The organism is Serratia sp. 201 (genome assembly GCF_037027545.1).
Taxonomy (GTDB): domain Bacteria; phylum Pseudomonadota; class Gammaproteobacteria; order Enterobacterales; family Enterobacteriaceae; genus Serratia; species Serratia bockelmannii.
In genome coordinates, this window is record NZ_JAXCHC010000001.1 from 1289106 (window position 1) to 1343377 (window position 54272).

Genomic DNA, 54272 nt, shown 5'->3' on the forward strand with positions numbered 1-54272 from the left:
ACCGATGCCGGATTGGCAGCCGGCTCGCCGTCCGGGCGGCGCGACGCTCGGCGGGCGTTTCTGCTCGCTGGCGCCGCTCGAGCCGCAGCGGGATTACGCCGCGCTGTTCGAGGCGTTTCAACTGGCGCCGGACGGCCGCGACTGGACCTATCTGTCTATCGAACGGCCCGACACGCCGGCGGCGATGCTGCAGCATCTGGAAACGCTGCAAGCCAACCCGACGCTGGTTAATCTGACGGTGTTCGACGCCGCCAGCGACGCGCCGGTGGGCACGGTGGCGCTGATGCGCATCGACGAGGCCAATGGCGTGCTGGAGATCGGCCACGTCAGCTGGTCGCCGTTGATGAAACAGCGCTCCAGCGCCACCGAGGCTATCGCGCTGCTGCTGCGCTATGCCTTCGACACGCTGGGCTACCGCCGCTGCGAGTGGAAGTGCGACAGCCATAACGCACCCTCCCGCCAGGCTGCGCTGCGCTTTGGCTTTCGCTACGAGGGTAACTTCCGCTATGCGGTGATCGTCAAGGGGCGCAGCCGGGATACCGACTGGTTCGCCATCACCGCCGACCGGTGGCCGACGGTACGACAGGCGCTGGCGCGCTGGCTTAGCGCGGACAACTTCGATGCGCAGGGGCGGCAGATAGCTCGGCTGCAGGTGTTGCGCGGCGAATAATAAGCAAAAAGGCGGCCCGCGGGCCGCCTTTTTATCGGGCTAAAGCGCTTACTTCAGCTCGTCGACCAGGGTGGTGGCGCGGCCGATGTAGTTGGCAGGGGTCATCGCTTTCAGACGGGTTTTCTCTTCTTCCGGCAGCGCCAGGCCATCGATGAACGCCTGCATGCCGGCAGCGTCCACGCGCTTGCCGCGGGTCAGCTCTTTCAGCTTCTCGTAAGGCTTCTCGATGCCGTAACGGCGCATCACGGTCTGGATCGGCTCGGCCAGCACTTCCCAGTTGTGATCCAGTTCGTCCAGCAGGTGTGCCTGATTCACTTCCAGCTTGCTGATGCCTTTCAGGGTGGCCTGGTAGGCGATCAGCGCATAGCCCAGGCCCACGCCCAGGTTACGCAGCACGGTGGAATCGGTCAGGTCGCGCTGCCAACGGGAGACCGGCAGTTTGCCCGCCAGGTGGCCCAGCACGGCGTTGGCCAGGCCCAGGTTGCCTTCGGAGTTTTCGAAGTCGATCGGGTTGACCTTGTGCGGCATGGTGGAAGAACCGATTTCGCCGGCGATGGTCTTCTGCTTGAAGTGGTTCAGGGCGATGTAGCCCCAGATGTCGCGGTCGAAGTCGATCAGAATGGTGTTGAAACGCGCTACGCAGTCGAACAGCTCGGCGATGTAGTCATGCGGCTCGATCTGGGTGGTGTACGGGTTCCAGGTGATGCCGAGCGAGGTCACGAACGCTTCGCTGAACTGATGCCAGTCCACTTCCGGGTAAGCGACGATGTGGGCGTTGTAGTTGCCGACCGCGCCGTTGATTTTACCCATGATCTCCACGCGCTCCAGCTGGCGGTATTGGCGCTCCATGCGGTAAGCCACGTTGGCGAACTCTTTGCCGACGGTCGACGGGGTCGCCGGCTGGCCATGGGTGCGCGACAGCAGCGGGATATCGCGGTATTCCAGCGCCAGCCCTTTCAGCGCATCGATGATTTTACGCCAGTAAGGCAGCACCACGTCCTGACGGGCGCTTTGCAGCATCAGCGCGTGCGACAGGTTGTTGATGTCTTCGGAGGTGCAGGCGAAGTGGATGAACTCGGACACCGCGTGCAGCGCAGGCACCGCCGCCACTTTTTCCTTCAGGAAATACTCGACCGCTTTCACGTCGTGGTTGGTGGTGCGCTCGATGGTTTTGATACGCTGAGCGTCTTCTTCGTTGAATTCAGCGACGATTTTGTCGAGGAAAGCGTTTGCGTCGGCGTCAAAAGCGGGAACTTCCTTGATTTCTGCGCAGGCGGCCAGTTTTTGCAGCCAACGTACTTCAACCTGTACGCGGAATTTCAGCAGACCGTATTCGCTGAAAATGGGGCGCAGTGCGCTGACTTTATCACCGTAGCGTCCATCAACGGGGGAAACGGCGGTCAGTGAGGATAATTCCATCGGTAGCAACTCCTGGGATCGATTAACAATGAGCAACGATATTTTGCGCCTGCTTGAACAGACGATTACGGGAAAACATTAACTGCAGGCGGCTGCCGCCAACCTGTTGCCACAGCACGGCGGCGCGAATGCCGGCCAGCAGCGTGGCGCGAACCTTGGCCTGCACCTGCGGGTTCTGCAAGATAGCCGGCGAGCCGGTTACCTGGATACGCGGCCCGAGCGGGCTGACCACGTCGACGTAAATGCCGGCCAGCGCGCTGATGATGGTGTCTGACTCAAGATCGAAGTGCGCCAGCTGGCGTTCGAGTTGGCCGAGGCGTTCACCGAGCGTGTTCATCGCCTGTTTGTTGGCGTTGAGCTTGCGCTCCAGCACCATCAGGCTGATGGTGTAGCGGGTCAGTTCCGCGCCCGGCCCTTTGTTGTTGGCGTTAAGCACGCCCATCAGGGTTTCGAGGCCGACCATCAAATTGCGCTCCTCGCCGCCGAACACCGCCAGCGTGGAGGGCGGGTCCATCTGCAGCAGGCTTTTCAGCGAGGTCTGAAAGGCTTCGCGATTGCATTGCCCTTCGTGGGCCAGTTGCTGAACCAAACGCGCCGCCTGGCTGATGCCCGCCATGGCCAGCGTGATGTCATAATAATTCTTCGCCACGAATACTCCTGTAAACGCTGTGAACGGTACATGGCTTACTGCATAAGGTTGTGTGTATCGCCAGGGTAACGGCGGCGGCCGCGAACGGGAACGATCGGGCGTGGCTGTAACAACGATGACAACGAATGCCGCGGATCATGCCACAAAATCGAGGGTAAACCCAGCGTCTAATACGCCCGTAACGAGGCGGAGGCGCCGTGCGGCGCAGAACTGCGCAAATAGGCGGCGAAAATCGCCGGCGTGGCGACGCGAACTTATTGTTGCGGCGGCAAATAAAGTGCGGCGGCTGCATCTATACTGCCAACGTGAGCCCTCAAATAAAGACCTTTATATGCACGTAAAAAACAAGCAGCCGCTGCCGGCGGTGACGCTGGCGGCCATCGGCGTGGTGTACGGCGATATCGGCACCAGCCCGCTGTACACCCTGCGCGAATGCCTGACGGCAGAGGAGGGCATCACTATGACGCCGGCCTCGATCTACGGCTTTTTGTCGCTGATCTTCTGGCTGCTGACGCTGGTGGTGTCCATTAAGTACATTTGTTTCGTGATGCGCGCCGACAACGACGGCGAGGGAGGGATCCTGACGCTGATGTCGCTGGCGATCCGCAAGCTGGATGCGCGCTGGGTGCCGGCGGCGGTGCTGATCGGGCTGGTGGGGGGCAGCTTCTTTTATGGGGATGGGGTGATCACCCCGGCCATTTCGGTACTGTCGGCCATCGAAGGCCTGCAGATCATCGCCCCCGAGCTGGACAGCTTTATTGTACCCCTATCGCTGCTGGTGTTGACCGCATTGTTTGCGATCCAAAAGCACGGCACCGGCAGCGTCGGCAAATTGTTCGCCCCGGCGATGGTTATCTGGTTCCTGACGCTGGCGCTGCTGGGCATCGGCGGTATTCTGCATCACCCCGGCGTGCTGCGGGCGCTGAACCCTTACTGGGCGGTGAATTTCTTCCTCGAATACAAGGCGGTGTCATTCTTTGCGCTGGGCATGGTGGTGTTGTCGGTCACCGGTGCCGAAGCGCTGTACGCCGATATGGGCCACTTCGGTAAAAAGCCGATCCGTTTGGCGTGGTTTACGCTGGTGGCACCGGCGCTGGTGTTGAATTATTTCGGCCAGGGGGCGCTGTTGCTGGCCAATCCGGCGGCGATCAACAACCCGTTCTTCCTGCTGGCGCCGACCTGGGCGCTGATCCCGCTGCTGGTGATCGCCACGCTGGCGACGGTGATCGCCTCGCAGGCGGTGATCTCCGGCGTGTTCTCGCTGACGCGCCAGGCGGTGCGGCTGGGCTACCTGCCGCCGATGCGTATCATCTATACCTCCGATCAGGAATCCGGGCAGATTTACATTCCGGTGGTGAACTGGCTGCTGTTCGCAGCGGTGCTGATCGTGATTATCAGTTTCAAACACTCCAGCAACCTGGCGTCGGCTTACGGCATCGTGGTGACCGGCACCATGCTGCTGTCGTCGATTTTGCTGAGCATTGTGGCGGTGAAAAACTGGGGCTGGCCGCGCGCGCTGGGCGGGCTGATGCTGCTGGTCATGCTGTGCATCGACGTACCGCTGTTCGGCGCTAACCTGATCAAGCTGGCGACCGGTGGCTGGCTGCCAGTGGCGCTCGGGCTGACGATTCTGCTGATCATGCTAACCTGGAAGACCGAGCGCTCGCGCCTGATCCGCCGGTTGCGCGATAATCAGGAAGGGCTGAGCGCGCTGATCGAGTCGCTGGAGAAGGCGCCGCCGAAGCGGGTGCCGGGCACCGCGGTGTTTATGGAACGCACACCGCATGCGGTGCCGCTGGTATTGTTGCACAACCTGAAGCACAACAAGGTGTTGCATGAGCGTGTGGTGCTGCTGACCATCGTCACCACCGACATGCCGTACGTGCACAACGTGCAGCGGGTGGCGATCGAACAGCTGTCGGCGAGCTTTTGGCGGGTGGTGGCGAGCTACGGCTGGCGCGAGACGCCCAACGTGACGGACATCCTTTATCGCTGCGGGCTGGAGGGGATGAGCTTCACCATGAACGAGACCTCGTTCTTCATGTCGCGCGATACGCTGGTATTGGGCAAGCGCCCCTGGTATCTGCGCGTGCGTGGCAAGGTATTTCAGCTGTTGCAGCGCAACGCGCTGAGGGCGCCGGATCTGTTCGAAATCCCGCCGAATCGGGTGATTGAACTGGGGGCACAGGTGGAATTTTGAATAAAAAAAACGCTGCGGCAAACGCAGCGTTTTTCTTGCGACAGACGAATTATGCCAGGCGCTGTTCGATAATGCCGCCGCCGAGGCAGATTTCGCCCTGGTAGAACACCGCCGACTGGCCGGGGGTGACGGCGGAGACCGGCTCGTCGAAACGCACTTCGATGCGTTCGCTGTCGAGTGGGATCACGGTGCAAGGGATGTCCTGCTGGCGATAGCGGGTCTTCACCGTACAGCGGAACGGGCCGGTCAGCGGCAGACGATCAACCCAGTGCAACTGCTGCGCGATAAGGCCGACGGACATCAGGCGCGGGTGATCGTGCCCCTGCGCGACCACCAGCACGTTGTTGGCCACGTCTTTATCCACCACGTACCACGGATCTTCGCTGCTGTCTTTCATACCGCCGATGCCCAGCCCTTTGCGCTGGCCCAGGGTGTGATACATCAGGCCCTGGTGTTCGCCGACGGTCTGGCCGTCGACGCTGACGATCGGGCCCGGCTGCGCCGGCAGGTAGCGGCCGAGGAAGTCGCGGAATTTACGTTCGCCGATAAAGCAGATACCGGTGGAGTCTTTCTTCTTGGCGGTGACCAGCTCCAGTTGTTCGGCGATGCGGCGCACCTCCGGCTTCTCCAACTCCCCGACCGGGAACAGGCTTTGCGCCACCTGCTCGTGGCTCAGGGTATAGAGGAAGTAGCTCTGATCTTTGTTGCCGTCGACGCCGCGCAGCAGGCGGCTCTTGCCGTCCACGTCCTGGCGACGCACGTAGTGGCCGGTGGCGATAAAATCGGCCCCCAGATCTTCGGCGGCAAACTCCAGGAAGGCTTTGAATTTGATCTCTTTATTGCACAGGATGTCCGGGTTCGGCGTGCGGCCGGCCTTGTACTCTTCCAGGAACAGCTCAAACACGTTGTCCCAGTATTCCGCCGCGAAGTTCACCGTGTGCAGTTCGATGCCCAGCTTGTCGCAGACCGCTTGCGCGTCGGCCAGATCGGTCGCGGCGGAGCAGTACTCTTCGTCGTCGTCTTCTTCCCAGTTTTTCATGAACAGCCCAGCGACCTGATAGCCCTGTTGCTGTAACAGATAGGCGGTAACGGAGGAGTCGACGCCGCCGGACATACCGACGATTACTTTTTTCTGGCTGTTGTCTGACATGGGGATCTCACGAACTTGAACACGAACCGTGCTGATAAAAACAAGCGCAGGATTTTACCACGTTGGCCGCGCCGGCGCACTGGTCATCTTGTGCTGCTCGGCGCCCTTAAAACGGCCAGGCGAAGCTGCCGACCAGCGACAGCGGATAGCGCTCCGGCTGCTGGTAGCTGCGAATGCTCTCCGCCACCAGCGCGGAACGCAGGTTGGGCGCCTGCAAAATCTCGTCGGCGCTCAGCCACAGGCAGCGATCGATGTCGCTGTCGTGCGGCTCGGTCGGCAGCGGCTGTTCCAGCTCGATAACGAAGCAAAAACGCAGAAACGGCGTGCGATCCGGCGCTATCCACTGGTGCAGGCGCAGGAACGCCTGCGGCGTGGCGCGGATACCGGTCTCTTCCCACAGCTCGCGCTCGGCGGCCTGCACCAGCGTCTCGTCGGCCTCCAGGTGGCCGGCCGGCTGGTTCCATAGCGCTTTGCCGTTGATGGTCTCTTCGACCACCAAAAATTTGCCGGCGGCGTGTACCACGCAGGCCACGGTGACGTGCGGTTTGAACATGCGGTCTCCTTACAGCGGTTTGTCGATGCGCCGGTAGATGTCGTCCAGCTCGGCGATGCGGGTGCGATAACTTTGCAGCAGGCAGGCGGTATCGCCGCCGCACCGCTGGCGTTTTGCCAGCCAGGCCTGCTGGCTGTCCTGCATCGCGCCACGCGCGCCCATGGCGAACAGGCCGCGCAGGAATTGGTATTGGGTGGCCATTTGCACATCCAAATCGTTCAGCGTGCGGTTGGCGCAGATGGCTTGCTCATCGCGGTTTGCCGCCTTGGCGCAGTCGAAGCTGGCGGCCTGGGCCGCGAGCGGGGCCGCCAGAGCGGCGAGCAGCAGCGCGATCGGCGTGGATTTCATGGCGCCTCCATCAGTTATCGGTCTACAGAGAATCGATGCTTTTCCATTCACCAGGCTGCAGTGAACCCAGCGAAAGATTACCCATACTGTAGCGAATCAGGCGCAGGGTAGGGAACCCGATATGCGCCGTCATGCGACGCACCTGGCGGTTTCGCCCTTCGAACAGGGTGATTTTCAGCCAACTGGTGGGGATGGATTTACGCTCGCGGATCGGCGGGTTGCGCGGCCATAGCCACTGAGGCTCGGCCACCAACTCAACACCGGCGGGTAGCGTCGGGCCGTCTTTCAGCGTGACGCCGCTGCGCAATGGCGCCAGATCGCTCTCCTGCGGCGCGCCCTCGACCTGCACATAATAGATTTTGCCGGTGCGCTTGCCCGGCTGGGTGAGCTGCGCCTGCAGCTGTCCGTCGTTGGTCAGCACCAGCAGCCCTTCGCTATCGCGATCCAGACGCCCGGCGGCGTAAACGTCGGGGAAGGGGATGTACTCTTTCAGCGTGGCGCGGCCGGCTTCATCGGTGAACTGCGGCAGCACGTCGAAGGGCTTGTTGAATAACACAATTCGACGCGGCCCCTTCGGCGCGGCGGGTTTGGCGGCATTCGGCTTGCTGAATCGTTTAACGTTGTGATTTCTAACAGAGAATTTTTTCATAACAGTTGAGATTACGGATGATAAGCGCATTATAACCGAATCCGTTTCGGATTGGCGCGGACCGAATATTCAAGTAGTATCTACACGCATCTTACAAAGCATTAACAAAATTGCGCTTGAAGGAGAGGTTGATGGAAAGCAAAGTAGTTGTTCCGGCAGAAGGTAAAAAAATCACGGTTGACGCCCAGGGTAAACTGGTTGTTCCTCATAACCCGATCATCCCGTTCATCGAAGGCGACGGCATTGGCGTTGACGTGACTCCTGCCATGATCCACGTGGTTGATGCGGCCGTTAAAAAGGCTTACCACGGCGAACGTAAAATCTCCTGGATGGAAATCTACACCGGCGAAAAATCTACCCACGTTTACGGTAAAGACGTGTGGCTGCCGGACGAAACTCTGGACCTGATCCGCGACTACCGCGTCGCCATCAAAGGCCCCCTGACCACCCCGGTCGGCGGCGGCATCCGTTCTCTGAACGTGGCCCTGCGCCAGCAGCTGGACCTGTACGTGTGCCTGCGCCCGGTGCGTTACTACCAGGGCACTCCAAGCCCGGTGAAACAGCCTGAGCTGACCGACATGGTGATCTTCCGCGAAAACGCCGAAGACATCTACGCCGGCATCGAGTGGAAAGCCGGCTCCGCCGAAGCGGACAAAGTGATCAAATTCCTGCGCGACGAAATGGGCGTGAAGAAAATCCGCTTCCCAGAGCAGTGCGGTATCGGCGTGAAGCCATGCTCCGAAGAAGGGACCAAGCGTCTGGTGCGTGCGGCGATCGAATACGCCATCACCAACGACCGCGACTCCGTGACCCTGGTTCACAAAGGCAACATCATGAAGTTCACCGAAGGTGCCTTCAAGGATTGGGGCTATGAGCTGGCGCGCGAAGAGTTCGGCGGCGAGCTGATCGACGGCGGCCCATGGCTGAAGATCAAGAACCCGAACACCGGCAAAGAGATCGTGGTTAAAGACGTGATCGCCGACGCCTTCCTGCAGCAAATCCTGCTGCGCCCGGCGGAATACGACGTGATCGCCTGTATGAACCTGAACGGCGACTACATCTCCGACGCCCTGGCGGCCCAGGTTGGCGGCATCGGTATCGCGCCGGGCGCCAACATCGGCTCCGACTGCGCGCTGTTCGAAGCGACTCACGGCACCGCGCCGAAGTACGCCGGCCAGGACAAAGTGAACCCAGGCTCCATCATCCTGTCCGCAGAGATGATGTTGCGCCACATGGGTTGGTTCGAAGCGGCTGACCTGATTGTTAAAGGCATGGAGGGCGCAATCGCTGCCAAGACCGTGACCTATGACTTCGAACGCCTGATGGAAGGCGCTAAGCTGCTGAAATGTTCAGAGTTTGGCGACGCTATCGTTAAACACATGTAATGGTGTTTTAGCGTTAAATGATAACGGGAGCCTGATGGTTCCCGTTTTTTATTATTCAAACTGCAACGGTTATCAAAACTCGGCCATTTTGGCGCTTTAGAGCGTATAGATCTAAAGGTTGAGCTGCGTCTAAACTTTGCAATGAAATGGACGATAAACTGCCTGCAGCCGCATTTTTTTGCATGAGATAAAATTCTACAAGGAGTGTTAATGAGCTTTTTCTGGGTGAATATTGGTAGCAGTTTTAATGAGGTTAAAGAACAAAATTTCCTCTGGGCTCCACAATATGGCATGAATAAGCACGGGAAAAAGTTTAGTAATGCCTCCTGGGAGACAGTGAAGGATGTAAAAGCAGGTGACGTCATCTTTTGTAATAAGGATCGAGAGATTGTCTATGTAGCGACTGCTACAGCCGATGCTGATGATGCACCGCGGCCACCTAATCGATCTTTTGATAAGTGGGAGCGTGAAGGTACCCGAGTAGAAGTAGATTTGACCGTTTTAGAGCACCCGATCGATGTTTTGCAGTTCAGTGACATATTTCTGAGTGTGTTTAATGAGTTAAGTCGGCCAACAGTTTTTGCTGAAAACGGGTTTTGTACGCAGACTTACATGTGCGAAATACCCGAGGCTGCAGCAAAAATGATAGCAAGTTTTATTAACGATAACGTTTCAATAGACTTCAATAAACAGACGGCCACGGTAAAAGAGGCGAGAGGAAGCACTAAAGCAGCCGTCATTCAGGCTCGCGTTGGTCACGGCCCCTATCGCGATAAATTATTTAAGAAGTGGGGCGGAAAATGCGCGGTCACCGGCATTGCGCTTGAGTCAATGCTAACCGCTTCTCATATTGTTTCGTGGTCTATCTCAAATGACAAAGAGAAAGTTGACCCTTACAACGGATTCCCCCTGATTCCTAACCTGGACAGATTGTTCGACCGGGGCATGATCAGTTTTGATGATAATGGACGCTTATTGCACAAGAAAGAATATGCAGGTTTGCTTCATGATTTAAAAATTCCCTTGGACTCAAAAATTGATGGGCTGTTTGGGGAGAATAAAAAATACTTAAAACGGCACCGCGTGACGTTTGGGTTCGAGAAAGAGTAAAAGCTTGAGGGGGACCCTCAAGTGTATTAGTTCAGACCTGATACGGTACAGAATCAATCCCAATCTGATGGGCAGTTCTCTGCCAGAAGCGGACTTTCGTTAGAGTGCGAACTGTATTAATCCATGGGGGCATGTCACTATGATTATGGCCGATAGTATCGCATTGACCATGTATCGATGTTGTTATCAGTAATGTTGAAAATCGCTGGTCATACACTCTAGATTCAAACGCTGCCTAGTAATCTTGCGATGCTATCATTAAACACATGTAAGCGTGTTTGGCGCTTGAATGGGAGCGGGAGCCTTAGGGCTCCCGTTTTTTATTGTTCAAATGAGTAAGAGATATCAAGCGTTAGCCGATTCACGCACGACCAGCACCGGGCAATTGGCGTGGCGGACGACGGCGGTGGCATTCGAGCCGAGGAGGTAAGTCATTGCAGAAGGGCGGTTGGAACCCATCACAATAATCTCCGCGTTAAGCGCATCAGCGAGTTCCAGGATCTGATCTTTGGGATCGCCGACGGCCACATGGGTGGTCACTCTATCCTCGGGAACGCTGAATTGTTTCGCCGCTTTTGCCAGCCCCTCGGTCGCTACCGCAATAGTTTCATCTTTGGTTTCCACCGCCGCGGTGGCGGCAAAGCCGAAGGCCGCGTAGGTGGCGCGAGACGGGATCACCGCCAGGAAATGGACGTGGGAGTCTTCGAGCCTGGCGAGCGCATTGACATGCGGGATGACCTGCTGTGTTAATTCCGGCTCGGTAATATCCACGGGAACCAAAATAGTTTTGTACATACTCCCTCCTTATCGTTATCAAATAACTCCACTTCTTGGATTATAGCCGTTCGACGCCGGGAAAGGGGAGATCCGTATGGCAAACCTGAGAACGTTGTCTGCTGAAATGTCAGGTGGTTATCGACGTTCTCATTAAACGCGGGCAGGCACGGTTGGTGTTTGAGTTGGGAGGGAGCCATGGGCTCCCTAGGTTTTAGCGGGCTAAGATTATCGGAACCTTAATGAGGGATCTCTGAAACCTCTTTGACTTCCGTCTTGTTGATTTGCTGTTTAACGCCATTGGCATCGGTATAACCGAGCAAACCGGCAGAGGTTTCTTTCGGTTTACCGTCACTGATGAGCGTTCGGCCATCGTGGGTATGAATAGCGTAGCTGGTGCGTGTGCAGCCTGACAGTGTGGCGATAGCAACCAGGGCGATCGCGGGAAGAACAAGCGCTTTTTTCATTTGAAGCTCCTTTTAGTTATTCAACTCACTCATGTTTGCAATCTGGTCTCGATTGATCTGTTCCGTTTTGCCCGTTTCTGCATTTCTGTAGGAGACTAACCCGGTATCTTTATCGACTTGAGGCTTGCCGTCGGTGACAATAGTCTTGCCATCCGTTGTTTTAATCGCCTGATTGGAAGCGCAGCCCGCCATGAACATCACCGTGGTCGCAGTAAGAAGCGCGGCAAAGAGTCGTTTACTTTTCATACTTACCATCCTGGTTACTTAAATGAATTTAATGGCAGGAAAGTAAGTATAGGCAGAATCTCCAGATTGCTAGCGTTAAAAGTGCTTTTAATGCGATAAAAAATTAAGAATTTCTTAATTTATTGATGGGATGATTGCCCATCCGAGGGATGTCGATAAGTCATGGCCTTCAGGCGTACGGCCCGCCGATGGGGTTAGGGTTTCATATCATCATCTACTCACGATTTTCCGCGTGCCAGAGCTTGATGTCATTGGCGGTTTTACGTGAATTCTGTATAAGTATTGACCGGGGGTCTTGTCAAATACCACGTTGATTTGGCTGATAATCATCCATAAGGACAGGGATATGAAAATTACGCATTCAGGCTACAAAACCGGCGCCGCCATATTATTGGCGGGAATGTTCGCACTGGCATTAACGGGGTGTGCCAAGAGTACAGCCCCCAGCCAAAGCAATCCGGAAAATAAAAAGGTTGACGATCTTTTCGCCAATCTTGGCGACCCAAAGGCGCCGGCACCGGGAAAAGAGAAAGAACGCTATATCGCCCAGTTGCAGGCCGTGATTCAAAGCCATTTGAAAGATGCCGAAGCCTACTCGGGCAAGCGTTGCACATTGCGTATCACGCTGGCGCCGGACGGTATGCCAATCGGTGTTCGAACTGAAGGAGGCGATCCGGATCTTTGCCGCGCCGCCATGAAGGCAATTGCCGATTCGCGCTTCCCTAAGCCGCCGACGGCAGGGGCCCATAATGCGTTCCAAATTATCACGTTGCAACTGCGTCCTTAAGCAGCTAGATGAAATAAGGGGTTGGGATAACGCAGTGTTGTGCAGCGGGATCTTTTAGTAAAAAATTTAGGTGTTCACGTGACTTCCACCAGCCTGTGCGGCTGGTGGATTTAGATTTAAGTCTTTATTGTCCGTCTTAGTTTTAAGCAAGATGCTCCTTTGTATTCGCATTGGCCAAATATTTGGTAACCCAGATGTTGAGCTATTTTAACGGAAGGCCGATTGTTTTCACCGATAAGGCAAACTGTTTGAGCGGGTGATAACGTGCTGTCAATCCATTGATGCGCTGCGGCAGCCGCTTCTTGCGCGACTCCCTGACCTTGGGCCTCCCGGGCAATAATCCATGCGGCTTCAGGGCTCCCATCGAAGTCATTGCCCAGACCCCGATGAAAATCCGCCAACCCGGTCTCGCCCAGGAACTGTCCGTCCACTTTGCGAAATATGGCGAACAGCCCATAGCCGAAAACCGACCAGTGGCCAATATAGCGCAGTAGTCTATTCCAACCGTCTTCAGGTGAAAGATTGGGGGCGCTGATAAATTTGAACAGTTCCTTATCTGTAAACATGGCATACCAGGCATCGAAATCGGCCAGGTTGTGAGGACGTAATATCAACCGTTCGGTTTCGATGTGCACGGCAGGGAGTAAAGGCATAACGGTTCCTTTTCTGCGTTACAGCGTATCGTAATGTTACCCTGAGAGAACGAGCGATAATTTCCCGTCTTGGCGCGCAGATGACAAGGTTACGGCTAAGGTGCGGGCAAGCTCTTTGTCGCAAATCACTTTATCATTGGGTTTAACGCGCCGGCTACTTGTTTGGTATTACCGATACATCATCGCGCTCACGCGCTCGGCCCGATCTTTAAAACCGTTGCTGCGCATCGTTACCACATAGTAGCGATAGTGATGTTTCTGTGCGTATTCGCGCACCAGATCTTCGGCGAACAGGCCGCTGAAGGTGACGGTGGTGACGAACGTCAGCCCTTTCACTTCGTAGGTGCTGATCTCTTGCGGGGTGCCGATATACGGCGGCGGGAACACGGTTTTGTGGAACTGGCAGCCCGCCAGCAGCAGGGTAAACAGCAGGGCGGCGGAGATTTGCGGTATTCTCATCGGGAAAAGCTTTCCTTCCTTGGCGTGTGTTTTAGTAACTCTATAATAGGATTACAAAATTCGGCGGGGATGTAAAAGTTATCCCGCTTCGGTTGCCGTTTCGTTGAAGCGGTGTCGCCGTCACCCATCAGAATGAAGGGGTAAACATGTGTGTTCGTCTTGCCACTGAAACCGATGCCGCAGCCCTGATCGCCCTCGACAGCGTCGCCGAAGGCGAGCCGCAGCGCGCGGCGCAGATCCGCACCTGGTGCGCACAGAGTGTCTGCTATCTTGCCGAAGAACGGGGCGTGGTGATGGGCTACGCTGTGCTGCACTATCACTTCTTCGGCTGCGGCTTTGTCGAGATGCTGATGGTCGGCGAGCGCTATCGCCGCCGGGGCGTCGGGCAGGCGCTGATTGCGGCGTTGAAATCCCATTGCCGACATCCGAAGCTGTTCACCTCCACCAATCGTTCCAACCTGCCGATGCAGCGGCTGCTGTTGAACGCCGGGTTTGTCGCCAGCGGCCAAATTGACAATCTCGATGACGGCGACCCGGAGCAGGTCTTTTTCATCCCGCAGCGCTAATACAGCCGGACATCGACCGCCTGCTGTTGCAGCCAGGTGCTGACGTAACCATAAGCGGCATAGAAGGCCAGCAGCGCGAAGATCAGCACCGAAAGCGAGGCCAAAAACCTGACGTCACCGTGTTTTGACAGCTGATAGGCGCAATAGATAAAGGCTAACAGGCACAGCAGAGTGAAGGCGATGGCCAACGTGGCGTAAAAAATAAGCATAATGAAACCCGTTCTTCCTTGTGAGCCGGGCAAGGATACCACAGACAAAAAAAGGGGCCCAATTGGGCCCCTGTGTGATTCGCTGCGAGAGGGTTACTCCGCCGCCGCGTCGGGATGATTTTTGCCTTCCTCGATGAATTCTTCGTCGATCTCTTCGATGTTCTCCTCGCTGTCGCGGCCGGACAGGATGTTCCAGCAGGCGATGAACAGCGCGGCGATCAAGGGCCCGATGACGAAGCCGTTGATGCCGTAAATCTCCATGCCGCCCAGGGTGGAGATCAGGATCAGGTAGTCCGGCATTTTGGTGTCTTTGCCTACCAGCAGCGGGCGCAGAATGTTGTCCACCAGGCCGATCACCACCACGAAGAATACCACCAGGAAAATGGCTTTCCACAGCATGCCGGTAGCGAAGAAGTAGATCACCGCCGGCACCCAGATGATGGCGGAGCCCACGGCCGGGATGATCGACAGGAACGCCATCAGCGCGCCCCACAGCAGGCTGCCGTCGATGCCGGTAAAGTAAAATGCCAGCCCGCCGAGCGCACCTTGCACCACGGCGACCACCACCGTGCCCTTGACGGTGGCGCGGGAGACGGCGGCGAACTTCACGAACAGGTGGTGCTTCACGTGCTGGGAGAGCGGCAGCGCTTCGAGCGCCAGGTTCACCAGATAGGGGCCGTCTTTCAGCAGGAAGAACAGCAGGTAGAGCATCACGCCGAAGCCGACGACGAAGTTGAAGGTGCCTTTGCCGATCAGGAAGACGCTGCCCGCCAGATATTGCCCGCCCTTAAGCGCCACGTCGGAAAGCTGCTTTTGGATCTCGGCGGCGCTGTTGAGGTTATGCTCCGCCAGGAAGCGCTGCGCCCAGCCGGGCAGGTGACGCATAAAGTCCGCCAGCATGGTCGGCAATTGGCTGTTGTTGGTTTGCAGCTTGGTGTAGATCACGTTGAATTCCATCGCCAGCGATGAGGCGATGATCGCCAATGGCGTGAACACGATCAGACAGATCAGCGCCACCGTCAGCAGCGACACTACGCCGTTGCGTTCGCCGACGTACTGCTTCAACTTCTTTTTCACCGGATGGAAAATCACCGCCAGAATAACCGCCCACAGCACTGAGGAGTAATAAGGCCCCAGCACGTCGAGAAAGGCGGCGGTAACGATGAACAGGATCAGAATAAAGAATCCCTTGGAAATGCCTTTAGACATCATAGTCGTCCCTCAAAAGATGAATTTTCAGCATAGATGAACTGAATGAAAACAACACTATCATCACCTTTGCTTAACCGGTAGGGGATTTTTAACGGCGTATACCATAGGGTTACTAAGGGAAAGGCGGGCGCTGCAGGGTGAACAGGCGGCGGCGCGAGAAAAGAAAGAGGGCTAAATAATTAACAAAATTTATCGATTGTGTTTCATTTTGTGAGCCGCGCTTGCCGCCTGCGCCAGGCTTTCCTAGTTTTTAGGAGGGCGGCCTTTCGTCCGATATCACGAAGGAGTATGCAAATGACTGAACACAAACGACTCGGTGTCATCGAGAAAACGCTACTGATCGCCTTTGCCGGCCTGCTGGTGTATTTCGCGGCCACTGGCGCATTGTCATTGTCGGGTCTCGATCATCATTGGCCTTATCCTTCGCGATAGGCAGGCACCTGCACCAGGGAAAATTCAGTACCGCTTATAACAAACAGAACGACTTTTCTGCTTATCACCCTGCATTATGCCGCCTGCTGAGAAAAGCCAGTGCCAACAGCGCCCCTAACAGGGCCGCCGCCAGCACCAGCCACGCCGGCGCCACCCAACCGGCTGCGGCCACGATGGCGCTCAGCGCGACCGGGCCGATCACCTGGCCGAGATAGTTCCCTTGCATCACCAGCCCCAGGCTCAGCGGCAACAGCGTGGGCTCCGGCGTCGCCGCCGGCGTCGCGGCCAGAATGGTGGCGGGCAGCATGCCAGCGATGGCGCAGAACAGGAAACACAGTGGGATCAGCAGGCCGTTGGGCGTCATCGGCAGGAAAATGCCGATGCCGAAGATGCCGATGACCAGGCTGGTGGCCGCGAGCAGGCTACCGGCCCGCAGACCGCGCGACAGCAAGAACCCGGCGGCGAGGTTGCCGATGATGTTCGCCGCCACCGCCGCTGCGCTGATGCCGCCGGCGGCCGCCAGCGACAGGCCGATGCGCTGCATCAGGAAGATCGGCAGAAAGGTCATCACCGAGAAAAACTGCAGGTTGTAAGTGGTGAACATCAGCGCCAGCAACAGCGGTTGGCGTGCCCGCAGCATCGCGCCCAGCGCATGCCGCAGCTGCAACGGCGGAACGTGCGTCTTGGCGGCGCGTCGGGGCGTGGTCAGCGGCAGCAGCAGGGCGGCCAGCAGCGTCAACGCCGCACCGGCCTGCCAACTCTGTTGCCAGCCGGCGAGATGGGGGCCGAAAAACAATGAAATGGCGATGCCCGCCGGCATGAAGGTGCTCCAGATGCCGAACACCAGGCTGCGCTGCGCCGGGGCGACGATGCGGTTCAGCACCGCCGGCGAGGCGACCACCACGATCACGAAGCCGAGGCCTTCGACAAAGCGGCTGACGATCAATCCGTTGAAGTCGTGCAGCGTGGCGCCGGTAAAGCTGGCGGCGCTGACGATCAGTAACCCCGCCGCCAGCAGGCGCCGATCGCCCCAGCGGCGCACCAGCAGCCCGGCGGCGATGCCGCCGAACACCCCGACGAAAGGAAAGGCCGAGATGACCCAGCTCAGCGTTTCGAGCGAACGGCCGAATTCGGCCTGCAGCGCCGGTAGCGCGATGGTGGCCTTACCTACGTGCAGCGCCACGGCGATGCCGGCGAACAGCACGTTGATGACGGCTAGCCAGGGCGTAGCGGCGGGAAGGACGCGGTCGATGGCGTCCGGTTTAATCGCGGTCATAACACTCTCCTGAGGCGGTAACGCCCTCACTATGCGTCTGCGCTACAACAGAAGTCGTTCAAATGCTGCGCTGTCACGCGGGGAAATTATTCATTTCGAGCTTTATTTTGCGCGCCTCGTTGTTTGGTTCGCCAGCGTACCACCCGGCGTGGACGCGGGTGTCCGTTCAGCGGTTTACTGTTCCGGCACGCAGCGAGCGTGCCCGATCAATTTTATTTATAAGGAGCAGTGTATGTCAGAGATGATGAATGAAAATGGAGCGCCGGTGATGGAGTGGAGCTATGGCGGCCGGGGTGATGATATCAGCAGCAGCCTGAGCCTCGACACGGTTGAGGAGCAACCGCAGGGTTTCTTGATGACGGTCGATCGGCCGGTGCAGATCTTTAAAGAAGCGCTGTCGCCGATGATGGCCTTTGTCACGCTGCTGCGCCCGCTATACGCCAAGACGGGCGAGGGCTTCCAGTACGTGCCGGTTTCCAACCCCTGGACCGACGTGCAGCGCCTGCCGGCCAGCGCAGGCTATCTGGGCGTGCAGGTTAACGCTGGCCTGTTTTTCCACGGCGCCAAACCGACGCACTATAAAGATCGCGACGGCCAGATGAAACCGATTGACGGCGGCACTATCCTGCAGAACATCACCGTGCTGCATCAGGTGGCGCAGCCGCTGGGCCCGGGCGAAGGCGGGATCTGAGGCTGAAACGTCATCACGGGGCCGGACGCGGCCCTTATCTCGCCTTGAAAACCGCCCTTGGCTTGGGTAAAAAGGGTTGTCTATTCAAGGAGAAGAGTATGTACAGCGACAACGAGAAAAAATTCTACATCATCCTCAACCGCAACCACGAACCGGCCACTCTGTTTAACGCCTCCTGCCATCTGACGGCGGGCATCACCGATCTTATCGAGCAGCGCGAGTTTCACCACTACCCGAGCAGCCTCGACGGCGTCAGCGCCAATATGAGTCACTACCCGATCGTCATCCTGCAGGCCAAGAACAGCAGCCAGCTCAGCAACCTGATCCTCAAGTGCAAGGAGGAGGGCGTGCTGTCCAACTTCTTCACCACCACCATGCTGTCGCACTCCGCCGAACAACAGATCGCCGACACCGCCAATACCCCCTACGAGCAGTTGGACTTCGTGGCGGTGGCGCTCTACGGCGACACTGAACAGCTTAAGCCGCTCACCAAGAAGTTCTCCGTCTACCGTTAATCGCGAACGGCATCACATCAGGGGCGGCAACGTCTATGATATTTTTCCATCAAATCGTTGATGGAGATGAACATGAGCGGCAAGAAAACCACCATGGCGGCCATCGCCAGAGAGGCGCGGGTCGGCATCGCCACCGTCGATCGGGTGATCAACCAACGCGCGTCGGTGCGGCCCGCCACCCAGCGCCGGGTGATTGAGGCGGCGAAAAAGTTGGGGTTCGCGTTGGAAAAGTCCCACTGCCTGTCGGCGGTGCTGGGCAGGCCGGAGCGCCGCCTGAAAATGGGGTTTATCCTACTGCGGCGCGAACACTCTTTCTATGCGCAACTGGCTGATGAACTGATGGTGCAAGCGGCGCCGTATCATGAGCCGGGGCAGCCGCCGCAGTTCATCTTCCACTCTCTCAATGCCATCGGCGATACCGCCGCCGCCATTAGCCAATTGAGCCGCCAGGTGGACGCGATCGGCGTGTTGGCGCTGGATCACCCCCTGATCCACTATGCCGTAGAAGAAGCCACGCAGGCGGGCATCAACGTTTTCGCGCTGCTGTCGGATTTATCGGTGCCCAGCCGCGCCGGCTACATCGGTCTGGATAATCAAAAAGCGGGCCGCACCGCCGGTTGGGCGGTGGACCGTCTGTGCCGGCGTCAGGGAGATGTTGGCGTGATCATCGGCGACAACCGTTTTACTTGCCAGGAAGCCTGCGAGATCGGTTTTCGCTCCTACCTGCGTGAGCAGATGAGCGGCCAGCGTGTGCTGGAACCGGTGCGCAGCCTCGAGGACGCGGAAACGGCGCGCCGGGTCACGCGTGAACTGCTGGCGAACCACCCGGAGCTGGCGGCGCTGTACGCGCCGAGCGGCGGTGTAGAGGGCATTATTCAGGCGTTACGAGAGAGCGGCCGGCAGCGCGACATCACGCTGGTGTGCCACGGCCCGGTGCAGGGCGGTGAAATGGCGCTGCTCGACGGCACGGTGGATCTGTTGCTGTGTCACCGCATTTCTGAGTTGGCCGCCACGATTGTCGAGACGCTGCTCGCTGCCGATAAACAACCGGGATTACGCCACATCATTAATCGCTTCGATGTGATCACCAAAGAAAACCTCTGACGGCCGCTGAGTGGTGTTTGCCGAGGTCATGGCGCAGTCAGGCGTCGCCTCAATTTGATTAAAAACTATCAAATAATTCATCAAAAATAGCGCGATCTCTATCAAAAAATAAAATTTTCATTATTGATGGTTTTGGAATTTTTGTTTGATACTGCCGGCATTCCCCGCAAGAAAGGAGCCGTCGCCATGACTTTGCCTATCGCCAATGCGCCCTGCAGTTGGGGCGTGGATGACCCAAACAATCCCCATTTGCCGCCCTACGCCACGGTTCTGCAAGAAGCGTCGTCGGCCGGCTACCGCAGCATCGAGCTGGGGCCGTGGGGCTATTTGCCGACGCAGAACGAGGCGCTGTGCGCCGCGCTGGAGCAGCATCGTCTGTCGCTGGTGGCCGGCACGATTTTTGACGATCTGGTCAGCGAGGCGAACATTGAGCGCCTGCTGGCCCTGACTCATCGGATATGCCGCAACCTCTCGCGGGCGCCTAGGGCGGAGCCGACCGAGGGCGATCGCGCCGCGCCGCCGTTCTTGGTGATTATCGATTTCGGCAATCCGCAACGCGCCAGGTTCGCCGGGCGTTCAGATTTAGCGCCGCGTTTGTCGCAGGCAGAGTGGCAGAGGATGATCGGGCACATTACGCGCATCAGCGAATTGGCCTGGCGGGAATACGGCGTGCGGCCGGTGGTGCATCCGCACGCCGGCGGCTGCATCGAGTTCGCCGACGAAATCGACCGGTTGGCGGCGGACATTCCGCATCACACCGCCGGATTGTGCCTGGATACCGGCCATCTGTATTACGCCGGGCTGGACCCGGCTGCCTGGTTGAGCAAGCACTTTGAACGTCTCGATTATCTGCACTTTAAAGACGTCGATCCGCTGGTGTTCCGCGAGGTGCTGGCGCGCGGCGTCGATTTTTTCACCGCCTGCGCCGAGGGTGTCATGTGCCCGTTGGGCAGCGGGGCGATCGATTATCCGCAGCTGCGCGCGCTGTTGGCCGAGCGCGGATACCGGGGCTGGATCACTATCGAGCAGGAACGCGATCCGCGCAATGTGCAGGGCAGCCTGCAGGACGTCACCGCCAGCTTGCGCTACTTGCGCGGCCTCGGCTTTTAATCAGGAGAAACACGATGATCAACGGCAGCAAACCTTTGGCGAGATCGTTGCGTTGGGGCATGGTCGGCGGCGGCGGCACCAGCCAGATCGGTTACATCCACCGTTCGGCGGCCTTGCGCGACGGCGCGTTTACTCTGTTGGCCGGCGCGTTTGACATTGACGCCGAACGCGGGCGTGATTTTGGTCGGAGCCTGGGCGTGGTGGCGGAGCGTTGTTATGCGGATTATGCCGAGATGTTCCGCGCCGAAGCCGCGCGGGCGGACGGCATCGAAGCGGTCTCGATCGCCACGCCGAACAACACCCATTACGCCATTTGCCGGGCGGCGCTGGAGGCGGGATTGCACGTGGTGTGCGAGAAGCCGCTGTGTTTCAGCGTCGATGAGGCGCAGGCGCTGGCGGCGTTGTGCGAGCGGCAGCGCAAAGTCATCGGCGTGACCTACGGCTATGCCGGGCACCAGATGATTTTACAGGCCCGGCAGATGATTGCCGATGGCCGTCTGGGGGAAATCCGGCTGGTGAATATGCAGTTCGCTCACGGCTTTCACGCCGCGCCGGTGGAGCAAGATAATCCCAGCACTCGCTGGCGGGTCGATCCGCGCTTTGTCGGCCCCAGCTATGTGCTGGGCGATCTGGCGACCCACACGCTGTTTCTGGCGGAAACCATGGCGCCGCAGCTGAAGATCCGGCGGTTGATCTGCAGCCGGCAAAGCTTTGTGCCGTCGCGCGCGCCGTTGGAGGACAACGCCTATGTGCTGATGGAGTATCACAACGGCGCCGTCGGCTCCGTGTGGTGTTCGGCGGTCAACTGCGGTTCGATGCACGGTCAAAAGGTGCGCATCGTCGGTGAAAAGGCTAGCCTGGAGTGGTGGGATGAACAACCCAATCAGCTACGCTTCGAAGTGCAGGGCGAGCCGGTGCGGATCCTGGAGCGCGGCATGCCGTATCTCGATGCGCCGGCGTTGGCGGACGATCGCATCGGCGGCGGTCATGCGGAGGGGTTGTTTGAAGCCTGGTCGAATCTCTACCGCCGCTTCGCGCTGGCGATGGACGCCACCGATCGGCGCGACGCGGCCTTCCTGGCCGACTTCTGGTACCCGGACGTGCAGGCTGGCGCACTGGGCGTGAAGTGGGTGGCGCGCTGCGTGCAATCCGCTGAAACCGACGCCGGCTGGGTTGCCTTCGACTGAGTGCGCGATTCGCTCAGACGCTGGCCCCGTCGTAGCGGTGGATCTGTAACGCATCCAGCGCGACGTCAGGCACGCAGCGCAGGTTAACGGCGCACATCGCGGCGCCGTCCGGCGCGGTACCGTAGGCGAAGGGCTGGGCACCGCAGGTCCGGCAGAACTGATGGCGGATCCTGTGGTGATTGAAAGTGTAAGTGCTGAGCTGGTCCTGACCGCTGTTGAGCGTGAAAGCGCTGATGGGGAAGAACGACAGCAGCAGCCCTTTGCGGCGGCAAATAGAACAGTTGCAGCTGAGGGCTTCAGTGGGCAGTTCGGCGTCTACGGAGAAGGTGACGGCGCCACAGTGGCAGCTTCCCTGGAATGACATGGCGATGATCCTGTATCAGGGGGGGAGTGTTTGCCCAGTATAGTGCAATTTATCGTCACTCGGCCTCGCCCGGCTTGGTTTCCTTAGTAAATGCGCGGTTTTCTGGTAGGTTAGAGGTTAACGTCATCAAAAGGAGATCGCGATGTTAGAACATTACTATCCGGCCAATATGGGCGCCGAACCGGTCACGGACGAACAGCACAAACGGCTGGTGGCGGTGCAGGCGGCGCTGGAACTGATCAAGGCCACGCTGTCGGATACCAACGACGGCAACGGCGTGGACTTCCAGCTGAAAGCGGCGGAAAAGCACATCGGCCCAATGGCCGACGCCATTCAGGAAGCTCTGAAGTAACGGTTCGCCGTCACCTCAACCGCCCGCATCGGGCGGTTTTTTTTGCGCTGATTACTGCGATTTTTTTAGTGGCGCATTGCCTTTTTCCCGGCTGGTGCCGTAAGCGGCGCGATCCTACTCTAGCGATCCGAGTCCTCATCAGGGTCATGCTCATGTTCCGCTTCAGTCTCTTGTCTTTCTTATTGTTGCGCCGCCGGCGCGTCACCCAGCTGGCCGGCGCCACACTGCTTCTCGGCGTCGTTATGCAGGCGCAGGCCACGCAACGCATCGAGTTTTCGCCGGATCCCGCCGGCGCCTACCCTGAGGGCATCGCCTGGGAGCCGCGCGCCGGTGCGTTCCTGATCTCCTCCCTGCGCGGTGGCCAGCTGGGCCTGGTCTACCCGGATGGCCGCTATCGGCGGTTTTCCACCGACAAGGGACTGATTACCACCTCCGGCATGCTGGTGGACACCGAGCGCAACCGGGTGCTGGTATGCAACGAAGACGTGGGCGTCTCCCTCCATTCAGCCCCTGGCACGCGCAATCGCGTGGCGCAGGTGCTGGAGTTCAATCTCGATACCGGCGCGCTGCAGCAGACGTACGATCTCTCATCGTTAAGCCGTGGGTCGACGCTGGCCAACGATCTGACGCTCGATGCGCAGGGCAATATCTACGTAACCGACAGCTTCCAGCCGCAGATTTACAAGATCGACCGGGCAACGCGCCACGTGTCGATCCTGGTGCGCTCATCGCTTCTGCTGCCCGCCGACGCACCCGCCGCTGCGCAGGGCACACAGCCTTATCTCAACGGCATCGTGTATCACCCGGATGGCTACCTGATTGCGTCGGACTACACCCGCGGGCTGCTGTGGAAGGTGACGCTGGATAACACGCCTGCGATAAGTGAAATCAGGCTGCCGCATCGGCTGAAAGGGCCGGACGGGCTGCGGCTCAAAAACGCCAACGAATTGGTGATCGTACAGTCTTTTCCGGCTGAAAAGGGGAGCATGTCCGGCGACGTGACGCTGCTCGCCTCGGCCGACGGCTGGGCCAGCGCCCATGTCGCCGCGGTCGCCACGCCGCCGGGATTGGATGGGCCGACCGGCGCCGCGTTGCGCGATGGCGAGGTGTGGGTGGTCAACTCCCGTTACCCCAAACTGTTTGCTGACGTCGCTCAGGCGGAGAGCATCAGGACGTTCAGCATCGTCAAGGTGGCGTTAGCACGGCCTGCGGCTGAGGCACGCTGATCGACGACGGTTGCCAACCTTGTCGGAATAGGATTAAATGCTGCCCTGGCTGTATAAATAAACAGGGGTATTGCAATGAGCCTGGCGCTGAAGGGTGAGAAGATCGAACGTAACCGCTTTACCGGCGAGAAGATTGAAAACGGCAGCTTTATGCTGTGTGATTTTTCGGGTGCCGATCTGACCGGCACCGAATTTATCGGCTGCCAATTCTACGATCGCGACAGCCGACAGGGCGGCAACTTCAGCCGCGCGATACTGAAAGACGCGAGTTTTAAAAGCTGTGATTTATCGATGGCCGATTTTCGTCATGCCAACGCGTTGGGCATCGAGATCCGCGAATGCCGCGCGCAGGGCGCCGATTTTCGCGGCACCAGCTTTATGAACATGATCACCAGCCGCACCTGGTTTTGCAGCGCCTATATCACCAAAAGCAACCTGAGCTATGCCAACTTCGCCAAGGTGGTGCTGGAGAAATGCGAGCTGTGGGAAAACCGCTGGCACGGCGCACAGGTGCTCGGCGCCAGCTTCAGCGGCTCCGATCTGTCCGGCGGCGAATTCTCCGGTTTCGACTGGCGTGCCGCCGACGTCACCCAGTGTGATTTGAGCAACGCGGAACTGGGCGAGTTGGATTTGCGCACTACCGATCTGCAGGGCGTCAAAATGGACAGCCACCAGGCCGCGCAGCTGTTGGAGCGGCTCGGGATCGCGATCATCGGCTGAAGAGCTGCCTGATGCCCAGGCTGATGATCAGCACGCCGCAGGCGCGATCGATCCAGGCTTTACTGCGTCGGTAGGCGCTGGCGATCGGCGCGTGCGACAGCACCAGCGCCACCAGGCCATACCACAGGCTAGCGACTACCGCGACCTCCAGCAGCATGGCGGCGAAGGTGGGCATGGAGACATGGGCAGGCGCCGCCGACGAAAACACCGCGGCGTAAAAGGCGACGGATTTGGGGTTGGCGATGTTGGTGGCGACCCCTTGCAAGAATGCCGATCTGAAGCCGGAGTTCACCCCACCCGCCGCGCCGATAACCCCTGAGCCGGGAGCTGCATGGGCGATCAGCCGATAACCGAACCAAATCAAATAACCTGCGCCGGCCACTTTTACCGCTAGCGCCAACCAGGGGAACAAGGCGAAAATTATACCGACGCCGAGCAGGGCGCTGCTCGCCCAGAACAGGTTGACCAAGACAATGCCCGCCACCAGAGCGAAAGCCTCGCTGCGGCGCGCGGAAACGGCTTTGTGGGCGACGGCGACAAAATTGGGGCCGGGGATCACCACGCCAACGATATAGACGGTGAAAACGGCGAGCACGGCTGGCATATCGATCATCGGTTAACGGCCTGTAAGCAGCGAGTTAGCCTTAGTTTTATAATGAATCGCCGATATAATCCAGCAGGGTGAAACCTTTTTTTACCTGCCCGTAGCGACAGGCGTCAGCGGCCTTTTGCGATAATAAATTTATGAGCCATATGAATATAATTTAAAATATATCTTGCTTAAATAAATTAGCTGTGTGTAAATAGCGTCATCGGTTTGTCATACAGACCTTATGAAAGCAGTTTTAGTAAAGCAGTTCTCAGTGTTAGTGATATCCCCCAGATACCTCTTCTTCCGCGAATTTTCTTCTCTAGTGCCCCATAAGTTTCCAATAAAAACAGACTTCTATCGCCCTATGGCGTCGCAAAAATAGAAAGGAAATATCTCTATGTCTACTAAAATGACGGGTTTGGTAAAATGGTTTGATGCAGGGAAAGGCTTCGGCTTTATCACCCCGGCAGACGGCGGCAAAGACGTGTTCGTACACTTCTCTGCTATCCAGAGCAACGATTTCAAAACGCTGGACGAAGGCCAACAGGTTGAGTTCACTATCGAAAAGGGTATGAAGGGTCCTTCTGCCGGCAACGTGGTCGCGTTGTAATTTTCGGTCGAGGTGCGGTTTCTTACGACAGCGATGAGGGTTTAAGCCGGAGCAGTTAAGAAATAACACCTTTAGCCTGAATAAACTCCGGGTTCGCCCGGAGTCTTTATCGATACGTCATTAGCTCAGCAGGAAGAGCGGCAGCGAAATATTCGTTGGCGGACTGGGGTTCGATTCCTCGATGATGTTCCAATAATTAATTATTATTGGCAACAGAAAAACAGATTATCGCATAAATAATAATGCCACTTTTCAGTCTTTTTTTCTGTTGTGAAAAAGTTGTGCTTAGGCTGCGTAATGTTGGAGTGTTGGATGGACGCTTACGCCATAACATGACAGCCGGGAAAGCCACCGGCACATGATCAATAGCCCCGGCCTTAGCCGGGGTTTTTTATGCCCGCGATTTTAACGCTGCGAGTCCAGCAGTTCGTTGTTTTTCACCACGTCCTGCGCCTTGAGGTAGCTCTCGATCAACAGCTGATAGGCCGGGAAGATTTTGGTGTAAACCTCGGCCCACTGCTGAGCGTCGGCACGATTCCAACTACCCTGCAGCTCGGAGGCGACGCCGGCGGTGTCGATCGGCACCACGCCGGCCTGCACCACGCGCGCCAGGGTGATTTCCTGCGCCATTTTCGAGTAGGTGCCGGAGGCGTCGATCACCGCGAACACTTTATAGCCTTCGGCCACCGCGCTGATGGACGGGAAGGCCATGCAGACGCTGGTGATGGTGCCGGCGATGATCAGGGTCTTGCGGCCGGTGGCCTTGACCGCCGCTACGAAGTCAGGGTTGTCCCAGGCGTTGATTTCCCCTTTACGGGCGACGTACTGCGCGTGCGGCGCATTCTGGTGAATTTCCGGGATCAGCGGGCCGTTGGGGCCCTGCGGCACCGAGGCGGTGGTGATCACCGGCAGTTTGCTGAGGGTAGCGATGCTGGCGAGGGCGGCGGCGCGGGCGCGCAGCTCGGTCATCGGCATATCGGCGACGGTCTGGAACAGGCCGCTCTGGTGGTCGATCAGGAGCATGACCGCGTCATTGGCATCAATAACAGGACGCTGGCCGTTGAAGTTGGCTGGAGTGCTCATGGTGTTTTCCTTTTCTCGTCGTGAGGTCAGTGGGTATCTTCTTTGATTGATAAGGCTGAAACTCAGCACTTGCCTATAGTGTAGGGAGAAGAGAGAAATCCGGTAGAGCCTGAAGTCGGGATACATCGTTCCATAAATGGAACGATTTTGACGCAGGCGAAGGGCTCGGCGCTGGGCTAAACTTAAGGTGCATAAGAAACATGCGGCAAGGAACGCCATCCTGTTCATGGGTTTGACGCGGAGGGCTACCGTCATGGCTTATCAGCATATCGTTGTCGCCACGGATCTCAGCGAAGACGCCGAGTTTCTGCTGGGCAAGGGCGCCAGGCTGGCTGCCGCACTCCATGCCAAACTTTCCCTGATCTATATCGACATCCACCGCGCCGGCTATTACGTCGATCTGGGCGTGGGAGATTACAACTACACCGATCGCACCTTTTCGGAGCGGGTGAAGAATATGCTCAATGCGATCAAAGGGCAGTCGTCCTACCCGGTCGAAGAGGTGATCGTCAGCCGTGGCGCGTTGACGGAAGAGCTGAACCGGGTTGCGAAAGAGAAAGGGTTCGATCTGGTGATCTTCGGCCATCACCACGATGTCTGGAGCCGGCTGGTTTCTTCGGCGCGTCAGGCGATCAATGAGTTGAACGTCGATCTGCTGGTTGTCCCCATCGAGAAAAAATAGTCGCCGCCGCCTGCGGGCGGCTGCCTTTTTTCATTCGTATCGCTTATCTCTGAGCGGCCATAACCGCCTACCCGCAATAATCCCGCTAGATGACAATCCGCCTGACGAATAGTGACTCACCGTGATTTTATTTTATCCATCAATATGTTGGCCAAAATCCGATAAAGGTTAATCCAGCGCATTGAAATCACTGACATACCTCCTTTTGGTTAATAAACCGCACGTTTTGACTGGTTCTCTGGAGAGAGGCGTCTTATCCTCGGGGCAATGAGATTTGTATGACTTATATAAATACGTTCACATGGAGGAGGTCTCATGCGTTTTGACAATAAAGTCGTGGTTATCACCGGTGCGGGCAATGGCATGGGGGAAGCGGCGGCGCGGCGTTTCTCCGCCGAAGGCGCCATCGTGGTGCTGGCCGACTGGGCCAAAGAGGCGGTAGATAAGGTCGCCGCTTCGCTGCCGAAGGGCCGCGCGATGGCGGTGCATATCGATGTTTCCGATCACGTCGCGGTTGAAAAAATGATGAACGAGGTGGCGGAAAAACTGGGCCGCATCGACGTCCTGCTGAACAACGCCGGCGTACACGTGGCGGGCAGCGTGCTGGAAACCAGCATCGACGACTGGCGTCGCATCGCCGGGGTCGATATCGATGGCGTGGTGTTCTGTTCCAAATTTGCCTTGCCGCACCTGCTGAAAACCAAGGGCTGTATCGTCAATACCGCGTCGGTGTCCGGCCTGGGTGGCGACTGGGGTGCGGCCTATTACTGCGCGGCGAAAGGCGCGGTGGTCAACCTGACGCGCGCCATGGCGCTGGATCACGGCGGTGACGGCGTGCGCATCAACTCGGTCTGCCCGAGCCTGGTCAAAACCAACATGACCAACGGCTGGCCGCAGGAGATCCGCGACAAGTTCAATGAGCGCATCGCGCTGGGGCGTGCGGCGGAGCCGGAAGAAGTGGCGGCGGTGATGGCGTTTCTGGCCAGCGACGACGCCAGCTTTATCAATGGCGCCAACATTCCGGTCGATGGCGGGGCGACCGCCTCGGACGGCCAACCGAAGATCGTCTAAGCGTTAACCTACAGGCCCGGCCAGGATGACCGGGCCTGTTGTTTTTAGACGCCGATGCGGTCGCGCAGCGTGTAGTAGGCCGCGCCGATGGCGGTGAACGGGATCTGCAGATTGCGTCCACCGAAGAACGGCAGGTGCGGCAGCTTGGCGAAGGCGTCGAAGCGTTCGGCGTCGCCGCGCATCAGCTCGGCGATCAGCTTGCCCGCCAGATGGGTGCAGGTCACGCCGTGGCCGCTGTAGCCCTGCATGTAGTACACGTTATTCTCCAGCCGGCCAAACTGCGGCATGCGCGACAGCGTCAGCAGGAAGTTGCCGGTCCAACGATAGTCGATGCGCACCCCTTTCAGCTGTGGGAAGGTCTTCAGCAGCTTCGGCCGGATCAGGTTATCGATATCGTCCGGATCGCGCGCGCCGTATACCACGCCGCCGCCGTACAGCAGACGATGATCGGCGGTGATGCGGTAGTAATCCAGCAGGTAGTTGCAGTCCTCCACGCAGTAATTCTGCGGGATTAGCGCCTGCGCGATCTCCGGCGCCAGCGGTTCGGTGGTCACCACCTGAGTGCCGCACGGCATGCTGCGCTTGGCCAGCCGCGGCTCCAGCTTATCGCCCAGGTAGGCGTTGCCGGCGACGATGACGAAGCGCGCCTTCACCTGGCCGTTGGCGGTGCTGATGAGCGCCGGTTCACCGTGGCGAATGTTCGTCACCGCCGATTGCTCGAAGATGCGCCCACCCTGCAGGCGGATCGCCTCGGCCTCGCCCAGCGCCAGATTGAGCGGATGGATGTGGCCGCCGCTGTGATCGAGCAGCGCGCCGACGTAGCGATCGCTGGCGACCTCCTGACGCACCCGATCCGCATCGAGCAGCTCGAGCTGGGTATTGCCGTAGCGCTCCCAGTTGCGCTTTTGCTCGATCAGCGCATGGAACTGCTTATTGTTCAGGGCGGCGAAGATGCCGCCGGGGCGGTAGTCGCAGTCGATGGCGTAGCGGCTGATGCGGCTGCGAATGATCTCCGCGCCTTCGAACATCATGCTGCCGAGCAGGCGGGCGCTTTCCGCGCCGTAACGCTCTTCAATCACATCGATGTCGCGGCTGTAAGAGTTGACCAACTGGCCGCCGTTGCGGCCGCTGGCGCCGAAACCGATGCGCGCCGCTTCCAGCACCACCACGTTATAGCCGGCTTCCACCAGGAACAGCGCGGAGGAGAGGCCGGTATAGCCGCCGCCGATCACGCAGACGTCGCATTCGATCGATTCATTCAGTTGCGGATAGGGCTGATGTGCGTTGGCCGTGGCCGCATAGTAGCTTTTTACGTGTTCAGTCATGAGATAAGCCCTTATTCCAGCGAGATCCAGGTGGTTTTCAATTCGGTGAATTTGTCCAGCGCGTGCAGCGATTTGTCGCGGCCGTTGCCGCTCTGCTTGTAGCCGCCGAACGGCACGGTCATGTCGCCGTCGTTGTAGTTGTTGACGAACACCGTGCCGGCCTTCAGTTGGCGCGCCATGCGGTGCGCGCGCGCCAGATCGCGGGTCCAGACCGCGGCGCCGAGGCCGTAGTCGCTGTCGTTGGCCAGCTGCAGCGCCTGTTGCTCGTCGTCGAAGGTGGTCACCGCCAGCACCGGGCCGAAGATTTCATCGCGCGCCACGCTCATGGCGTTGTTCACCTGGGTGAGGATGGTCGGCCCCAGATAGCCGGCGTGGTCGCCCTGCGGATGGTCGCGCCCGTCGAGGAACAACGCGGCGCCCTGGCTCAGCCCCCGATCGATATAGCCGGCCACTTTCTCGCAGTGGCCGCTGTCGATCAGCGTGCCCATCACCGTGTCGGGATCGAGCGGATCGCCGGGGACGAAGGCCGCCGCGTGTTTGCGCAGCGCCTGCAGGAACGCTTGCTCAATGCTCGCTTCGACCAGCAGGCGAGTGCCGGCGATGCACACCTGTCCCTGATTGTAGAAGATGCCGGCGGCGGCGCTGCGGGCAGCCTGATCCAGATCCGGGCAGTCGGCAAAGACGATGTTGGCGCTTTTGCCACCGGCCTCGAGCCAGACACGCTTCATATTCGATTCGCCGGCGTAAATCATCAGCTGTTTCGCCACCAGGGTGGAGCCGGTGAAGGTGAGGGCATCGATGTCGCGGTGCAGCGCCAGCGCCTTGCCGGCGTCGTGGCCATAGCCGGGCACCACGTTCAGCACGCCGTCCGGCAACCCGGCCTGCTGCGCCAATTTGCCGAGCAGGATGGCGCTCAGCGGCGATTTTTCGGAGGGTTTGAGTACCACGCTGTTGCCGGCGGCCAGCGCCGGACCGAGTTTCCAGCAGGCCAGCAGCAGCGGGAAGTTCCAGGGCACGATGGCGCCGACCACGCCGATCGGCTCGCGCTCGATCAGCGCCAGCGCCTCGCGGCCGGTGGGGGCGATTTCGCCGTAGACCTTATCGATCGCTTCGGCGTACCAGCGGATGCAGCGGATGGCGCCCGGCACGTCGTCGCGCAGGCTGTGGCGGATGGGTTTGCCGGTGTCCAGCGTTTCCAGCAGCGCCAGCTCTTCGTGATGCTGCTCCATCAGATCGGCGAAACGCAGCAGCGTGGCTTTGCGCTGCGCCGGGGCGGCCTGCGCCCAGTCGCCACGCTCAAAGGCGGCGCGCGCCGCGCTGACTGCCCGATCGATGTCGGCGGCTTCACCACGTGCGACCTGTGCCAGCTCACGGCGACCGGCGGGATCTTCCACGGCGAAACATTTCCCCGCGGCGGCCGGCTGGTAGCGGCCGTCGATAAACAGCTGGTGCTCAATCTTCAGGGCCTGCGCCCGTTGTTGCCAATACTGCAAGTGGTGAAAGTTCATGCGTGGCTCCGTTGATCAGAATGTCGTCGGCGTATGGGCGCTGATAATCCGGCAAATGCGCGCCGACGTGTTGCTGAAACTGTGGGGGATGCCGGTATTGATGGCGTAGCTCTGCCCGGCCAGCAGGTGATAGCTCTGGCCGTTGACCTGCAGCACCACTTCGCCCTCCAGCAGCGTGCCGATCTCTTCCCCTTGGTGTTTGATGCGCTCGCCGGTGGTGGTGCCCGGTTCGTAGGTCTCGATCATCATTGCCAGCGTGCGGTTCGGGTCGCCGTTGTGGATCAGCTTCATCGAAACGCCCTGGCTGCCGATTTCGATCAGGTCGTCGCTGTCTATCACGATCTGTGGCTCAGCCGGTTTTTCCGGCTCGGCGAAAAACGCCGACAGCGACAGACCGTACACCGTCAGCAGCTTTTGCAGCGTGCTGATGGCCGGGCTGACCTTATCTTGCTCGATAGTACTGATGGCGCTGTGGGTTAACCCAGACAGTTCGGCGACCCGGCGCTGCGACAACCCTAATTGTTGACGGATCTGCGACAGACGTTTTCCCGGTGCCAAGCTGACGTCGCTCATGGGCGTTTTTCCTTTTGATAGTTCCGACAGGCGGTAATGAAACCATCAAACAACAGGCGCGACAGGGCGTACTCGTCGCTGTTCCACTCCGGGTGCCACTGCACGCCGAGCGCGAAGGGCTGATCTCGCACGCTGATCGCCTCCACCAGCCCGTCGGCGGCGTGCGCCTCGATGCGAACGCTCGCGCCCAGGGTTTTGGCGCCCTGGCCGTGCAGCGAGTTCACCCAGAATCTGTTGCAATCCGGTATCAGTTGCGAAAGCAGCCCCCCTTCCTGAACGATGACTTCGTGGGCGGGGGCGTATTGCTGTTCCAGCGGCAGGTCGTGATCTTCACGATGCTCCAGCAGCTCGGGCAGTTCGTACAGGCGGCGATGCAGGGTGCCTTGGGTGGCGACCACCATCTCCTGCATGCCGCGGCAAATGGCGAAAAGGGGAATGCGCCTGTCGAATGCCTGGCGGATCAGCGCCAGGCTCAACGCGTCTCGGCCAGGATCGGCGTCAGGCTCATCGCCGTTTTCACCATAAAGGTGCGGCTGCACATTACTGGGGCTGCCCGGCAGCAAAATGCCGTCGAGGCGCGGCAGCAGTTCTGCCAGCATTTCCGGCTCCGCCAGCGCGTGCGGCAGGGCGATCGGCAAGCCGCCGGCGGTGATAACGGCATTCAGGTACTTTTCTTGCAAGGTCTGTGTGAGGTGCCCGTTTAACCTATACCTGCACATGACGACGCCAATGACTGGTCTGTTAAATATATTGTCCATGCTATCCCCTTGGTACGTTCGAAATTATGAACGATAAGCTTCTCCACCGCCGATTTCGTTCAATATTCTATAAATCTAGCAGTCGATTGGGCAATATTCAAACCAAAAGTAACACTTGCAAAACAAATTTGTTTCATCTACGTTTCATTTGTGGGCATTATATTGAACAATACGGTCAATAAACATCGACGACAGCAAAACACAAACGGCGGGTGAACCATGCAGACCAACATCGTAGAAGTGGAAAACTTTGTTCAGCACAGTGAAGAGAGACGAAGTAGCGCGTTCCAGCGCGAAGTGAAGAAGTATCTGGAACGTTATCCGTTAACCCAACATGTCGACGTACTGTTGACCGATCTGAACGGCAGCTTCCGCGGCAAACGCATCCCGGTCGGCGGCCTGAACAAACTGGAGAAGGGCTGTTACTTCCCGGCATCGGTATTTGCGATGGATATTCTCGGCAACGTGGTGGAAGAGGCCGGGCTGGGGCAGGAGTTGGGCGAGCCGGATCACGTGTGCGTGCCGGTACCGGGCACGCTGACGCCGTCGGCGGCGGACCCGCAATATATCGCGCAGGTGCTGCTCACCATGTTGGATGAAGATGGCACTCCCTTTGACGTTGAACCGCGCAATGTGCTGAACCGAGTGTGGCAGCGTTTGCGTCAGCGCGGGCTTTCCCCCGTGGTAGCGGTAGAGTTGGAGTTCTATCTCATCGATCGTCAACGCGACGCGGAGGGCTATCTGCAGCCGCCGTGCGCGCCGGGCACGCAAGAGCGCAACACCCAAAGCCAGGTGTACTCCGTCGATAACCTCAACCATTTCGCCGACGTGCTGAGCGAGATCGACGAACTGGCGCGTTTGCAGGGCATTCCGGCGGACGGCGCGGTGGCGGAGGCGTCGCCGGGGCAGTTCGAGGTCAACCTGCACCATACCGACGACGTGCTGCAGGCCTGCGATCACGCGCTGGCGCTGAAGCGGCTGGTGCGCATGGTGGCCGAGAACCACAACATGCAGGCGACCTTTATGGCCAAACCGTATGAGGAGCACGCCGGCAGCGGCATGCACGTGCACATCAGCATGCTGAACGCGCAGGGCAACAACGTGTTCGCCGACGATGACGGCGAAGATTCGGCGCTGCTGAAACAGGCGCTGGCGGGCATGATCGCCCTGATGCCGTCTTCGATGGCGCTGCTGGCGCCGAACGTCAACGCCTACCGCCGCTTCCAGCCTGGCATGTATGTGCCGACCCAGGCTTCCTGGGGGCATAACAACCGCACCGTGGCGCTGCGCATTCCCTGCGGCGATCGCGACAACCACCGCGTGGAGTATCGCGTGGCGGGCGCCGACGCCAATCCTTATCTGGTGATGGCGACCATTCTGGCCGGCATCGTTTATGGCCTGGAAACCGCATTGCCGCTGCCTGAGCCGGTGACCGGCAACGGTCTGGAGCAGGACGGGCTGCCGTTCCCGATCCGCCAGAGCGACGCGCTGTACGAGTTCGAACATCAGCCGGTGCTCAATGCATTGTTGGGCGAACGCTTCAGCCACGTCTATCTGGCCTGCAAAACTGATGAGCTGGTGCAGTTCGAGCGCCTGATCACCGAAACCGAAATCGAGTGGATGTTGAAAAACGCCTGATCCCGCTCACCCTGCGACTACCGCGCGCGTCCGGCGCATTTCATCGGCTCTCCTGTGGCCGGCGAGGCTGCGCGCTGCGGTACAGAATTTCTTCTATCACGGCGTACAGGACGCCGACGAGGAAATAACCATGACTCAGTCAGCCCCCTGCGCAGACGTTTGTCTGTGCCGCAGTGCCTACGGGCCGGTCGCCGGCCGCCCGACAGCGATACCAACCCGTTTTTACCGCCGCCTGAGCAGCAGTTTCCCTGCGGCCTCTCTGAATGACGTTGCACGGTTGACAGCAGAGGACCAAGAGGGGAAATGCCATGACGATTAAAGCCATCGACGGCGGCCCGGCGGGCAAACCGCAGCTGCGCAAATCCCTCAAGCTGTGGCAGGTGGTGATGATGGGCCTGGCCTATCTGACGCCGATGACGGTGTTTGACACCTTCGGCATCGTCTCCGGCCTCACCGACGGCCATGTGCCGACCTCCTATCTGCTGGCGCTGGCCGGCGTGCTGTTCACCGCCATCAGCTATGGCAAACTGGTGCGCCAGTTTCCCACCGCCGGCTCTGCCTATACCTATGCGCAGAAGGCGATCAACCCGCACGTCGGTTTTCTGGTGGGGTGGTCATCGCTGCTTGATTATCTGTTCCTGCCGATGATCAATACGCTGCTGGCGAAGATTTACCTGACCGCGCTGTTCCCGGAAGTGCCGCCCTGGGTGTGGGTCGTGGGCTTCGTTATCCTTATCACCGCCATCAACCTGAAAAGCGTCAATTTGGTGGCCAACTTCAATACCCTGTTCGTATTGGCGCAGGTGGCGATCATTCTAGTGTTCATCTATCTGGTGGTGCGCGGCCTGCACAACGGCGAGGGGATGGGCACGGTGTGGAGCCTGCGGCCGTTCCTCAGCGAGAATGCGCATCTGCTGCCGATCATTACCGGCGCGACTATTCTGTGCTTCTCGTTCCTCGGTTTTGACGCGGTCACCACGCTGTGTGAAGAGACGCCCGACGCCGCCAAGGTGATCCCGCGCGCCATCTTCCTGACCGCGCTGTACGGCGGGGTGATCTTTATCAGCGTGTCGTTCTTCATTCAGCTGTTTTTCCCGTCCATTCAACGCTTTCACCAGCCCGACGCCGCGCTGCCGGAGATCGCGCTGTACGTCGGCGGCAAGCTGTTCCAGTCGATCTTCCTGTGCGTGACCTTCATCAACACGCTGGCCTCCGGCCTGGCGTCGCACGCCAGCGTATCGCGCCTGCTGTACGTGATGGGGCGTGACAACGTGTTCCCGGAGAAATTCTTCGGCTATATCCACCCCAAATGGCGCACCCCGGCGCTGAACGTGCTGATGGTCGGGCTGGTGGCGCTGTCAGCGCTGTCGTTCGATCTGGTGACCGCCACGGCGCTGATCAACTTTGGTGCGCTGGTAGCCTTTACCTTCGTTAACCTGTCGGTGATCAGCCACTTCTTCATTCGCGAAGGGCGCAACAAAAGCTGGAAGGATCGGTTCAACTTCCTGTTCCTGCCGTTGGTGGGGGCGCTGACGGTGGGGGTGCTGTGGCTGAACCTGGAGAAAAGCTCGCTGACCATGGGGCTGATCTGGGCGACACTGGGCTTCGGCTATTTGGCCTGGCTGACCCGACGCTTTCGCCAGCCGCCGCCGCAGTTGGAGCGGCAACCGCAGCAATAAATTCACAGGCGGGAGTATCCCGCCTTTCTTTTTGGCACGTGCGGCAGTAGAGTGAAAAACCTGATAAAAAATAACCCATTGGACCTGTCTTATGCCCGCTTTGCCCTCGCGTACCCGCGCCACGTTGTTCGGTTTGTTGGCCATTGTGCTGTGGAGCAGCGTGGTTGGCCTTATTCGCAGCGTCAGCGAAGGGCTGGGGCCGATAGGCGGCGCGGCGATGATCTACAGCGTCAGCGCGGTGTTTTTGCTGGTGGCGCTCGGCGTGCCGAAATGGCGCAGCTTTCCGCGACCTTATCTCATCGTCGGCAGCCTGCTGTTCGTCAGCTACGAGATCTGCCTGTCGCTGTCGCTCGGCTACGCCAATACCCGCCTGCAGGCGATAGAAGTGGGCATGATCAACTACCTGTGGCCCTGTTTCACCGTGCTGATGGCGCTGGCGCTCAACGGCCAAAAGGCGAAATGGTGGCTGCTGCCGGGACTGCTGCTGTCGCTGTTCGGCATCGGCTGGATCATGAGCGGCGAGGGCGGCTGGTCACCGGCGCAGATGCTGGCCAACGTGCGCAGCAATCCGCTCAGCTATACGCTGGCGTTCAGTGGCGCAGTGATCTGGGCGCTGTATTGCAACCTGACCAAGAAGATCGCCCAGGGCAGCAACGGTGTGGTGCTGTTCATCGTGCTGACCGCGCTGGCGCTGTGGTTGAAGTATGCCTTCAGCGCGGAAAGCGGCATGCAGTTCAGCGCTGGCGTGACCGTAACGCTGCTGTGCGCCGGAGTGGCAATGGGGGCGGGGTATGCCGCCTGGAACGTCGGCATTTTGCACGGCAACATGACGCTGCTGGCCACCGTCTCTTATTTCACCCCGGTGCTGTCGGCGGTGTTCGCCGCGCTGGTGTTGCACACCTCGCTGACCGCCAATTTCTGGCAGGGTGTAGCGATGGTCACGCTTGGCTCGCTGATCTGTTGGCGGGCAACTCGCGGAAATTAACGGAAATTATCCGCCGTCGGCGCAATGTTGAACTAGAATTTAACTAGCCATGTTGCCTGAAGGAACGACGACGATGAGAAGCGACATTCAATTTATTCAACAGCCTGAAATCGACGTGCATCACTATGAGCGCGGCGATACCGTGCGCCTGACCACGGCGAATCTGCGGCACGAATATCAGCTCGACGTTTATATTTTGCGCCGCGACGACAAGCTGATTTACGGTTCGGTCGTCGCGGCGGCGCCCAAGACCGACATTCCGGTTGCCAACTGGGAGGTGAAAAACGGCGAAGAGGTGGCGTTCCGCCAGGAAAACATCGCCAAGGCGGTGCCGGCGGTAAACTGATCTCAGCTTTCGCGCCGCAGTTGTTTACCGAGAAACATTTTTCGATAGTCCGCCGGCGTTACCCCCAGCCGGCGGATAAATGCCCGCCGCATCAGCTCTGCACTGGAAAAACCGCAATGCGCCGCCACCTGTTTTGGCGCCAATACGCCGAGTTCCAATAACCTGCGCGCTTCGGCGATGCGGGCTTCCTCGAGCCATTTAGCGGGAGAGGTGCCGACCTCGTTGCCGAACAGCCTGCTGAAATGCCGCGGGGTGACGCCGGCGCGTTCCGCCAGGCTGGCTACGTTGTGCGGTAACCCGATATTGTCTATCGCCCAGCGTTGCACTTCCTGCAGCATTGAGCGCCCGGCCAGGGTCGCCTGTTCCCGATAGCTGAATTGCATCTGCCCGCCGGGACGGCGGAAAAACATCACCAGCTGGGCCGCGACCCGCTGCGCGATCTCACGCCCTAAATCGTCTTCCACCATTATCAGCGCCAGATCCAGCCCTGAGGTCACGCCAGCGGCAGTCTGCAGGCGCCCGTCACGCACATAAATGGCGTCTTTATCCACCGTGACCTGAGGATAGCGGCGACACAATTGATCGGCTACCGCCCAGTGGGTGGTGATTTGCCGCCCATCCAACAGGCCGGCCTCCGCCAGCAGAAAAGCGCCGCTGCACACCGAGCCGTAGCGGCGAGTGCGGTGTACCACTCTGCGTAGCCAGTCCAGCGTGCGTGTTTCGCTTTCGCCGTCGGCGATACCCGGTGCACCGGCGATGAGCAACGTGTCGATCGCCTGTTCACGCCATTGGGTGATGGCGAGATCCGGCACGAGTTTGACGCCGGATGAGGACACGATCGGCGCCAGCGTCTTTCCGACTACCTGCAGATGATAGGCGGCATAGCCGGCTTGCAGATTGGCTTCGGCGAAAACATCCAGCGGACCGGAAACGTCCAGCAGCTGCACCTGTGGCACGGCGAGAATAGCGATGGTTTTACTCATGGCATGCGATATCCCGATGGATGGGGGATGTCCCTAATCGTTGATTAATGGCAATTGAGGACATTCAGTGTAACGCCTAATCTAACCGGGTTCCAGACAACGGGAGAATCGAGTTATGAGTTTAACCATCAACGGCATCAGCGTGCCGGATAGCGCGATGGCGCGTCAGGCGACCGAGTTAGTGCGCGACACCGAATCAGATCTGCTGTTTCACCACTCCAGCCGGGTGTATTACTGGGCGGCGCTGGCGGGGCAGCAGCGCAAGCTGGTTTACGATCCTGAACTGCTGTACGTCGGCTGCCTGTTTCACGATATGGGACTGACGCACGATCACTGCAGCTGCGACAAACGTTTCGAAGTGGATGGCGCCGATGCGGCGGCCGAGTTTTTACGCGGGCACGGGGTCAGCCGTCAGGATATCGATCGGGTATGGACGGCGATCGCGTTACACACCACGCCGGGGATCCCGGAATACATGCACCCGCTGATTGCGCTGGTGACCGCGGGAGTAGAGATGGATGTGTTAGGGATCAATTACCAGGGCTATGACGCGGCGCTGCGAGAGCAGGTAGTGGAGTTGCATCCCCGCGGGGCAAACTTCAAGGAAGCGATTATTCAGGCGTTTTACGACGGGATTCGACATAAGCCGGACAGCACCTTCGGCAACGTCAAAGCGGACGTGCTGGCGGATAAGGAACCGAGCTTTGTTCGCGGTAATTTTTGCAGCCTCATTCGTCGTTCGATGTGGCCAGCGTGATCGGCTGCCGCTTCTCTCTCGCCGGCGAGTTTTCGCCGGCATTTCCCGCTTGAATGCCGTACTCCTCTTCATTGCCGGTTGATGACAGTTGGCTCAAAAACTGCGCTAAAAATCGATGTGCATGACAAAAATCACAGCGAATGTGAATTTGAATGAAACATAATTTGACAAATGTGAACGCAATCGATTACCTATTCGCGAAATGCGTAACTGGATCACAGATTCTTACAGTCAGTGGTTTCTATAATGCGCGCGTCATCCGAGTTTCTGTGTGAAGACAACGCCAGGTGTCGGCAGACTCATTGTCATCTTTTCTAAACGGGCAGGAAATGGCCCTTTAAGCATGTGGTAATAAAATGAAAAAAATAGCTCTCGCAGCAGGTGTACTGCTCGCAGCGTCTTACAGTGCATCATCAATGGCTGATAGCAAAGACAGTCAATATGTCTCCGACTGGTGGCACCAGAGCGTTAACGTGGTGGGCAGCTACCACACCCGTTTCGGACCGCAGCTGAATAACGACGTGTATCTCGAATACGAAGCCTTCGCCAAGAAAGACTGGTTCGACTTCTACGGTTACGTTGACGTGCCGAAGTTCTTCGGCGTGGGCAATACCCCGGATCGCGGCATCTGGGACAAAGGCTCCCCGCTGTTTATGGAGATTGAACCGCGCTTCTCCATCGACAAGCTGACCGGCACCGATCTGAGCTTCGGTCCGTTCAAAGAGTGGTACTTCGCCAACAACTACATCTATGACCTGGGCCACAACGCCGACGGTCGTCAAAACACCTGGTACATGGGTCTGGGCACCGATATCGACACCGGCCTGCCGATGAGCCTGTCGATGAACATCTATGCCAAATACCAGTGGGAAAACTACCAGGCTGCCAACGAGAACAGCTGGGACGGTTACCGCTTCAAGGTGAAATACTTCGTGCCGCTGACCCAGGTGTGGGGCGGCAACCTGAGCTACATCGGCTTCACCAACTTCGACTTTGGTTCCGATCTGGGCAAGGACAGCCATTGGGTTGACGGCACCGGCAAACAGGTGCGCACCAGCAACTCTATCGCCTCCAGCCACATTTTGGCGCTGAACTACGATCACTGGCACTATTCTTTCGTGGCGCGTTATTTCCATAACGGCGGCCAGTGGCAGGATGGCGCGGATATCGGTACCCCGCAGGGCCCGATCAAGTCTACCGGTTGGGGTTATTACCTCGTGGTCGGCTATAACTTCTGATTTTCCGTGCTATCAGAAACAGAAAACCCCGCCTGGCGGGGTTTTTTTGTCATCACTGTGCTTGTTCAGCCGGGAGATGCTTCACCGGCATAAACAGCCTGCCTTTGATCACGTGACATTCATTATTTATCCAACTAATGATTTGTTCACGGCTGACGCCTTCCGACTGCGCGTAACGATGAAGATCGCCGTTAAAGTGTCGAGTGATGTATTCCATGAGGGTCATTTGCACGTCTTTTGCTCCTGAACGCCCACCCGTTGCCAGCCTGGCCACCGCGGGAGGTTGAGGTTTCTCAGACAGCGAATGTAAATTATCGGCAACCAAATCTCAACATAAAGCACCAGATTGGGGCGACGGCGGCGGGAAAAAGAATCCCGCACGGAGAGGCGGGAAGTGTTCGCTATTATCATTATGGATGATAAGAATAAGATTTGAGGTGCGACGAAAAAGAGCACGCTAACTCTTTTTTGTTACCTTCCCACGCTAGCGTAAGGCTTATTTTTCTTCAAGAAAAATCTGAGACAAGCATCGGCATTTTCGAGGCGTTTTGCGTTGAGACAAGGTTTGAAAGCGAATGCCGTAAAAGCGCGCCGTTATCTCGGAGTTTTCCTTATACTTTGTCTGGAAAAGGCTAGCTATAGTCAACAGAGTCACCCACGCAGGAATACACAACATGAACAAACGTCGTACGACTCTCACGGTGTTAGCGCTGATTGCATCGCTGGGGTTGTCATCCGCCCCGGCCTTGGCCGACAAAGGCGGCAATGGTAACGGCAACGGGAACGGCCATGGCAACAGCGGCAATCACGGCAATAACGGCAATAACGGTAACCATGGCAACAACGGTAATCACGGCAACAAAGGCAATAAAGATAAAGGCGGCTATAGGAACGACGATAATCTGGTCTCCGTCAGCCTTTCGCGCGACCGCGCCCGTTCGCTGGCGCACAACTACGGCCTGACAGGCTACAGCTCGCTGCCACCGGGCATCGCCAAGAATCTGGCGCGTGGTAAACCGCTGCCGCCGGGCATCGCCAAAAAAGTGGTGCCTTACTCGATGCTGCGTGAGTTGCCGCAGTACCCGGGTTATGAGTGGCGTATCGCCGGCGACGATCTGGTGCTGGTCGCACTCAGCACCGCGATTGTGGCCTCCGTCATCAACGGCGTGTTCGACTAACGCCGGTTGGGTCTCATCGGGCCTCGCTGCGGCGGGGCCTTTTTTATTTGCCGGCGCAGGGCTGACGTGGTGAACTTGGCGCCTGACCTTTTCACTGCATCATAAGGGAGGCGCCATGTTCAGGGCGTTATTGATAGCCTGCTGTTTGACCAGTTTTCCAGCGTTGGCAGACGGCGCTGCCGCCATCGGCGAACTGGTGAACCAACGGCTGTCGTTGATGAAAGACGTTGCCGGTTACAAGGCGCAGCAGCATTTGCCGATCGAAGACCTGGCGCAGGAGGCGAAGGTGTTGGCCAGCGCGCAGGCGGAGGCGGGGCGTTTGGGGCTGGAGCCGGCGTCGGTGCGGCCTTTTATCGCCGCGCAGATGGACGCCGCCAAGGCGATTCAGTACCGCTATCGCGCCGACTGGCTGGCGAGCCCGGAGCCCGGCTGGCAGCCGCGCCCGTTGGCGCAGGTGCGCCCACAGATCGCGCAGCTGAGCAGCCAGATATTGCAACGGCTGGCGGAGCGACTGCGTACCGGCCCGCTCGGCGAGGCGGATCGGGCGGCGTTTATGGCGTCTGTGGATCAGGTGAATCTCAGCGCCGCCGACAAGCGGCGGCTGGCGGATGCGCTGCTGGCGGTCAGAACCGGCAGCGCACGCTGAGCGTCAGTCGCGGCCGACGGTGCTGCGGCGGAAGGTCAGCATCCGGCTGCGGTTGGCGATGAGATCCACGTTGTAACCGCGGAAATAGAGGCAAAAGCGTTTCAACCATGGGCCGTCCTGGCACTCCACCAGCATGCGGCCCTGGCCGAGCGGGCTGAGCGTGCCGGTCTGCGCCGCCGGGCCGACGCCAATATGCACCCGATTGCCGCGAATTTCAAAGGCGGTGCGATAGTGCGGGTGATACCACAACCCCTGCACATGCTTCAGGCAGTCGCCGTTGGCCGTGACCGGCAGGAAACGGCGCGCCACATGCCCGACTTCGCCCTCGACCGCTTCGCCGGTCCACTTCAATTTGATTGGCATATGGGCGGACAGCGACACCGCGTAGCCGTCTTCGCCCTGATACAGCGGTTCATCGCTGCCCAGATAGGCCAGGTTGCCGTCTTTGACCTCCAGCCAGTGCGGCTCCGCCAGCGTGGCGTAGAGACCGTCGGGGATCGCCGTGCTGCGCTGCGGCAAAGGTTCGCCCAGCAGCGCTGCCATCACCTGCAAAGCCATCCCGAAACTGTCGCAGTCTTCGCGGTTGGCCACCAGCGCAACGCCGACCTGGCGATCGGGCGCCAGCAGGAAATAGGTTTTGTAACCGGCGTGGGAACCACCGTGGCCGAGCAAGCGGCGGCGGCCTAGCGGCGTCTGCGCCAGCCCCAGTCCATAGGCGCTGAGCTGACCCTGATTGAGGCGGCGCGGTGCGCCGAGTTGCGCCAGCACGCCCTGGCCGGGGCCCTGGTCGGCCAGCAGCGTTTGCAGCCAGCGGGTGAGGGCGTTGAGGCTGCCGGTCAGGCTGCCGGAGGCGGAAAGGTGCAGACCGGCGCTGGCGTGTTGCCAGCCCCGCGCCGCACGCCAGTAACCCGGCACCAACCCTGGCACCACGTCGAACCAGCTTTCCGGCGCTTGCATCTGCACCTGCAGCGGCCGGGCGATGTGCTGTTGCACCAGTTGATCGAAATCATACCCTTTGCTGCGCAGCGCGGCCTCCAGCAGCCGATAGCCGGTATTGCTGTAGGCGATCTCGCTGCCGGCTTCATAGTTCAATCTTTCCAGCCCCTCGACAAACTGCATCACCGGCTGCGCCTCGCTGACGGCATGCAGCGATATGCCCAGCAGACCGAGCGTCTCGCGCACGTCAGGCAGACCGCCGGTCATGTCCAGCGCCTGGCCGACGGTAACGTCCGCCAACGCGGGCTGCAGGGTGGGCAGCAGTTCGCCCAGGCGCTGATCGAGCCGAATGGCGCGGCCGGTGGCCTTCAGCGCCAGCGCGGCGAAGATGTGCTTGGTCACTGAGGCGTAGCGCACCACGCTGTCGGCGGTGAAGGGGGTATTCTGCGCCAGATCGGCCAAGCCGGCACTGGCGGTGGCGCGGAGTTGTTCGGCGTCAAACAGGGTGATGGCGCCGCCGGGTTCGCCACGCCGTTGCCAGCCGGCCAGCAATTGTTCGGCGAGGGCGCCGGCAGCGCGCCAGTTTAACGGTGTTACAGACATAGGGCCTCCAGAGTGATGGTTCGAAACGGGCCAGCTCGGCCACACGCCGCCCGGCGCTGACGATGAGCGCGGGCTTTTCGGCTGATTGTGGCGCAGCGCGTTTTTCGTCGGCCGCTGTTTTGTGCGCTGTTTAGACCAGTCAGTAGGGAATCACGCGAAACTTTGATATAGCGCGCAGATTGCGGCTGACGTTACGGTTAAGGACAGGGAGAGGAACAGGCGCCCGGCGGCGCCTGTAAAGGGGATCAGTTCAGTCTGGCGGCGCTGTCCAACAGGCCTTCAATCATCTGCTTGAGCAGGCGCTGCAGCGAGGCGGCGCGCTGCGGTTCGAACGCGAAAGGATACTGTTCGGACATGTAGTTGACCTGCGCCAGCTCGAGCTGGATCGCATGCTGTTGCTGCTGCGGTTGGCCGTAGGCGCGGGTGATGTAACCGCCCTTGAAGCGGCCGTTCAGCACGTGGGTGTACTGCTGTTGCTGCTCGCAGCAGGCGACCAGCCGATCGCTCAGCGCCTGGGCGCAGCTTTCACCGCCGTTGGTGCCGAGGTTGAGATCCGGCAGTTTGCCGTCGAACAGCCGCGGGATCACCGAGGCGATGGAGTGCGCGTCGAACAGCAGCGCATAGCCGTGCCGCGCTTTGAGGCGTGCCAACTCGTCCTGCAGCTGCTGATGATAAGGTTGCCAAATTTGCTGCAGATAGCCGGCGCGTTCTTCGTCCGTCGGCGCTTTGCCCGGCAGGAAGCTTGGGCGGCCGTCGAACAGCACATCGGGATACAGACCGGTGGTGGCGGTGGTGTACAGCGGCTTGTCGTCCGCCGGGCGATTCAGGTCGATGACGAAGCGCGAATAGTTGCCGACCAGTACGCTGGCGCCCATCGCCCGGGCGAAGTCGTACAGCTGTGGAATGTGCCAGTCGGTATCGGGCAGCGGGCGGGCATCGTCGGTCAGCCCGGCCTCGACCGCCGGCGTCAGTTGCGTGCCGGCGTGTGGGATGCTGATCAGCAGCGGCAGGCTGCCGGTCTGGAAGCTAAAAGGATCGCGAATGGTCATTGACGTACTTCTCCTCGGAAAATCACCGTACAGGGCAGCTGGCCGCCCAACCAATAAGCCAGTTCCGCCGGCCGCGACAGCGGCCAGTGAACAAAGTCCGCCACCTTGCCGGTTTCCAGCGTGCCGTGGCTGTGTTGCAGCCCCAGCGCTTTGGCAGCGTGGGTGGTAACGCCCGCCAGCGCTTCTTCCGGCGTCAGGCGGAACAGCGTGCAGGCCATGTTGATCATCAGACGCAGCGACAGCGCCGGCGACGTGCCAGGGTTGGCGTCGCTGGCGATCGCCATCGCCACGTGGTGCTTGCGGAACAGCTCTACCGGCGGGCACTGGGTTTCGCGCAGCAGGTAGTAGGCGCCCGGCAGCAGCACCGCCACGGTGCCGGCGTCGCCCATGGCGCGGGCATCTTGCTCGGTGGCGTATTCGAGATGGTCGGCGGAGAGCGCGTGATGGCGCGCCGCCAGCGTGCTGCCGCCGAGGGCGGAGAGTTGCTCGGCGTGCAGTTTGACAGGCAAACCGGCGGCTTCGGCGGCGGCGAAGACTCGCTCCACCTGCGCCGGTGAGAACGCCAGGTGTTCGCAGAAGGCGTCAACCGCATCCGCCAGGCCAGCGGCGGCGGCCTGAGGGATGATGGTATCGCAGACCAGATTGATGTAGTCGTCGGCGCGGTTTGCGTATTCCGGCGGCAGCGCATGGGCCGCCAGACAGGTGGTTTTCACCTCGACCGGCAGCAGCTCGCCCAACTTGCGCGCCACCCGCAGCATTTTCAGCTCGCTTTCCGGGCTGAGGCCATAGCCGGATTTGATCTCCACGCAGGTGACGCCTTCCGCCAGCAGCGGACGCAGGCGGAACAGCGCCTGCTCCAGCAGCAGCGCTTCGTCGGCCTCGCGGGTGGCTTTCACGGTGGAGATAATGCCGCCGCCCTGCGCGGCGATGTCGGCATAGCTCACGCCGTTCAGTCGCTGTTCGAACTCGCCGCTGCGGTTGCCGCCGAACACCAGGTGCGTGTGGCAATCAACAAAGCCGGGGGTGATGATGCCGCCATCGAATTTCACCGTTTCGTCCGCGATCAGGCCGGGCGGCAGCGCCGCATGTTCGCCAATCCAGACGATCTTGCCGTCGCGTACGGCGATCGCGCCGTCGGTCAGGGTGTGATAGTTGCCGTCGCGCATGGTGACGATATCGGCGCCGTGCCACAGGCTGTCACAGTGAATCTCAGACGTCATTGCTTTCCTCCGCCGGAGCCGCAGCTCCCACATGGTTGTATATACAATTAAAAACAACCTAACGCATTCACCGGGATGTCACAAGAGGCGGGAGAGATTTTGTTATCAGGATGTGATCGACAGCGGAGATGCGGGCGCAGGGCGCGCCCGCCGGGGATCAGACTTCGCTGGTGAAGCGGCCGAACAGTTGATAACGGCTGCCGGGGTACAGCAGCCTGGCCGAGGTCACCACGGTTTTGCCGGACCAGGTGCGGCGGTGGATCAGCAGGCCGGGTTCGTGGTCTTCCAGCTGCAGCAGCTCGCTTTCGCGCCGGGTGGGGATCACCGCTTCGACGATGTGTTCGCCGGCGGTCAGCGGCGCGGCCTGCGTCAGATAGGTGTAAGGCGTGACGCGGTCGAAATCCTGCTTCAGGTAATCCGGCGCCACCAGCGGGTTGACGCAGCGGTCTTCCACCTGCACCGGCACGTCATTTTCGTAATGCACGATCTGCGAGTAGAACAGCCGTTGGCCGGGTTGAATGCCCAGCGCCGTCGCCTCTTCCTCGCTGGCCGGGCGGGCCTTCAGCTCGAGGATCTTGCTGCTGTGGCGATGACCGCGCGCGGCGATCTCATCGGCGATGTTGTGCACTTCCAGCAGCGCGGTATGCGCCTTGGCTTCGGCGACGAAGGTGCCGACGCCCTGCATGCGGATCAAAAAACCTTCGCTGGTCAGCTCGCGCAACGCGCGGTTGATGGTCATGCGGCTGACGCCCAGTTCCGCCACCAGTTCACTTTCGGAGGGCACGCGCTGGTGCGGTTGCCAATGTCCCGCACGAATTTGATTCACGATCGCCTGTTTGACCCGTTGGTAGATCGGGGCGGGGGCATCGCTCATTGCAGCCGCCAGTTGTAACACGGTCTGTTGTTCAGCCACGACGTTAACCTCGTCAAATAAAAAAATAATAACACCAGTTTACTGTTGATGTCGGCGTATGTATATGTATATACAACTAGTGGCCGTCGCGCCAGAAACTTGCCGGCGACCGCCAAAAATTCCTGAATGCGCGCCATCGCCGCGCCTCATTCGCCGTTACATCAACCGTGGAATACTGCCATGCCTGCTTATTTTGCCCCACGCGCTTTGCTCCCTGAGGGCTGGGCGCATAACGTCCGGCTGGACGTCGATGCGCAAGGTTATCTGACTCAAGTTACCGCCAACGCTGAGCCGCAAGGCTGCATCCGGCTGCACGGCGACGCGGTGCCGGGCATGCCGAACCTGCACTCCCACGCTTTCCAGCGCGCGATGGCCGGGCTGGCGGAAGTGGCGGGTAATCCGCAGGACAGCTTCTGGACCTGGCGTGATCTGATGTACCGCCTGGTGCAGCGCCTGACGCCGGAGCAGGTGGAGGTAGTCGCCCGTCAACTGTATATCGAAATGCTCAAGGGCGGATACACCCAGGTGGCCGAATTCCACTACCTGCATCACGACGCCGACGGCAAGCCTTACGCCGATCGCGGCGAGATGACCGGTCGCCTCAGCGCGGCCGCGCATCAGGCCGGCATCGGCATGACGATGCTGCCGGTGCTTTACAGCTACGCCGGTTTCGGCGCCCAGGCGGCCCAGCCGGGGCAGAAACGTTTTATCCAGGACACCGAAAGCTATCTGCATCAGCAGCAGGTGATTGCCCGTCAGCTGGCGGATCGCCCGTTGCAGAACCAGGGGCTGTGCTTCCACTCGCTGCGTGCGGTGGAGCTGGGGCAGATGCAGCAGATTTTGGCCGCGTCGGATCGCACCTTGCCGGTGCATATTCATATCGCCGAGCAGCAAAAAGAGGTGAACGACTGTCTGGCGTGGAGCGGACAGCGCCCGGTGGCCTGGCTGTATGACCACCTGCCGGTCGATCAGCGCTGGTGTCTGGTGCACGCCACCCATCTGGATCGCGACGAGCTGGAAGCGCTGGCGCGCAGCCGCGCGGTGGCCGGCCTGTGCCTGACCACCGAAGCCAACCTCGGCGACGGCATTTTCCCTGGCGACGCTTACCTGCAGCAGCAGGGGCGCTGGGGCATCGGTTCCGACAGCCACGTTTCGCTCAACGTGGTGGAAGAGCTGCGCTGGTTTGAATACGGCCAGCGGCTGCGCGATCAGCGTCGCAATCGCCTGACGACACCGGAACAGTCGGCGGTGGGCGATGTGCTGTACCTGCAGGCGCTACAGGGTGGCGCGCAGGCGTGCGGCGCGCCGATCGGCCGGTTGCAGAGCGGCTATCGCGCCGACTGGCTGGTGCTGGACGGCGACGATCCGTATTTGGCGGCGGCGCCGGATGCCTCGATCCTCAATCGCTGGCTGTTCGCCGGCGGCAAGGAGCAAATTCGCGACGTGTTCGTCGGTGGCCGGCAGGTGATCGATCAGGGGCGGCACGCGCTGCAACAGCAGAGCAGCGCAGAGTTCCTGCAGGTGCTGAAAACCTTTCAGCAGGAGGCGTAATGAGCCTGACCCGTTTTAACTTCGCCGCGCTGCCGGTCAGCCCGTGGCGCAACGGCGGTGGGGAAACCCGTGAAATCGTCAGCTGGCCGCCGGGCGAGCCGGATTTCGACTGGCGCGCCAGTATCGCCACCATCGCGCAGGACGGGCCGTTTTCCGCCTTTGCGGGCATCGATCGCTCGATAACGTTGCTGGAAGGCGACGGCGTGCGGCTGTTCAGCGCCGGGCATATCGACCATCAGTTGGCGCGTATCGGGGAGCCGTTCGCCTTTTCCGGCGATGTGGCGCTGGAAGCGACGCTGCTGGGCGGCGCCAGTCAGGATTTCAACATCATGACACGCCGCGGCCGGCAGGCGGCCGAGGTGCTGCGCAGCACGGTGCCCGTCACCCTGTCACCCAACCGGGCGGGCGTGCTGTATGTGCTGAGCGGCGTTTGGTCGCTGCCGGAGGGCGGAGAACTGCGGGCGCGCGAGGGTGTCTGGTGGACGGCGGCGGGCGGCGAAGTGGCGCCGCTGACGGCCGACGGCGCGATCCTGTGGGCGAACATCACAGCCTGCTAACGCAGAGTAGAGTCCTGCGCCCGGTTATGGGATTATTCACTTTTCCCCATTAATCATAAAGAAGGGCGCATGGCTTCGCTGAAAGACGTCGCAAAACTTGCCGGAGTCTCGTTGATGACGGTGTCCCGCGCCATCAATGAACCCGGCAAGCTGCGGCCGGAAACTTATCACCGCGTCAAACAGGCTATCGACGAGTTGGACTACGTGCCGGATCTGTCGGCGCGGCGTATTCGCGGTGACGGAAATCGCGTACAGACGCTCGGCGTGCTGGCGCTGGACACCGCCACGACGCCGTTCTCGGTGGAAATGATCCTGTCGATTGAGAAAACCGCGCGCGAGCGCGGCTGGAACAGCTTCGTCGTCAACCTGTTTGCCGACGACAACGCCGAACAGACCGTCGATCTGCTGTTGGCGCATCGACCGGATGGGGTGATATTCACCACGATGGGGCTGCGTGAGGTGACGCTACCGGCCAAACTGCTGGACAAAAAGCTGGTGTTGGCCAACTGCGTCAGCCCGGCGCATTCGATCGCCAGCTACATTCCTGATGATGAGCAAGGGCAGTATGACGCCACGCGCACGCTGATCGCCAAAGGCTATCGCGCGCCATTGTGCATTCATTTACCGGCGGATACGCTGGCGGCGGGCCTGCGCCGCCGCGGTCTGGAACGCGCCTGGCGCGAAGCGGGGCGCGATGTTGAACAGCTGCAGCAGTATCATCTCGATCTGAGCGGCGGCGATCAAAGCTATCGCGACTGCGTCGCGTTGCTGGAGCGGCATTTCTCTGCAGGACGGCGCGATTCCGATGTCGTGGTGTGCGGAAACGATCGGATAGCGTTTCTGGTGTATCAGGTATTGCTGGCGCAAGGATGGCGGATACCGCAACAGGTGGCGGTGCTGGGCTACGACAATATGGTCGGCACCGGTGAGCTGTTCCTGCCGGCATTGACGACGGTGCAGCTGCCGCATTACGAGTTGGGCCGTCTTGCGGCGCTGCATGTGATTGAGCGGCGGGAACAGCGTGATACGGTGAAAGTGCCTTGCCCGCTGTTGGAGCGTGGTTCGCTGTAGCCACACCGGGCGCGCCGCTGCGCGCCCGGCGCTCATTCCCATTACCCCCAGATGCTCGCCAACTGCCATCCCGTGATGGGCTCGAACTGCGCCCGGCCGCCTTCGGCGAACAGGCTGAGACGGCGATCGCCCGCCGTCGGATAGATGCGGCTGGTCAGGCAGGCCTCTCCCTGATTCACGAAGATTTCCAGCGATGAGCGATCGATAAAGATCCGCAGCGACAGGATGTCACCCTCCGGCAGCGGCACACTGCGGCAGGTGCACAGGGCGGGGTTTTCATGAAAACGCTCCAGCACCAGTCGGTGCGCCTGATTGTCGACAAACAGGCGCGCCGCACTCCCGATAGCCAGCCCGTAACGCTCGGCGTCGTTGTCGGCCGGCCTCAACGTCAGGGTGAGTTCCTGCACGTCGTTCGTCAGCGGCAGATGCTGATTGGTCAGCGTCTGCGCCAAAAACGTGTGTGGCTCTCGGCGCAGCGCCGCCAGTTCACGCGCCGGGTTCATGCGGACGCTGCCGTCGGCGGCCAGCGTCAGTTCGCGCGGCAGGGTGAGGGCGCCGGCCCAGCGATGCGCTTTGCTGGGCATTGGGGATTCCCACATATCCATCCAGGTAAACAGCAGCCGACGGCCGTCGGCGGCGGTGAAGGTTTGCGGCGCATAGAAATCGTGGCCGGCATCCAGCTCACAGAAGGGCTGGGTCACCGTAAAGTCGCCGTCCGGCCGCCAGTGGCCGAGCAGATAGCCGCTCTGGAAGCGATTGCGATAGCGATAGCCCTGCGCCGCCAACCCCTGCGGCGAAAACAGCAGCAGGTGTTGCTCCCCCAGCGGGAAGAAATCCGGGCATTCCCACATATAGCCCTGATGCGCCGTTTGCGCGCCGGCCAGCACCCGATCGAAGCGCCAGGCGCGCAGGTCGGCAGAGCGGTACAGGCGCACCTGGCCCAGGCCGTTTTCTTTGGCGCCGACCACCAGCCACCATTCGCCGTTTTCGCACCAGACTTTCGGATCGCGAAAATGCTGAATGCCGTCCGGCGGGGCCAGTACCGGCCCGTGTTTGATGAAGCGTATGCCGTCTTCGCTGGTGGCCAGACATTGCACTTCCCGCACCTGGCTGTCGTCACCGGGTTCGCCCAGCCACACGTGGCCGGTGTAAATCAGCGTCAGCACACCGTTGTCATCTACGGCGCAGCCGGAAAAGCAACCGTCTTTGTCATAGGGCGCATCGGGTGCCAGGGCGATGGGCTGATGCTGCCAGCGTATCAGGTCGCGGCTGGTCGCGTGCCCCCAGTGCATGGGGCCCCAGTGTTCGCTATAGGGGTGATGCTGGAAGAAGGCATGATAGACGCCGTCAATACAGATCAGGCCGTTGGGATCGTTGATCCAGCCGGCGGGCGGCGCGAGATGGAACTGCGGGTAGTAATCGTCTCGGCGCTCTGCACGCAGGGCTTCGACCGCATGGTCGGCTTGAGCTAAGGCAGTGTTCATTGGACAGACTCACTTGATTTAATGGCGGATTGAAAGGGGGCTACGCTGGCGGAACGTTCGCCGCGCAGCAGGAAACAGGAGACAAGCGTCGTGGCGGCGACCGCGCAGCCCATCAGCAGATAGGTGTCGGCAAAGCCGATGCGGTCATAACCGTAGCCCGCCAGCGGCGACAGGAAGCTGGCCATCACCTGGGTGATGAACTGGAAGCCTACCAGGTACAGTGTGGAGGAGAGTCGGCTGTCAAAGCGGCTCGCGATGTATTTGAAGATAGCGATCAGCAGGATTGGCAATTCTACGGCGTGCAGCAGTTTCATGGCGGAGATCATCAGGGCGCCGCTGACTAAGCCGGAACCGAACATGCGCAGCGCCATCACGCCACCGGCCAGCAACAGCCCCTGTTTGGCGCCGATGCGGTTCACCAGCAGCGGCGCCAGGAACATGCCGCCGGCCTCGAGGAAGACCTGCAGCGAGTTGAGAAAACCGTACATCTCGTTGCCCTGTGCGCGAGAAGCGAACTGTGAAGCGAAGTAGACCGAAAATTGCTGATCGAAAACGTTGTATACGCTGATCCCCAGCACAAACACCACCAGTGCCCAGAAGCCGGGCATGCGCAGCAGCGCCAGCGCGTCCTGCAGCCGCAGGTTTTCCGGTTTGCCGAACGCCAGGCCGGCCATGGCGTTCGGCTTCAGCTCGCGTACCTGGCTGAGCAGCACCAGGAACACCACGGCGGCGGCGGAGGCCAGCCAGAAATTGATGTTCGGATTGATATTGAAGATAAAACCGGCCACAAAGGTGGCGCTGGCCCAGCCGAGCGAGCCCCACATGCGGGCGCGGCCGAATTCGAAACCGCTGATGCGGCTGACTCGCTCGGTATAAGATTCCAGCGCGCCGATACCGGCGAAGAAGGTCGCGCCGATGAACACCCCGCCGACCAAAGCGCCGAGCGGCAGGCTGCTCGCCAGCAGCGGGGCGTAAACGTAGATAAAGAACGGGCCGGTCAGCAGCAGCATCACGCCGAGAAACTGCAGCAGGTGTTTGCGCAGCCCAAGTTTATCCTGAATAAACCCGTACAGCGGCTGGGCGCACAGCGCCACCAACGAGATAGCGGAGAAGATCAGGCCGGTCTCGGCGCCTTTCAGGCCGATCTTCTGATTCAGCCACAGCGAGATCAGCGAAAAGCTGGAAGACCAGGTGAAGAAAAAGAAGAACAGCAGGCCGCTGAGCAGCACGTAATATTTTTTAGTTTCGCGGTTCATGGGTAGGGCCCCGGTGAGTGAAGTTAGCTCTATTGTTAACGTTAACTCGCGAAGGGATGAAGCGGCCAGATATCACGCATGAGATGTTAATCACAAAAGTTAACGTTAACATTTTTGCCTTGTGATCGAGGTCACGAGTTGGCAAGGGGGCGATGTGCCCCCGGAGGATTAACGTTCGTTAAGCGAGCGCAGATGATCGTCGCGGCGCAGCGTCATCAGCACAAACAGGCTGACCACCGAGGTGGCGACCACGTAGTAGGCGGGAATGTCGATATTGCCGGTCTGTTTGATGAGGCCGGTGATAATCAGCCCGGCCGAGCCGGAAAACACCGCATTGGACAGCGAGTAAGCCAGCCCCAAGCCGGTATAACGCACCCGGGTCGGGAACATTTCCGCCAGCATCGCCGGGCCGGGGCCGGCCAGCAGGCCGACTACGGCGCCGGCGACCATCACTGCCAGCCCTTTGGCCCACAGTGAACTCTGCGCATCCTGCAACAGGTGCAGCAGCGGGAAGGTGAACAGGATCACCGCCGCCACCGCCGTCAGCATCACCGTTTTACGCCCCAGTTTGTCGCTGATGATGCCCGCCGGCAGAATGGTCAGGGCGAAGCCGACGTTGGCCAGCACCGTCGCCACCAGCGCCTGCTGGAAGGTGGCGTGCAACGAGGTTTGCAAATAGGAAGGCATCACCACCAGGAAGGTATAGCCGGCGGCCGACCAGCCCATCATGCGGCCGATGCCGATCAATATGGTTTTCGCCACGCCGCCCAAGCTCGCCTCCTGCGGTGCGGCACTGTGTTCCGCGGCCTGTTGCGCCTGGGTAAACGTGGGCGTCTCTTCGAGCTTGAGCCGCAGCCACAGCGCCACAGCGCCCATCGGCAGCGCCAGCAGGAAGGGAATGCGCCAGCCCCAGTCATGCAGCTGCTGCACGCTGAGCAGCGCGGCCAGCAGCGCCACCAGCCCGGCCCCGGCCAGCAGGCCGAGCGCGACGGTCAACGATTGCCAGGCGCCGAACAGCCCGCGTTTGCCCTTCGGGGCGAATTCGGTCATCAGTGATACGGCGCCGCCGAATTCGCCGCCGGCGAACAGCCCCTGAAACATGCGCAGCAGCGTCAGCAGCAGCGGGGCGGCGACGCCGATCGAGGCATAGGTCGGCATGACGCCGATCAGTGCGGTGGCCAGCGTCATCAACAACAGAACCGCAATCAGCGTCGGGCGACGGCCGATGCGATCGCCGATGCGGCCGAAGATCACCGCGCCGATCGGCCGGCAGAAAAACGCCAGCGCGAAGGCGGCGTAGGTGAGGATCAGGCTGGTGACTTCATTTTCACCCTGCAGCGTGAAAAAATTGGCGGCGATGACGGTAGCCAGGAACCCGTACACCCCGAACTCATACCATTCGATAAAGTTGCCAACCGAGCCGGCCAGCAACGCCTGACGCGAACGGCGCGCGTCGAGAGTCTGTTGATTCATCCCCGTTCCCATACATTTGAATTA

At 59.7% G+C, this 54272-nt stretch carries 59 protein-coding genes and 1 pseudogene (1 of these 60 only partly in view); 30 read left to right on the forward strand and 30 right to left on the reverse strand.

Annotated elements, in window-relative coordinates; genetic code table 11:
- Positions 1-670 carry the 3' portion of a GNAT family N-acetyltransferase gene (locus WA302_RS06630; protein WP_025302521.1) on the forward strand. It extends 35 nt beyond the left edge of the window, so the window shows 670 of its 705 coding nt (coding positions 36-705); its start codon lies off the left edge, out of view; it ends in the stop codon at positions 668-670.
- A 48-nt stretch (positions 671-718) separates the two neighbouring features.
- Here the strand turns inward: WA302_RS06630 and purB are convergent, their stop codons facing one another.
- Both purB and hflD read right to left on the reverse strand, forming a co-directional pair.
- A complete protein-coding gene (gene purB, locus WA302_RS06635; RefSeq protein WP_033652066.1) occupies positions 719-2089 on the reverse strand; it encodes an adenylosuccinate lyase in 1371 nt (456 codons plus the stop codon).
- Positions 2090-2111: 22 nt separating this feature from the next.
- On the reverse strand, positions 2112-2738 hold the full coding sequence (gene hflD / locus WA302_RS06640) for a high frequency lysogenization protein HflD (RefSeq protein ID WP_025302523.1): 627 nt from the start codon (positions 2736-2738) through the stop codon (positions 2112-2114).
- A gap of 331 nt (positions 2739-3069) precedes the next feature.
- On the opposite strand from hflD, the gene kup reads away from it, so the two are divergent.
- Positions 3070-4938 carry a low affinity potassium transporter Kup gene (gene kup / locus WA302_RS06645; RefSeq protein WP_336063341.1) on the forward strand — a complete coding sequence of 623 codons (1869 nt, stop codon included), beginning with the start codon at positions 3070-3072 and terminating at the stop codon, positions 4936-4938.
- 49 nt (positions 4939-4987) lie between these two features.
- On the opposite strand, the gene mnmA is transcribed toward kup, so the two are convergent.
- From mnmA to rluE, 4 genes are all read right to left on the reverse strand, one after another.
- Positions 4988-6088 carry a tRNA 2-thiouridine(34) synthase MnmA gene (gene mnmA, locus WA302_RS06650; protein ID WP_049295431.1) on the reverse strand — a complete coding sequence of 367 codons (1101 nt, stop codon included), beginning with the start codon at positions 6086-6088 and terminating at the stop codon, positions 4988-4990.
- 106 nt (positions 6089-6194) lie between these two features.
- Complete coding sequence (locus WA302_RS06655; RefSeq protein WP_025302526.1) at positions 6195-6641, reverse strand: NUDIX hydrolase; 447 nt, start codon at positions 6639-6641, stop codon at positions 6195-6197.
- Between the two features lie 9 nt (positions 6642-6650).
- A complete protein-coding gene (locus tag WA302_RS06660) occupies positions 6651-6989 on the reverse strand; it encodes a lysozyme inhibitor LprI family protein (protein WP_261456308.1) in 339 nt (112 codons plus the stop codon).
- Positions 6990-7011: 22 nt separating this feature from the next.
- The gene (gene rluE, locus WA302_RS06665) at positions 7012-7638 is read right to left on the reverse strand and encodes a 23S rRNA pseudouridine(2457) synthase RluE (protein ID WP_043141474.1); all 627 of its coding nucleotides are present in this window, start codon (positions 7636-7638) and stop codon (positions 7012-7014) included.
- A 131-nt stretch (positions 7639-7769) separates the two neighbouring features.
- Between rluE and icd the strand changes: the two genes are divergently transcribed.
- Both icd and WA302_RS06675 read left to right on the forward strand, forming a co-directional pair.
- The gene (gene icd, locus WA302_RS06670; RefSeq protein ID WP_015377612.1) at positions 7770-9023 is read left to right on the forward strand and encodes an NADP-dependent isocitrate dehydrogenase; all 1254 of its coding nucleotides are present in this window, start codon (positions 7770-7772) and stop codon (positions 9021-9023) included.
- A gap of 210 nt (positions 9024-9233) precedes the next feature.
- On the forward strand, positions 9234-10133 hold the full coding sequence (locus WA302_RS06675) for an HNH endonuclease (RefSeq protein WP_043141470.1): 900 nt from the start codon (positions 9234-9236) through the stop codon (positions 10131-10133).
- A gap of 345 nt (positions 10134-10478) precedes the next feature.
- Here the strand turns inward: WA302_RS06675 and uspF are convergent, their stop codons facing one another.
- The 3 genes from uspF to WA302_RS06690 form a co-directional block, all read right to left on the reverse strand.
- Positions 10479-10928: a universal stress protein UspF gene (gene uspF / locus WA302_RS06680; RefSeq protein ID WP_025302530.1), complete on the reverse strand. Its 450-nt coding sequence runs from the start codon at positions 10926-10928 to the stop codon at positions 10479-10481.
- Between the two features lie 218 nt (positions 10929-11146).
- Positions 11147-11374 carry a YgdI/YgdR family lipoprotein gene (locus tag WA302_RS06685; RefSeq protein ID WP_025302531.1) on the reverse strand — a complete coding sequence of 76 codons (228 nt, stop codon included), beginning with the start codon at positions 11372-11374 and terminating at the stop codon, positions 11147-11149.
- 12 nt (positions 11375-11386) lie between these two features.
- Positions 11387-11620, reverse strand: coding sequence for a YgdI/YgdR family lipoprotein (locus WA302_RS06690; protein WP_151428448.1), 234 nt, complete (start codon positions 11618-11620; stop codon positions 11387-11389).
- A gap of 346 nt (positions 11621-11966) precedes the next feature.
- Here WA302_RS06690 and tolA point away from each other — a divergent pair, with 346 nt between their 5' ends.
- Positions 11967-12407: a cell envelope integrity protein TolA gene (gene tolA, locus WA302_RS06695; protein ID WP_060433870.1), complete on the forward strand. Its 441-nt coding sequence runs from the start codon at positions 11967-11969 to the stop codon at positions 12405-12407.
- Positions 12408-12523: 116 nt separating this feature from the next.
- On the opposite strand, the gene WA302_RS06700 is transcribed toward tolA, so the two are convergent.
- Together WA302_RS06700 and WA302_RS06705 are read right to left on the reverse strand one after the other, a co-directional pair.
- A complete protein-coding gene (locus tag WA302_RS06700; RefSeq protein ID WP_025302533.1) occupies positions 12524-13060 on the reverse strand; it encodes a GNAT family N-acetyltransferase in 537 nt (178 codons plus the stop codon).
- A 168-nt stretch (positions 13061-13228) separates the two neighbouring features.
- Positions 13229-13519, reverse strand: coding sequence for a hypothetical protein (locus WA302_RS06705; RefSeq protein WP_025302534.1), 291 nt, complete (start codon positions 13517-13519; stop codon positions 13229-13231).
- Positions 13520-13665: 146 nt separating this feature from the next.
- On the opposite strand from WA302_RS06705, the gene WA302_RS06710 reads away from it, so the two are divergent.
- Positions 13666-14085, forward strand: a complete 420-nt coding sequence (locus WA302_RS06710) for a GNAT family N-acetyltransferase (RefSeq protein ID WP_169540702.1) — start codon at positions 13666-13668, stop codon at positions 14083-14085.
- On the opposite strand, the gene WA302_RS06715 is transcribed toward WA302_RS06710, so the two are convergent.
- Both WA302_RS06715 and WA302_RS06720 read right to left on the reverse strand, forming a co-directional pair.
- Positions 14082-14294 carry a hypothetical protein gene (locus tag WA302_RS06715; RefSeq protein ID WP_089195803.1) on the reverse strand — a complete coding sequence of 71 codons (213 nt, stop codon included), beginning with the start codon at positions 14292-14294 and terminating at the stop codon, positions 14082-14084. The two genes, WA302_RS06710 and WA302_RS06715, sit on opposite strands and share 4 nt — an antisense overlap.
- 93 nt (positions 14295-14387) lie before the next feature.
- Positions 14388-15506 (reverse strand): AI-2E family transporter, encoded by a 1119-nt coding sequence (locus WA302_RS06720; RefSeq protein WP_025302537.1) that lies wholly within the window; start codon positions 15504-15506, stop codon positions 14388-14390.
- 294 nt (positions 15507-15800) lie between these two features.
- Between WA302_RS06720 and WA302_RS06725 the strand changes: the two genes are divergently transcribed.
- Positions 15801-15938 carry a hypothetical protein gene (locus WA302_RS06725; protein WP_162837928.1) on the forward strand — a complete coding sequence of 46 codons (138 nt, stop codon included), beginning with the start codon at positions 15801-15803 and terminating at the stop codon, positions 15936-15938.
- A 64-nt stretch (positions 15939-16002) separates the two neighbouring features.
- Here the strand turns inward: WA302_RS06725 and WA302_RS06730 are convergent, their stop codons facing one another.
- Positions 16003-17214, reverse strand: a complete 1212-nt coding sequence (locus WA302_RS06730; RefSeq protein ID WP_169540703.1) for an MFS transporter — start codon at positions 17212-17214, stop codon at positions 16003-16005.
- 232 nt (positions 17215-17446) lie between these two features.
- Here WA302_RS06730 and WA302_RS06735 point away from each other — a divergent pair, with 232 nt between their 5' ends.
- From WA302_RS06735 to WA302_RS06755, 5 genes are all read left to right on the forward strand, one after another.
- On the forward strand, positions 17447-17905 hold the full coding sequence (locus tag WA302_RS06735; RefSeq protein ID WP_043141449.1) for a hypothetical protein: 459 nt from the start codon (positions 17447-17449) through the stop codon (positions 17903-17905).
- Positions 17906-18003: 98 nt separating this feature from the next.
- Positions 18004-18420, forward strand: a complete 417-nt coding sequence (locus tag WA302_RS06740) for a DUF2000 domain-containing protein (RefSeq protein WP_004941246.1) — start codon at positions 18004-18006, stop codon at positions 18418-18420.
- 72 nt (positions 18421-18492) lie between these two features.
- Positions 18493-19524 carry a LacI family DNA-binding transcriptional regulator gene (locus WA302_RS06745; RefSeq protein ID WP_169540704.1) on the forward strand — a complete coding sequence of 344 codons (1032 nt, stop codon included), beginning with the start codon at positions 18493-18495 and terminating at the stop codon, positions 19522-19524.
- A gap of 186 nt (positions 19525-19710) precedes the next feature.
- The gene (locus WA302_RS06750) at positions 19711-20634 is read left to right on the forward strand and encodes a TIM barrel protein (protein WP_148123355.1); all 924 of its coding nucleotides are present in this window, start codon (positions 19711-19713) and stop codon (positions 20632-20634) included.
- Positions 20635-20648: 14 nt separating this feature from the next.
- Positions 20649-21821, forward strand: a complete 1173-nt coding sequence (locus WA302_RS06755; protein WP_169540705.1) for a Gfo/Idh/MocA family protein — start codon at positions 20649-20651, stop codon at positions 21819-21821.
- Between the two features lie 13 nt (positions 21822-21834).
- On the opposite strand, the gene WA302_RS06760 is transcribed toward WA302_RS06755, so the two are convergent.
- Complete coding sequence (locus tag WA302_RS06760) at positions 21835-22185, reverse strand: GFA family protein (RefSeq protein ID WP_047575702.1); 351 nt, start codon at positions 22183-22185, stop codon at positions 21835-21837.
- A 142-nt stretch (positions 22186-22327) separates the two neighbouring features.
- Here WA302_RS06760 and WA302_RS06765 point away from each other — a divergent pair, with 142 nt between their 5' ends.
- The 3 genes from WA302_RS06765 to WA302_RS06775 all read left to right on the forward strand — a co-directional run bounded on the left by WA302_RS06765 (position 22328) and on the right by WA302_RS06775 (position 24483).
- Entirely contained in the window at positions 22328-22537 is a 210-nt protein-coding gene (locus WA302_RS06765; protein WP_004941260.1) for a hypothetical protein, read from the forward strand.
- Between the two features lie 152 nt (positions 22538-22689).
- Positions 22690-23763 (forward strand): SMP-30/gluconolactonase/LRE family protein, encoded by a 1074-nt coding sequence (locus tag WA302_RS06770; protein ID WP_099817363.1) that lies wholly within the window; start codon positions 22690-22692, stop codon positions 23761-23763.
- Positions 23764-23838: 75 nt separating this feature from the next.
- Positions 23839-24483, forward strand: a complete 645-nt coding sequence (locus tag WA302_RS06775; RefSeq protein ID WP_025302545.1) for a Qnr family pentapeptide repeat protein — start codon at positions 23839-23841, stop codon at positions 24481-24483.
- Here the strand turns inward: WA302_RS06775 and WA302_RS06780 are convergent.
- Positions 24473-25096 (reverse strand): LysE family translocator, encoded by a 624-nt coding sequence (locus tag WA302_RS06780; protein ID WP_043141429.1) that lies wholly within the window; start codon positions 25094-25096, stop codon positions 24473-24475. The two genes, WA302_RS06775 and WA302_RS06780, sit on opposite strands and share 11 nt — an antisense overlap.
- A gap of 376 nt (positions 25097-25472) precedes the next feature.
- On the opposite strand from WA302_RS06780, the gene cspE reads away from it, so the two are divergent.
- The gene (gene cspE, locus WA302_RS06785) at positions 25473-25685 is read left to right on the forward strand and encodes a transcription antiterminator/RNA stability regulator CspE (protein WP_025302547.1); all 213 of its coding nucleotides are present in this window, start codon (positions 25473-25475) and stop codon (positions 25683-25685) included.
- A 114-nt stretch (positions 25686-25799) separates the two neighbouring features.
- A pseudogene (locus WA302_RS06790) lies at positions 25800-25877 on the forward strand.
- Between the two features lie 213 nt (positions 25878-26090).
- On the opposite strand, the gene WA302_RS06795 reads toward WA302_RS06790, so the two are convergent.
- Positions 26091-26768, reverse strand: coding sequence for an isochorismatase family protein (locus WA302_RS06795; protein ID WP_016928046.1), 678 nt, complete (start codon positions 26766-26768; stop codon positions 26091-26093).
- A gap of 253 nt (positions 26769-27021) precedes the next feature.
- Here WA302_RS06795 and WA302_RS06800 point away from each other — a divergent pair, with 253 nt between their 5' ends.
- Positions 27022-27450: a universal stress protein gene (locus tag WA302_RS06800; RefSeq protein ID WP_025302548.1), complete on the forward strand. Its 429-nt coding sequence runs from the start codon at positions 27022-27024 to the stop codon at positions 27448-27450.
- Between the two features lie 315 nt (positions 27451-27765).
- Positions 27766-28521: an SDR family NAD(P)-dependent oxidoreductase gene (locus tag WA302_RS06805; protein WP_016928044.1), complete on the forward strand. Its 756-nt coding sequence runs from the start codon at positions 27766-27768 to the stop codon at positions 28519-28521.
- Positions 28522-28565: 44 nt separating this feature from the next.
- Here WA302_RS06805 and WA302_RS06810 read toward each other — a convergent pair whose 3' ends face one another.
- From WA302_RS06810 to puuD, 4 genes are read right to left on the reverse strand one after another with little or no spacing between them, the layout of a single operon-like run.
- Positions 28566-29846, reverse strand: coding sequence for an NAD(P)/FAD-dependent oxidoreductase (locus tag WA302_RS06810; protein ID WP_025302550.1), 1281 nt, complete (start codon positions 29844-29846; stop codon positions 28566-28568).
- Between the two features lie 11 nt (positions 29847-29857).
- Entirely contained in the window at positions 29858-31354 is a 1497-nt protein-coding gene (gene puuC, locus WA302_RS06815) for an aldehyde dehydrogenase PuuC (protein ID WP_197823976.1), read from the reverse strand.
- 15 nt (positions 31355-31369) lie between these two features.
- On the reverse strand, positions 31370-31927 hold the full coding sequence (puuR, locus tag WA302_RS06820) for an HTH-type transcriptional regulator PuuR (protein ID WP_016928041.1): 558 nt from the start codon (positions 31925-31927) through the stop codon (positions 31370-31372).
- Positions 31924-32685: a gamma-glutamyl-gamma-aminobutyrate hydrolase gene (gene puuD, locus WA302_RS06825; RefSeq protein ID WP_025302552.1), complete on the reverse strand. Its 762-nt coding sequence runs from the start codon at positions 32683-32685 to the stop codon at positions 31924-31926. Before puuD ends, puuR begins: the two co-directional genes overlap by 4 nt.
- Before the next feature lie 219 nt (positions 32686-32904).
- On the opposite strand from puuD, the gene WA302_RS06830 reads away from it, so the two are divergent.
- The 4 genes from WA302_RS06830 to WA302_RS06845 all read left to right on the forward strand — a co-directional run bounded on the left by WA302_RS06830 (position 32905) and on the right by WA302_RS06845 (position 37333).
- On the forward strand, positions 32905-34323 hold the full coding sequence (locus WA302_RS06830) for a glutamine synthetase family protein (protein WP_025302553.1): 1419 nt from the start codon (positions 32905-32907) through the stop codon (positions 34321-34323).
- Between the two features lie 308 nt (positions 34324-34631).
- Positions 34632-36002 carry an APC family permease gene (locus WA302_RS06835; protein ID WP_025302554.1) on the forward strand — a complete coding sequence of 457 codons (1371 nt, stop codon included), beginning with the start codon at positions 34632-34634 and terminating at the stop codon, positions 36000-36002.
- Positions 36003-36093: 91 nt separating this feature from the next.
- Complete coding sequence (yddG, locus tag WA302_RS06840) at positions 36094-36987, forward strand: aromatic amino acid DMT transporter YddG (RefSeq protein WP_025302555.1); 894 nt, start codon at positions 36094-36096, stop codon at positions 36985-36987.
- Between the two features lie 73 nt (positions 36988-37060).
- A complete protein-coding gene (locus WA302_RS06845; protein ID WP_025302556.1) occupies positions 37061-37333 on the forward strand; it encodes a hypothetical protein in 273 nt (90 codons plus the stop codon).
- Between the two features lie 2 nt (positions 37334-37335).
- Here the strand turns inward: WA302_RS06845 and WA302_RS06850 are convergent, their stop codons facing one another.
- The gene (locus tag WA302_RS06850; RefSeq protein ID WP_049209164.1) at positions 37336-38316 is read right to left on the reverse strand and encodes a GlxA family transcriptional regulator; all 981 of its coding nucleotides are present in this window, start codon (positions 38314-38316) and stop codon (positions 37336-37338) included.
- A 115-nt stretch (positions 38317-38431) separates the two neighbouring features.
- On the opposite strand from WA302_RS06850, the gene WA302_RS06855 reads away from it, so the two are divergent.
- Positions 38432-39073 carry an HD domain-containing protein gene (locus WA302_RS06855; RefSeq protein WP_025302558.1) on the forward strand — a complete coding sequence of 214 codons (642 nt, stop codon included), beginning with the start codon at positions 38432-38434 and terminating at the stop codon, positions 39071-39073.
- A gap of 356 nt (positions 39074-39429) precedes the next feature.
- Complete coding sequence (locus tag WA302_RS06860; protein ID WP_004941293.1) at positions 39430-40311, forward strand: nucleoside-specific channel-forming protein Tsx; 882 nt, start codon at positions 39430-39432, stop codon at positions 40309-40311.
- 52 nt (positions 40312-40363) lie between these two features.
- Here the strand turns inward: WA302_RS06860 and WA302_RS06865 are convergent, their stop codons facing one another.
- Positions 40364-40543 (reverse strand): hypothetical protein, encoded by a 180-nt coding sequence (locus tag WA302_RS06865; RefSeq protein WP_025302559.1) that lies wholly within the window; start codon positions 40541-40543, stop codon positions 40364-40366.
- A gap of 442 nt (positions 40544-40985) precedes the next feature.
- Here WA302_RS06865 and WA302_RS06870 point away from each other — a divergent pair, with 442 nt between their 5' ends.
- A complete protein-coding gene (locus WA302_RS06870) occupies positions 40986-41489 on the forward strand; it encodes an anti-virulence regulator CigR family protein (protein ID WP_049209162.1) in 504 nt (167 codons plus the stop codon).
- Between the two features lie 115 nt (positions 41490-41604).
- Positions 41605-42135 (forward strand): chorismate mutase, encoded by a 531-nt coding sequence (locus WA302_RS06875; protein WP_043141419.1) that lies wholly within the window; start codon positions 41605-41607, stop codon positions 42133-42135.
- A gap of 3 nt (positions 42136-42138) precedes the next feature.
- Here WA302_RS06875 and WA302_RS06880 read toward each other — a convergent pair whose 3' ends face one another.
- The 4 genes from WA302_RS06880 to hutC form a co-directional block, all read right to left on the reverse strand.
- Entirely contained in the window at positions 42139-43674 is a 1536-nt protein-coding gene (locus WA302_RS06880) for a serine hydrolase domain-containing protein (protein ID WP_164067581.1), read from the reverse strand.
- A 245-nt stretch (positions 43675-43919) separates the two neighbouring features.
- Positions 43920-44723, reverse strand: a complete 804-nt coding sequence (hutG, locus tag WA302_RS06885; protein WP_025302562.1) for an N-formylglutamate deformylase — start codon at positions 44721-44723, stop codon at positions 43920-43922.
- Positions 44720-45943: an imidazolonepropionase gene (hutI, locus tag WA302_RS06890; protein WP_038877714.1), complete on the reverse strand. Its 1224-nt coding sequence runs from the start codon at positions 45941-45943 to the stop codon at positions 44720-44722. The genes hutG and hutI overlap by 4 nt, the downstream gene beginning before the upstream one ends.
- A 157-nt stretch (positions 45944-46100) precedes the next feature.
- Positions 46101-46856: a histidine utilization repressor gene (gene hutC / locus WA302_RS06895; protein ID WP_025302564.1), complete on the reverse strand. Its 756-nt coding sequence runs from the start codon at positions 46854-46856 to the stop codon at positions 46101-46103.
- A 180-nt stretch (positions 46857-47036) separates the two neighbouring features.
- Here hutC and WA302_RS06900 point away from each other — a divergent pair, with 180 nt between their 5' ends.
- From WA302_RS06900 to WA302_RS06910, 3 genes are all read left to right on the forward strand, one after another.
- Complete coding sequence (locus WA302_RS06900; protein WP_049209158.1) at positions 47037-48407, forward strand: formimidoylglutamate deiminase; 1371 nt, start codon at positions 47037-47039, stop codon at positions 48405-48407.
- A complete protein-coding gene (locus tag WA302_RS06905) occupies positions 48407-48964 on the forward strand; it encodes a HutD/Ves family protein (protein ID WP_025302566.1) in 558 nt (185 codons plus the stop codon). The genes WA302_RS06900 and WA302_RS06905 overlap by 1 nt, the downstream gene beginning before the upstream one ends.
- A gap of 69 nt (positions 48965-49033) precedes the next feature.
- Positions 49034-50035, forward strand: coding sequence for a LacI family DNA-binding transcriptional regulator (locus WA302_RS06910; protein WP_043141400.1), 1002 nt, complete (start codon positions 49034-49036; stop codon positions 50033-50035).
- A gap of 41 nt (positions 50036-50076) precedes the next feature.
- Here the strand turns inward: WA302_RS06910 and WA302_RS06915 are convergent, their stop codons facing one another.
- From WA302_RS06915 to WA302_RS06925, 3 genes are all read right to left on the reverse strand, one after another.
- Positions 50077-51519: a glycoside hydrolase family 32 protein gene (locus tag WA302_RS06915; protein ID WP_043141397.1), complete on the reverse strand. Its 1443-nt coding sequence runs from the start codon at positions 51517-51519 to the stop codon at positions 50077-50079.
- Positions 51516-52775: an MFS transporter gene (locus WA302_RS06920; RefSeq protein ID WP_025302569.1), complete on the reverse strand. Its 1260-nt coding sequence runs from the start codon at positions 52773-52775 to the stop codon at positions 51516-51518. The genes WA302_RS06915 and WA302_RS06920 overlap by 4 nt, the downstream gene beginning before the upstream one ends.
- Positions 52776-52943: 168 nt before the next feature.
- Entirely contained in the window at positions 52944-54248 is a 1305-nt protein-coding gene (locus WA302_RS06925) for an MFS transporter (protein ID WP_043141394.1), read from the reverse strand.
- Positions 54249-54272: the final 24 nt, after the last annotated feature.

Bases quoted from the DNA above. Each gene is read 5' to 3' on its own strand.
- rluE (WP_043141474.1), bottom strand. From the start codon at position 7,638: ATGAAAAAATTCTCTGTTAGAAATCACAACGTTAAACGATTCAGCAAG.
- WA302_RS06870 (WP_049209162.1), top strand. From the start codon at position 40,986: ATGAACAAACGTCGTACGACTCTCACGGTGTTAGCGCTGATTGCATCG.
- puuR (WP_016928041.1), bottom strand. From the start codon at position 31,927: ATGAGCGACGTCAGCTTGGCACCGGGAAAACGTCTGTCGCAGATCCGT.
- WA302_RS06905 (WP_025302566.1), top strand. From the start codon at position 48,407: ATGAGCCTGACCCGTTTTAACTTCGCCGCGCTGCCGGTCAGCCCGTGG.
- WA302_RS06780 (WP_043141429.1), bottom strand. From the start codon at position 25,096: ATGATCGATATGCCAGCCGTGCTCGCCGTTTTCACCGTCTATATCGTT.
- WA302_RS06920 (WP_025302569.1), bottom strand. From the start codon at position 52,775: ATGAACCGCGAAACTAAAAAATATTACGTGCTGCTCAGCGGCCTGCTG.
- WA302_RS06915 (WP_043141397.1), bottom strand. From the start codon at position 51,519: ATGAACACTGCCTTAGCTCAAGCCGACCATGCGGTCGAAGCCCTGCGT.
- WA302_RS06805 (WP_016928044.1), top strand. From the start codon at position 27,766: ATGCGTTTTGACAATAAAGTCGTGGTTATCACCGGTGCGGGCAATGGC.
- WA302_RS06690 (WP_151428448.1), bottom strand. From the start codon at position 11,620: ATGAAAAGTAAACGACTCTTTGCCGCGCTTCTTACTGCGACCACGGTG.
- WA302_RS06810 (WP_025302550.1), bottom strand. From the start codon at position 29,846: ATGACTGAACACGTAAAAAGCTACTATGCGGCCACGGCCAACGCACAT.
- WA302_RS06850 (WP_049209164.1), bottom strand. From the start codon at position 38,316: ATGAGTAAAACCATCGCTATTCTCGCCGTGCCACAGGTGCAGCTGCTG.
- WA302_RS06675 (WP_043141470.1), top strand. From the start codon at position 9,234: ATGAGCTTTTTCTGGGTGAATATTGGTAGCAGTTTTAATGAGGTTAAA.
- puuC (WP_197823976.1), bottom strand. From the start codon at position 31,354: ATGAACTTTCACCACTTGCAGTATTGGCAACAACGGGCGCAGGCCCTG.
- uspF (WP_025302530.1), bottom strand. From the start codon at position 10,928: ATGTACAAAACTATTTTGGTTCCCGTGGATATTACCGAGCCGGAATTA.
- WA302_RS06660 (WP_261456308.1), bottom strand. From the start codon at position 6,989: ATGAAATCCACGCCGATCGCGCTGCTGCTCGCCGCTCTGGCGGCCCCG.
- WA302_RS06685 (WP_025302531.1), bottom strand. From the start codon at position 11,374: ATGAAAAAAGCGCTTGTTCTTCCCGCGATCGCCCTGGTTGCTATCGCC.
- WA302_RS06720 (WP_025302537.1), bottom strand. From the start codon at position 15,506: ATGATGTCTAAAGGCATTTCCAAGGGATTCTTTATTCTGATCCTGTTC.
- WA302_RS06855 (WP_025302558.1), top strand. From the start codon at position 38,432: ATGAGTTTAACCATCAACGGCATCAGCGTGCCGGATAGCGCGATGGCG.
- WA302_RS06750 (WP_148123355.1), top strand. From the start codon at position 19,711: ATGACTTTGCCTATCGCCAATGCGCCCTGCAGTTGGGGCGTGGATGAC.
- WA302_RS06860 (WP_004941293.1), top strand. From the start codon at position 39,430: ATGAAAAAAATAGCTCTCGCAGCAGGTGTACTGCTCGCAGCGTCTTAC.
- puuD (WP_025302552.1), bottom strand. From the start codon at position 32,685: ATGGACAATATATTTAACAGACCAGTCATTGGCGTCGTCATGTGCAGG.
- WA302_RS06760 (WP_047575702.1), bottom strand. From the start codon at position 22,185: ATGTCATTCCAGGGAAGCTGCCACTGTGGCGCCGTCACCTTCTCCGTA.
- WA302_RS06725 (WP_162837928.1), top strand. From the start codon at position 15,801: ATGACTGAACACAAACGACTCGGTGTCATCGAGAAAACGCTACTGATC.
- WA302_RS06795 (WP_016928046.1), bottom strand. From the start codon at position 26,768: ATGAGCACTCCAGCCAACTTCAACGGCCAGCGTCCTGTTATTGATGCC.
- WA302_RS06775 (WP_025302545.1), top strand. From the start codon at position 23,839: ATGAGCCTGGCGCTGAAGGGTGAGAAGATCGAACGTAACCGCTTTACC.
- WA302_RS06735 (WP_043141449.1), top strand. From the start codon at position 17,447: ATGTCAGAGATGATGAATGAAAATGGAGCGCCGGTGATGGAGTGGAGC.
- icd (WP_015377612.1), top strand. From the start codon at position 7,770: ATGGAAAGCAAAGTAGTTGTTCCGGCAGAAGGTAAAAAAATCACGGTT.
- WA302_RS06655 (WP_025302526.1), bottom strand. From the start codon at position 6,641: ATGTTCAAACCGCACGTCACCGTGGCCTGCGTGGTACACGCCGCCGGC.
- WA302_RS06715 (WP_089195803.1), bottom strand. From the start codon at position 14,294: ATGCTTATTTTTTACGCCACGTTGGCCATCGCCTTCACTCTGCTGTGC.
- purB (WP_033652066.1), bottom strand. From the start codon at position 2,089: ATGGAATTATCCTCACTGACCGCCGTTTCCCCCGTTGATGGACGCTAC.
- mnmA (WP_049295431.1), bottom strand. From the start codon at position 6,088: ATGTCAGACAACAGCCAGAAAAAAGTAATCGTCGGTATGTCCGGCGGC.
- cspE (WP_025302547.1), top strand. From the start codon at position 25,473: ATGTCTACTAAAATGACGGGTTTGGTAAAATGGTTTGATGCAGGGAAA.
- WA302_RS06770 (WP_099817363.1), top strand. From the start codon at position 22,690: ATGTTCCGCTTCAGTCTCTTGTCTTTCTTATTGTTGCGCCGCCGGCGC.
- WA302_RS06700 (WP_025302533.1), bottom strand. From the start codon at position 13,060: ATGCCTTTACTCCCTGCCGTGCACATCGAAACCGAACGGTTGATATTA.
- WA302_RS06745 (WP_169540704.1), top strand. From the start codon at position 18,493: ATGAGCGGCAAGAAAACCACCATGGCGGCCATCGCCAGAGAGGCGCGG.
- WA302_RS06830 (WP_025302553.1), top strand. From the start codon at position 32,905: ATGCAGACCAACATCGTAGAAGTGGAAAACTTTGTTCAGCACAGTGAA.
- WA302_RS06845 (WP_025302556.1), top strand. From the start codon at position 37,061: ATGAGAAGCGACATTCAATTTATTCAACAGCCTGAAATCGACGTGCAT.
- WA302_RS06910 (WP_043141400.1), top strand. From the start codon at position 49,034: ATGGCTTCGCTGAAAGACGTCGCAAAACTTGCCGGAGTCTCGTTGATG.
- WA302_RS06875 (WP_043141419.1), top strand. From the start codon at position 41,605: ATGTTCAGGGCGTTATTGATAGCCTGCTGTTTGACCAGTTTTCCAGCG.
- hutG (WP_025302562.1), bottom strand. From the start codon at position 44,723: ATGACCATTCGCGATCCTTTTAGCTTCCAGACCGGCAGCCTGCCGCTG.
- WA302_RS06740 (WP_004941246.1), top strand. From the start codon at position 18,004: ATGTACAGCGACAACGAGAAAAAATTCTACATCATCCTCAACCGCAAC.
- WA302_RS06765 (WP_004941260.1), top strand. From the start codon at position 22,328: ATGTTAGAACATTACTATCCGGCCAATATGGGCGCCGAACCGGTCACG.
- WA302_RS06705 (WP_025302534.1), bottom strand. From the start codon at position 13,519: ATGAGAATACCGCAAATCTCCGCCGCCCTGCTGTTTACCCTGCTGCTG.
- WA302_RS06835 (WP_025302554.1), top strand. From the start codon at position 34,632: ATGACGATTAAAGCCATCGACGGCGGCCCGGCGGGCAAACCGCAGCTG.
- WA302_RS06900 (WP_049209158.1), top strand. From the start codon at position 47,037: ATGCCTGCTTATTTTGCCCCACGCGCTTTGCTCCCTGAGGGCTGGGCG.
- WA302_RS06755 (WP_169540705.1), top strand. From the start codon at position 20,649: ATGATCAACGGCAGCAAACCTTTGGCGAGATCGTTGCGTTGGGGCATG.
- WA302_RS06710 (WP_169540702.1), top strand. From the start codon at position 13,666: ATGTGTGTTCGTCTTGCCACTGAAACCGATGCCGCAGCCCTGATCGCC.
- WA302_RS06880 (WP_164067581.1), bottom strand. From the start codon at position 43,674: ATGTCTGTAACACCGTTAAACTGGCGCGCTGCCGGCGCCCTCGCCGAA.
- WA302_RS06925 (WP_043141394.1), bottom strand. From the start codon at position 54,248: ATGAATCAACAGACTCTCGACGCGCGCCGTTCGCGTCAGGCGTTGCTG.
- yddG (WP_025302555.1), top strand. From the start codon at position 36,094: ATGCCCGCTTTGCCCTCGCGTACCCGCGCCACGTTGTTCGGTTTGTTG.
- hutI (WP_038877714.1), bottom strand. From the start codon at position 45,943: ATGACGTCTGAGATTCACTGTGACAGCCTGTGGCACGGCGCCGATATC.
- WA302_RS06730 (WP_169540703.1), bottom strand. From the start codon at position 17,214: ATGACCGCGATTAAACCGGACGCCATCGACCGCGTCCTTCCCGCCGCT.
- tolA (WP_060433870.1), top strand. From the start codon at position 11,967: ATGAAAATTACGCATTCAGGCTACAAAACCGGCGCCGCCATATTATTG.
- kup (WP_336063341.1), top strand. From the start codon at position 3,070: ATGCACGTAAAAAACAAGCAGCCGCTGCCGGCGGTGACGCTGGCGGCC.
- WA302_RS06800 (WP_025302548.1), top strand. From the start codon at position 27,022: ATGGCTTATCAGCATATCGTTGTCGCCACGGATCTCAGCGAAGACGCC.